The following is a 53,348-nucleotide window of genomic DNA, read 5'->3' on the forward strand; positions in this document are numbered from 1 at the left end:
ATTTTTAGCACATTCTTTACGACTTAGTTCTGGATGTGTTAAACAATAATTGACTGCATTTTGTTTAAATTCTTGATCAAACTGTTTCTTTTTATTTGCCATTTTCTTTTGCCTTCCTTTGTCTTTGGATCATCCTCTTTCTATTGTACCACTGGCGTAAATTTTCTCTTTTTGCCTAGTCCTATTTATATGCTAACATCAGTATCGAAAGTGAAGAAGGTAAGGGGACTACCGTCGTTGTAAATCTTCCTCATAGATATATCATAGAAGAACAAGAAGTCAAAAAAGTGAATGATAAAGAAATTGATCTTACAGGAAAACACATCCTTCTTGTGGAAGACAATGATTTAAATGCTGAAATTGCACAGACACTTCTAGAAGATAAAGGCCTTAAAGTTATGCGTGCTAAAGATGGATTAGAAGCCGTAATGATGGTAAAGGAAAATGCGATGGATTGTTTCGACTGTATCTTAATGGATATTCAAATGCCAAGAATGAATGGTTTTGAAGCCTGCAAAGTTATACGCTCTTTGCCAGATGATCGAAACAAACTTCCAATCATTGCCTTAACGGCCAATGCCTTTGAAGAAGATCGTAAAGATTGTTTAGATGCAGGTATGAGTGAACATGTTTCGAAACCGATTGAAATTCAATCTTTACTACAAACAATAGAATCTGTACTAAAAAAATAGCGGCAAGTCCGCTATTTTTAAAACATAAATGTCAAAACGTACAGAAATGTCAGTAGAATTATTTATCTCTAAAAAGTGATTATTAATGATATAATAAATATACAAATATTTGTTCTCAAATAGGAATTATAGATTTGAATATTATACGAAAATGGAGGACAAATATGAAAACACCAAAAGAATATAGGGATAATCTTTTAAATCACATTATCACCAAACAAATGTTAGTGGATTGTTTGTACAGTGTGAATAAACGAGCCAAAAACTATCGTGATAAAGAAAGGAAACAAAGAGCGTATTCGAGATGTCATCGATACGTAGATAATTCTGCATTTATTGAAGGAGCTAGAGAAAAGAAACTAGAGATGTATCGCATGAAAGATATGTTGTTGCAAATTTTGACACCAATTTGTATCCACAAAGAGTTCATTGGATACAAGACTAAAAGAATCTACAGCTATGAAATTAAGGAGTATAAAAAGTACAAGAAACAATTCTTTTACGAAGGACATTATATGGATGATGATTATTCCATTGTGTACTTTGGAGATGTAGAACTTAAGGATGAACCAATATATCACTATTACTTGTTTTATGATTTGGATTATGGACATACTTTCCATACACCAATTAAAGAAGAGGATGTAGAAAAGTATTCTTTACCTATTATTGAAATTAGTGAGTTAGAAACGACGGGTCATAAAGTCAATGATTTGGTAAGTGTACAATTTGTACGAAAAGTGATTCGATTGATTGAAGAAAATATGTATATATTACAGTAAAAGGCGCAGGAAAATTCCTACGCTTTCTTTCTTATAATGCATATACTTTATCGGTTCTTTGAACCACTTCTTTTGAATGAGTGACAATAATAATGCATTTTCCTTGTTGCTTTAAATTATCAAAAATATCCATTATTTCATCCCGCGTATCTGGATTTAAATTTCCAGTTGGCTCATCTGCCAAGATAATTTTTGGACCATAACTTAAAGCTCTTGCGATGGCCACTCTTTGTTGCTGACCACCTGAAAGTTTTAAGATACGACGATGAATCTGGTTTTGATCTAAACCTACTTTTTCCAATAATTCAATAGCTCTTACTTCTTTATCATTTTGATGCACATTCGCAATATCCATAGATAGAGTAATATTTTCAAGTGCCGTTAACTTATTTAATAAGTACTGACTACTCCTCACCGCAAGCAGTAAGGGTTCTTAACTGACAATATTATGCAGCAATCGTACATTAAGTATTATACAAAAAGTTTACAGTTCTTAATAATGATTTGTGTTATAATCTAAAATTGAAAAATATAACCGAGGTATACGAAAGCGAAGAAAAAGACTATAGTTCCATTGATTGTATTTCTTGTAGGAATATGTCTATTGAGTGTATTTACATATAATACGAATGTTCAAATTCAAAAAGATAGGCGTACGATCGCAAAATTAAATGCAGTGACATATGGTCAGCGTATAGAAAATGATATTGAAAATGGAATCGAAATAACAGATACTTTAAAACAGGTATTAATAAATGGAAATGGTCAAATCATAGATTTTTCCAAAATAGCCGAAAATCTAATGTCTTATTCTATACAAAGTGTGCAATTAGCACCGAATGGAGTAGTAACCGAAATTTATTCTGAAGAAGGAAATGAAGCTGGTAAAATTGATTTATTAAAGGATTCAAAGCGAGGCGAAATTTCAAATTACGCAAAAGATCATAATACAATCATTACCCAAGGTCCTGTTGAATTGAAACAAGGAGGTTCTGGGCTTGTTGTTCGTAATCCTATTTATCTAGAAGATGAAAATGGACAAGAATATTTTTGGGGATTTACGATTGCGGTTTTGCGTGTTCCAGAAGTTTTTGAGGATTCGACAAACGCTTTATCTAAGTTTAAATATAATTATCGCCTTTTAAGAGAAGCGTCTGTTTTAGATAAGAAACATGTGGTGGTTGATGCGAATTGCGATAAGATGATTCGCCCGGCCACTTATAATTTGACTGTTGGAAAAGAAAAATGGAAATTGGAAATCATGCCTAGAGCAGGTTGGAGCAACTCTACAACTTTATATTTAATTTTCTTTGGAGGACTATCTTTAGTTCTTCTACTAACTGGACTTACAATAGTCTTATTCCTTTTGGATGAAAGAAGAGTTGAATTAAAAGAACTAGCCCATAAAGATGGACTGACTAAGCTTTATAATCGATATGGATTTGATGAAATGGCCGTAAAGATGATTTCAAAAAATCCAAAAGAACATTGCGTAGCCGTATTATTAGATGTAGATGATTTCAAATTAATAAACGACATGTATGGACATGCCTATGGGGATAAAGCTTTAATAAGTCTAGCTGAAAATATGCAAAAACTTTTTCCATCTTCTGCATTGCTTGGTAGAAATGGTGGAGATGAATTCTGTATTCTTTTATCAAATTGTACAATGGAAGAAATAAAAGAGGCTTTGATTGAATTTACAAAAACTCCAAAAACATTTTCGTATAAAGGGCAAACATATTCTTTTTGTATCTCACTTGGTTATGCCGAATATCCAAATAATGCGATTGAAAGATCTCAACTCATGCGTTGTGCCGATGCAGCTCTTTATGAAGTAAAACTTCATGGTAAAAATGGATGTATGGCCTATAAAGAAGGACTTCAGTCAGGTGTTCGCAAACAACTAGGATTTGTGTTAAATGATATTTCTGAAAATTTACCTGGTGCTTTTATTATTTATCGAGCGGATAAAGAGGATGATGAAATTTTTTACGCAAATAAAGAATTTTTAGATATGGCTGGATATGAAAATCTAGATGCATTCTTTAATGGCACAAAGAAAAGTTTCCGAAACTTAATTCGTGAAGACCAACAAAAAGCGGTAGAAGCAAGTATTTGGAATCAAATTGAAAGTGGAAGTAAGAATGACTATATTCATTATCAATTAAGAAGACAAGATGGAACTTATATTCCTGTACTTGATCAAGGAAGAATTGTGGAAAGCAAACGTTTTGGTCGAGTTTTCTATGTTTTATTTATGGATTGGCAGGCAATTCAGTCGCATTATAGTGAAAAGTTTAACGCAAAAGATGTGCGATAATTTTTGTCACACACCTTTTTTCGTTTTATAATGAAACCATGAAAAATAAAAATTTAATTTATCAAATACTAATTAGTTTTGTGTTGGTTTCTGTTTTAACGAATATGGCATGTTTGTTTATTCGTAACAGCGTAATTCAACAAGAAAAATTAAAGGCAGAATATACAGTAAATTCAACAATCAATCGTGTTGAAATAAAGCTTGAGTCGTATATTGAAAAAGTAGGTTTTTTAAAGAAGACAATTGAAGCTGGAATTGATTTAGATGATGCCTACTTTGAATCTGTGGCATCTAGACTATATGGAGATGATCCGGCTGTTAAGACAATTGAACTTGCGCCAAACGGAATTATTCAAAATGTATATCCATTTAAAGAAAATCAAAAAGCTATTGGCATGGATATGTTGGTAGAACATGAACGTAAAGAGGCTGCTACTTTGGCAAAAGAAACAAGGGAATATACATTAGAAGGTCCTTATGATTTAAAACAAGGTGGAAAAGGAGCTTTATTATACGATCCAATCTATGTGAATGGTGAATTTTGGGGCTTTTCAATACTAGTTATTGATTGGGATGCATTCCTTGCAGAGATTCATTTAGATGAGTTAGAAAGAGCTTCCTATGATTTTGTGATTTGGAAAAAAGATCGTGTCACAAAGGAGAAAATCACTATTTTTAAAAGCTCAGAAAATATAGGTTCAGATACATTGTTGGTGAAATGTGCACTTCCTAATAATAATTGGAATTTTGAAATCATTCCTAAAAATGGTTGGATCAACAAATATGAAATGATGAGTTTAGTTGTAGCAAGTATTATGATCGACTTTCTTGTGACGGCAGCCATTGCCCTGCTTGAGATTCGTCATAAAAAAGATTTAGAATATGCGACGCAAATTGAGATGGAGGCCAAAAAAGCACAAGAGGCAAGTGCTGCCAAATCCCGTTTCTTATTCAGTATGTCACATGATATTCGTACGCCAATGAACGCAATCATGGGATATACGGAATTAATGGAAAAGAATGTTGGAAATATTGGAAAAGAAAAAGATTATTTATCAAAGATTCGATATTCGAGTACATTTCTTTTGGGTTTGATTAATTCAATTTTAGAAATGGCACGTATAGAGAGTGGAAAAGAAACATTAAATATAAAGGTATGTAATATATATGATATTATTGAATCTTTAAATTCAGTCTTTGAAAAACAAGCCGAACAAAAAGGCTTAACTTATCAGTGCACCACAAAGATTCAACATCCATATGTATATTGTGATCAAATTAAGGTTGAAGAAATATTACTGAATATTGTAGGTAATTCCATTAAATATACTGATGAAGGTAGGGTTTTAATTCAAATAGAAGAAGGAGAGCCTGGCCGTATTCAATGCATGATTCAAGATACAGGTATTGGAATGAGTGAAGCGTATTTGCCACATGCCTTTGAAGACTTTTCTAGAGAAAAATCGGGTACGCAAACGAGCGTAAAAGGGACGGGACTTGGTTTAGCGATTGTAAAATCTTTGGTTGATTTAATGAATGGTACGATTGAAATTTCAAGTCAAGTCAATCATGGGACAACAACTCGAATTAAATTTCAGTTCGAAATAGCAAGTGAAAATGAGCTCAAAAATAATCAAGAAACGAATATTATAGCTTTTAAAGGAAAACACATCTTACTTGCTGAAGACAATGATTTAAATGCAGAAATAGCGATGACACTTTTAACAGACTATGGATTGATTGTAGATCACGTTAGTGATGGGGTTGCTTGTGTAAAACAGGTCAAAGAAAAAGAATATGATGTGGTTTTGATGGATATTCAAATGCCTAATATGGATGGCTATCAAGCTACGCAAACGATTCGTGAATTTAGTGATATTCCAATCGTTGCGATGACCGCCAATGCCTTTGAAGAAGATAAACAAAAAGCATTATCCGTTGGGATGAACGGCTATATCGCAAAGCCAATCGATATGGATAAAGTTATTAAAACACTATCAAATGTTTTTGTGTTTAAATGTCCCGTTTGTGGACAATATACATTTCAATCCGGACCAGGAAGCTATGAAATATGTCCGGTATGTGGATGGGAAGATGATAAAGCACAATACAAAAATCCAAATTTAAAAGGTGGAGCGAACCACTTAAGTTTAAAGGAGTACAAAAAACAATATGAAAAGAATCATGAATAAATATTTACTCTTATTTCTTTGTATATTCTCACTTATACTTCCAACAGGATGTGAAGTTAAGGAACAAAAACAAGTAGTCGTAGACTATCAAGAATACCATTTTCGTAATGAAGATTTGTTAGAGTCTCACTATGAAAAACATGGTAAAGAAATGGGATTTTCATCATCAAAAGAATACGAAACGGGTGCCAGTGATGTTGTGAATGATCCAGATTCTTTACATAAAACCGAAAAGGAAGATGGGGATGACGTGTATTATAAAGAGGATACCAATGAATTTGTGGTCGTATCCACGGATGGGTATATTCGAACCTATTTTAATCCGGATGCGGGTAGAAAATATTTTGATAGGCAATGATGAAAAAAAGACCGAATGTCAGATTAAAACCTGAATATTCGGTCTTTCTTGTCATTAAGCTAAAACTGTTTCTGGCTGTTTATAAATATTTTTATTTAAACTACGAACCAAAACAGGTATGACAATCAATTGAAGGATGATACCTGGAAGACAAGTCACAAAGCTAGCCATCATAAATACAGATAGTGTATAGCCTTGTGTACTAAGAATACATGTATTGACTAAACCATTCACAATTCTTCCTGCAAGCATCGCAATAATCAAACTCATATATAATTTGGTCATTTCATTTTTAACAGGAATATAACTTGCACACAAACCAGCTACTAAACCATATACTGCAAGTTCAACCATCATTTGTGGCAACATCATTGCAGGTGGCATACCAGTTGTTACGCTTGAAATGAAAGGTGTTAAAATTCCACATGCCAAACCATATGGCCATCCACAAAATAGTCCGCAAATCAATACTGGAATGTGCATTGGCAAGAATATGCTTCCAGCATTTGGGATAACATGAAATGCCATAGGAAGCAATACACCTAAAGCGATGCATAAAGCGCATGATACTAGTTTTCTTGTGATACTATTCATCGTTAAATACCTCTTCTTCTAAAAATACTTGGTAAGGATGTATGGACATATCAATACTTAACATTGTACATATTGTTTTAAGAAATCTACATCTAAAATTAATATTTTTTGATTCACAATTTTAATGATGCCTTCCTCTTTTAATTTACAGATAATTCGACTCACGCTATTACGAGTGGAGATCCCACAAAATCCTGCAATATCATCATTTGTAATTTGAAAATCAATAAGAGTACCTGCCTCTACTTTACGACCAAATAAATGGATCAATTGATATAAGAAGGAGCATATTGCACCTGTTTTTCCATTCATCATCATAATTTGTTGGCGAAAAATAGCTTCAGATAATTTTTCTCTATAATACGAATTGACATAATCCTGTAGCTTTTTATCTTGACTCACATAATCCCAAAATAAAACTCTAGGAATACGATAAAATGTTGCCACATCACTTTCAACACGAACATTGAATGGTGCGGATGTATATTGACTTACTTGATCTCTTAATAAAGATAGTATGTCTGGGGTATTGATGTAAGAAATGTTAAATTCACGACCATCTGGTAAAATGACACTTGTCTTGACAACACCATCTTTTAATACATAAGTATCTTGTTGTTCAAGTCCATAATACGTTAAATAGGTATGTTTCTTTTTCTTGATGGTTGCTACATTTTTTTCTTTTAAAAAGTTTAATAAGTACTCATTGTCCATATTCGCTCTCCTTTACCGATTTTAAATTATAACAATACTCTAAATTTTGCGAAACAACAAACGTTAACAACGGATGGTGTTTCGCAATTGAATGTTTCGGCTTATATTAATCCCTGAAAAAAAAGGAGAGATAAAAATGTTTGAAATGAATGTGCCTTATGATAAAGGCCAAATGAAAATCAAATTAGAAGATAAGAATTTAGCTGGTGTTTTAGAGGGAAGACAAAGTGATTATAAAACTACACTTTCAGAAAATGAAATTGTGGAACAATCTTTGAATAATCCCATTGGTTCAAAAAGCTTAGAAGAACTTGCCAAAGGCAAGAAAAATATTGTCATTATCAGCTCAGACCATACGCGTCCAGTACCTTCAAAAATTATTACACCTATTCTTTTAAGAAGAATTCGTAGTGTATCACCCGATGCACGTATTCGTATTTTAGTTGCGACAGGCTTCCATAGAGAAAGTACACATGAAGAGCTTGTAGCTAAATATGGAGAAGACATTGTAAAAAATGAAGAAATTGTTATGCACGTATCTACAGATGATTCTTCCATGGTAAAAATTGGACAGTTACCAAGTGGAGGAGACTGCATTATCAACAAAGTTGCAGCTGAAGCTGATTTATTGATTTCTGAAGGCTTTATTGAAGCACACTTCTTTGCAGGATTCTCTGGAGGAAGAAAATCAGTGTTGCCAGGCATTGCATCTTATAAAACAATTATGGCAAATCACAGTGGTGAATTTATCAATGATAAAATGTCACGTCCAGGAAATTTACAACACAATTTGATTCATGAAGATATGGTATATGCGGCAAGAACAGCCAAACTAGCCTTTATTGTCAATGTTGTATTAAATGGAAATCATGAAATTATTGGTTCTTTTGCCGGAGACATGGAAAAAGCGCATGAAAAAGGTTGTGATTTTGTTCGTTCTTTGGCAAGTGTAAATAAAGTAGATTGTGATATCGCAATCAGTACGAATGGTGGATATCCTTTGGATCAAAATATTTATCAGGCAATCAAAGGAATGACAGCCGCTGAAGCTACATTAAATCCAGATGGCATTATCATCATGATTGCAGGTTGTCGTGATGGACATGGAGGTATTGGATTCTATCATAATATTGCAGATGTGAAAGATCCAGAAGAATTTGAACAAAAAGCTATCCATACACCTCGTTTAGAAACCGTTCCAGATCAATGGACATCACAAATCTGTGCACGTATTCTAGCTCATCATAAAGTTATTTTGGTTTCCGATTTAGTAGATCCACAACTTGTAAAAGATATGCACATGGATTTAGCAGCTACAGTCGATGAAGCGCTACAAAAAGCGTTTGAAATAAAAGGAAAAGATGCCAAAGTTGCCGTCATTCCTGATGGCTTGGGTGTCGTTGTAAATATGTAAGGAAGGAAATTTGAATTTATGTTACACAATTTAATTGCGGAATTTTTATCAACAGGACTTATGATTTTATTTGGTGTCGGTGTACACTGCGATGAAGTTTTGACAAACACAAAATATCACGGAAGTGGACACATCTTTGCGATCACAACATGGGCCTTTGGCATCAGTGTTTGTCTATATATTTTTGGCGGAGTCTGTATGAATCCTGCCATGGTACTTGCACAATGTACTTTAGGTATGCTTCCATGGACTAGTTTTATTCCATACGTTGTTGCCGAATTTTTAGGTGCACTTGTAGGAGCTTTGATTTGTTATGTGATGTATAAGGATCACTTTACAGAAAGCGAAGGAAATGTGAACCCAATCGCCATTCGTAATATTTTCTCTACCAATCCAAACTGCAGAAATTTGCCAAGAAACTTCTTTGTCGAAACACTCGCAACAACAGTTTTCCTTAGTGCCATTTTAGCGGTTGCTACAAAGTATGAAACACAATTACCTATTGGTGTTGGACTTATTGTATGGGCTGTTGGTATGGGTCTTGGAGGAACAACTGGATTTGCGATGAATCAAGCTCGTGATTTAGGACCTCGTTTGGCCTTCCAATTATTACCTATTAAGAATAAAGCCAATAATGATTGGCAATATGGATTATTAGTTCCAGGCATTGCTCCTTTTGTAGGTGCATTGCTTGCTGCTTTGTTCTGCCATTTGTTTTTAGGCATTTAATATTAGAAAAGACAGATATTCAGTTTGATTTTGAATATCTGTCTTTTTTTATATTTTTTGTTGTGTTTTTAAATCATATAGGGCAATGCCTAAACAGAAGATGTCAGAGACTGTACAACTGATCCAAATTCCATTTTTCTTAAATAATGTTGTACAAACAAATAGGGATAATAGGACAAAGAGAATACCACGAGAAATCGAAAGCACAAAGGCTTTTCTTGGCTCTTCTAAAGCGACCATGTAGCCGCTTGTGATCACGACATGTCCCATAATCAAGAAGACAAAGCTAAATTGACGTAGCGCTATAATGGTATTAAAGTAGTTTTCTGTATTTACTGGAATAAAAGCAGCCGTGATATTTGGTGCAAACACTTCTACAATTAAGAATAATAAAACTCCAGCACAAGAGACTAAAACACGTGCATATTTATGAAAAGTTGAAACGGCATTTTTATCGCTTCGACCATAATAATAGCTAACTAAAGGCTGTGTTCCTTGACTGGCTCCAACCATCACCATCAATACTAAGTTATAGATATACATCAAAACAGTAAAAGTAACAAGTCCATCCGTACCAAGGAGTTGATTGATACGATAGTTAAATACTGTAATCATTATGCCTGGAGAGATTTCAGAAATACAATCGGGAAGTCCTAAAGATAAAATTCTAGAATATTCATGCCAAGGATAGTTTGCCTTCACAAAATGGAAATGGGATTTATGACTAAACGAAAAATGATAAAAGAAGAAGCAGAAAGTCACAAGTTGAGATAAACCAGTTGCTAAGGCAGCTCCACCAATTCCCATATTCAAGAGTCCCATAAATAAAGGGTCAAGAATTAAGTTTGTGCCAGCTCCTAGACAAATACCCATTATGGACTTTTGGGGGAAGCCATCGGCCTTTAAAAGGACTTCGAAACAATAGGATACAATATAAAAGAAGGAGAAGCAGGATAATACTTTGATGTATGTATCTGCATAAAAAAACACATCTTCATTGGCACCTAAAAATTTTGTGATGTGATGTGAGTTTATAAAAGATAAAATCGCAATACATAAAGCTACACATGAAATTGTGGTGGTATTCATTGTGAATACTTCATGCATTTTTCTTTCTTCATTCGCACCTCGATAAATGGACATCACTGTACTTGATCCAATCGCAAATAAGACTCCAATGGAGAAAATGGTTGTGACATATGGACTTGCCACGTTTATGGAAGCTAATGCCGTATCGCCTTCATAGTGGGCAACAAATATACCGTCTACTAAAGTATATAGATTAAAGATAACCATCGAACATATGGATGGCATGACAAATTTAAGATATTGTTTCAACATAAAATCACCAATTTAAGTGTAAACCTTGGTATAATACTAAGGTCAAGGGTAGCAATATGAAAAAGTATTATAGAATCAATGAAATCGCAAAATTATACAATATTAAAACAGACTCTTTACGATACTATGAAAAAGTAGGTTTAATTTGTCCAATGCGATCAAAATCAAATTATCGATTATATACACTGAATGATATCTATATTTTAAACATAATTCGAGATTGTTTAAAATTAGGGTATGATACACATCAAATCAAAGAATACTTAGATAATCGTAGTGTGAATAATACAATTGTGTTTTTAAAAGAAGAAGAAAAATTGATTCAAAGACAGATTCAAGAATTGAATACAACACTAAGTTCCATTCAAACGCGAATTGAAGATATAGATCGCACGCAGTATATGGAATTTGATACATGTAAGATTGAAGTATATCCCAAAAGATATTGTCGGTATTTAAAAGAAAAAATTGATCAAGATGAAAAAATTGACCTTTTATTGACGAAACTAAGTGAATCGATGGAAGAAGATATTTCTGTACTTGGAAATATGGATTCAGGCAGTGTTGTCGAATATAAAAATGATGAATTCGTCTATACAAGTGTATTTATTTTAACTCAAGAAGAAAAACACGACTTTATTTTAGATGAAGGCATGTATTGTACATATACTTATTCAGGAGAGTATGATCGTACAAACCAGCTCTTTTATAAAATGAAAGATTGGATTCAAGAACACAATTATAAAATCGAAGGACCATTCTTGGAATTTTTATTAATTGATATACATGAAACAAAAAAAGTGGAGGAGTATATTACTTCCATCCACGTTAAGGTTAAACCAAGATGATAAATCCAGATTTAATAGGTTTATATTCTTCAACATCCATTGAATCATAGTATAAATCTCCATTTGAATCCAATACTAGAATTCGATGATTTTCACAAATAGTTGGTAAGACTTCTAAAGTGTTGTTGATTTTGTAGACTTTATTTTCTTTTTCAAATAATTGAGAATTATATGGTTCTATATCATCTTCACAAATATAGGTGTAGCTTGCACAATATAATTTACCATCTTCAAAATAAGGCTCAATACGATCTCTAGAACCGTTACAAGGCGTATGTAAATAACTTTGTGCATGTGTATCATCGATTACTTCAATTGGAAATTCAGATATTACTGGCTCAGATTTATGTCCATGAACAATCAATGACATTGTATCTTCTGTTCTGTTAAATTCAACACTGCATAACATTTGGTTTGTGACAATATCATAATAAGTTGTATCACACACAATATATTTTTTGTTTAATCTGGATTTCCAAACTGAGTTTAGTTCTTGTTTTTTAGACTTTTGTGCAAACGCAACCGTACGATTTCTTGTTGTCTTTAAAAGATAATCTCCTTCAAAGAAGATTTGATTTCCTTTTTCATTTGTCCATTTACCATCTTCATAATCCAACAAATCACTCATGATCCAGCCTTTTTCCGTTTTATCTTGCACAACCATACTTGATTTGATGGTTGTGATTTTTTGTAAACCAAAGGCATGGGCATAAATTCCTGAATAATCTGGATATGTATTTGGTTCTAAATACGTATTGAATAAGCGCATTAAAGTTGTAGGAACATCGAGTCCGCAATCATGTGTTTCACTGAATGCTAATACGGCATTGTATTTAGGAACAATGATCAGTCTTGAACTAAAGAACATACTGTTTCCACCTTTTGCCAAAACTCCATCACCAAAATCATAGTCTGGATCATGGTGTCTGACTAGATCCCAGCCTAAGCCAAAATCAATGGCGCCTAGATCCGATTCAAGGAATGTAGTGCCCCAAGATTTAGCCATTAAAGCTTTTGATTTTTCACTAATAATAGAATTAGGTTCTAGAAATATTTGTCCAAATTTACATAAATCAATCATAGAAGTAGTGATGCCACCAGCTCCTTGAATGGGGAAGTATTCTTTTGGCTTCTTACCTTCAGAAACTAAAGGATAATCCGAATTGATTGTATAAGTTGTGTTGGTGCTTTTTGTGCCAATCTTTTCTGTAATATATTTCTTTAAGACATCTTCATAAGGCATATTACGAACTTTTGAAACGACCATTTCAGCGAGTGTAAACCCATCATTACAATATGTACTGTAAGTTCCTGGATCTGCCTTTAGAGTACTATTTGATAAATAGTTTAATACTTCGCTATAATAGTCAAACTTAGAAGTTGTACTCACACTAAAATGTTTCCATTGTGTCCCTGGAAGTCCACTCGAATGATCTAGGCACATGCGTACTGTAATATCTTTATATCTTTCATCTTTCATTGTAAATTCAGGAAGAATGTCTGCAACTTTATCTTCAAGTTGAATTAATCCTTCGTCCACTAACTGCATAACACATACGGTACAATAGATTTTAGATATCGAACATACATTAAATGTACAATCCGTCGTGATGGGTTGATTGTTGATTTTGTTGATGACACCAATCGCATCGGCACATACAATTTTTCCGTTTTGCATGAAGGCATAGCTACAAGCTGTATAATCTGGCTTTATCATAGCTTTTAATAATTGTGTAACTTGATTTTCCATATGATTTCTCCTTTTTTAAATGAAAACGAGAAGATAATAAACCTTCTCGCTACTCTGCAATGGCATCAATTAAAATGCTGTGATAGGCATTCACAATGTCATCAACCGTTTCTTCAATATTCGCATTGTTGACAGCTACATAAGAAGCGTATTTTTGGTACAATGGGTATCTTTCTTTATGCATTTGTTGAAGGGCTTGTTTAGAATTTGATAAAGGTCTATTTGGATCGGAACTAATTAATTTATCGATATCACGATCAATGAAAATCGTGATTCCATTTAAACGCAAGAAGTCCATATTGACTTTATGCTTAATGACACCACCCCCTGTCGCAATGATTTTATTGTTCATTTTACTAGCTTCAATCGCAACCTCTGTTTCAATGGCTCGAAATCCAGCTTCTCCAGATTCCTGGAAGATTTCTGGAATGCTTTTGCCGGCTTTGGCAATAATCATATCGTCTAAGTCGAAAAATTCTTTTCCAAGCTTTTCTTCAAGTATTTTACCAATTGTAGTTTTACCAGCACTAGGCATACCAATCAATACGATGTTACAACGATCTTTCAACATCTCCTTTTTGATTTCATCAATGATAGAATCGTCAAAAGACATATTTTCAAAAATTTCAAATGTATATTTGGCTTGCGCAATCAACATCTCTAAACCAATCACACGCTTGATATCGGCTTCTTGAGCTTCAAAACATAAACGAGTAAGAATTGGGTTGTATACAACATCTAATACACATTCTAATTTATGGAACCAGGTTACATCAATTGGTGCATTCACAATATTTGGAAACATTCCTACAGGACTTGTATTGACGATAATATCTGCATCTAAGTGAGATGTATATATTTCATCATAGCTAATGGCACCACGATTTGCACTTCTTGAAACAATCACAATGTCTTTTGCGTTTTCGTGTTCACAAACGGCTTTAACAGCAGCGCATGCACCACCGTTACCAATAATCAAGACCTTCTTGCCTTCCATATGTACGTTGTGGGCTTTAACCATATATAAGAATCCACCAAAGTCTGTATTGTACCCTTTTAATTTGCCATCTACATTGATGATTGTATTGACAGCACCAATAGCGTTAGCACTCTCATCCATTTCATCTAAGTAAGGAATGACATCCTTTTTATATGGAATAGTCACATTGATTCCTTTGAAATCTTTCTTTTCCATAAATTCTTTGAATTCTTCTTTATTTAATTCCACCAATTGGTAGTCATAATCTTTTACGTTCTCAATCTCTGCAATTCTTGTCTGAATTTGCTTGGAGAAACTATGCCCCAAGTGCTCACCTATCAATCCGTATTTCATATCATTTCCTCTTTTCTAGAACGCACTTTAAATGTTAAAAAAAGCATTTCGAAGAAGAAATGCCTTTTGAATGCCCTGAAATTTAAAAATAACCATCGTATACATATGGCTTTTTCAGGGCTATTTAAAGTAAAAGTAATAATGTCTTGAAGTGTTCATACGCATAGGATACACCATTTCGTTGAAACTGGCAACCTTAAAAATGAAAATAAATGTAAAAACAAGAAAACTGTTTCAAAAAAAAGACCATACATATGGTCAAATACTTTTCTGGATTGTTTTTCTGTTGTAAACCAAGTGAAGATACATCGCATCTTGTGCACGTAAAGTGTCGTGTGCGGCAATAGCTTCGGCAATTTCACGGTGCGATTCGATTGTCTCTTTGTGTAATGTGTTTCGAGTCATTTCTACAAATAATGGAATGGAACTATTGATCACTGGCACTAAACGAGGTACAACCACATTTTTACTACTTAATGCGATAGCGGTATGAAATTCAATATCTTTTTGAATGTGATCTTCATTGTTTTTTAATAAATCTTCAATTTCATCACAAAGTTTTATGATTTTTTTTATGTCTTCTTCATCTGCATTGGCGGCAGCCATAGAAGCTATGGATGGCTCTAGTAGAAAGCGTACTTCTAATAAGTCGTGAACCAATTTCTTTTTATTTGAAATAAAAGTGAATCCTAAAGGATCTTCTACCATTCCAGGGGTTTTGGCAATATAAGTTCCTGAACCTTGGCGAATAGTTACGATATTGCGAGATGCAAGTAATTTCATGGCTTCACGAACTGAACTCCTTCCTGCATTCAATTTTTCACATAAAACAGTTTCGTTAGGAAGCTTATCTCCAGGCTGTAGGTTTTCTTCTAATATAAGTGAGATGATGTCTTCGGATATTTTTTGTGGAAGACTTCTTTCATCTGGTGAATTCATCATATGATTTACTCCGTTTCTAATCTATATTTATAATAAGGGATTGTTGAAATGATGTAAATAATTATATTGCATTTTAAAATAAAACGATATATTATTGTAAAGGTCAGATGAATTAATAAAAATTAGAAAATTATAACGCTATTCGATAGGCTTAACAATCCAAAAGGTCAGATGAATTAATGGAATTTATATAAACATCAGATGAATGAAGAGATAATTGATAGAAGATATAGCTTTTTTTTGCAGATCCAACGGTACCTGTAGTGGAAATTATTTTTTTACTTGAATTGATTATTGAATTCAAACCTCATTTGGTTCTTTTCATGATGCTTTCGACTTTTATTATTAGAGTCAAAGTGGATTAAATTGTATTACTAATTGGAATTGGATCCATGTTTGATGGGATTATCTGGTGTTATGACTTAATAGAGCGGCCATGTGTTTGGCAATTTGTGGAGGGGCTACAGCCTTGAGTCATATTAATGATGCAGGTTTCTGGTTAGTTGGTTTATTATTAAAAATTGATGATAAGACAACACTGAAATCATAGACGATTATGGAAACACTTATTGGTGTAACAGCACCGATAGTTAGTTTAATTATTTCGCTATTTGCGTAGGAGGAAAAGTATGAAGTTAATCAGTCAAGAAATGCGGAAATTAGCACCCGAACTTGATCCATTACGTATTGGAACAGGTTGGAAGAAAGAAGATTTGGGAAAAGTTCAAGTCATGATTGAAAGTACGTATGGTGATAGTCACCCCGGTAGTGGTCACTTAAATGTACTTGTTGATGAAGTTCGTAAGGGAATTGCCGAAGAAAATGGTTATGGAGCTCGTTATTATTGTACGGATATTTGCGATGGAGAAAGCCAAGGAACTGATGGAATCAACTATAGTTTAGTAAGCCGTGAAATGATTGCGAATATGATTGAAATTCATGCGAATGCTACACCATTTGATGCAGGAGTATATCTTTCAAGCTGTGATAAAGGGGTTCCGGGAAATTTAATGGGACTTGCCAGAGTCAATATTCCTTCAATCTTTGTACCTGGCGGAACTATGAATGCAGGCCCAGAAATGTTGACTTTGGAACAATTGGGTATGTACAGTGCTAAATTTGAGCGTGGTGAAATTGATGAAGCTAAATTGGACTGGGCAAAATGCAATGCTTGTCCAAGTTGTGGAGCTTGTTCATTTATTGGTACGGCTTCAACTATGCAGATTATGGCAGAAGCATTAGGTCTTGCCCTTCCAGGTACTGCTCTTATGCCTTCAACTAGTCCAGATTTATTAGCTTTCGCAAGAAAAGCAGGAAGACAATCCGTTCGAATTGCTCAAATGGAGAATATGAAACCATCCGATATTGTGACTATGGATAGCTTTGAAAATGCGATTCTAGTACATGCGGCTATTTCAGGAAGTACAAATTGTTTGTTGCACCTTCCTGCCATTGCTCATGAATTTGGTATTGAAATTACAGGAGAAACATTTGATCGTTTACATAGAAAAGCTCATTATTTATTAGATGTTCGTCCAGCAGGACGTTGGCCAGCTGAATGCTTCTACTATGCAGGTGGTGTTCCAGCGATTATGGAAGAAATCAAAGAACACTTGCACTTAGATGTTATGACTGTCACTGGTAAAACATTGGGTGAAAATCTAGAGGAATTGAAACAAAATGGATTCTATGAAAAATGTAATAAATGGCTTCAAGAATTCAATAAACGTTACAATGTAAATTTGACAAAAGAAGATATCATCCGTCCTTATGACAAGGCGATTGGTACAGATGGAAGTATTGCCTTATTAAAGGGAAATCTTGCACCTGAAGGAGCTGTTATCAAACATACAGCTTGTCCAAAAGAAATGTTTAAATCTATTCTTCGCGCTAGACCATTTGATAGTGAAGAAGAATGTTTAGATGCAGTTTTAAAACATAAAGTACAAAAAGGGGATGCCGTATTCATTCGTTATGAAGGTCCAAAGGGTAGTGGTATGCCAGAAATGTTCTATACATCAGAAGCTATCAGTAGTGATAAAGAATTGGGTAAGAGTATCGCACTAATTACAGATGGTCGTTTCTCTGGAGCAAGTACAGGTCCTGTCATTGGTCATTGTAGTCCAGAAGCGGTTGATGGTGGTCCTATTGCCTTAGTTGAAGAGGACGATTTAATTGAGATCGACGTTATGGAAAGAAAATTAAATATTGTTGGTGTTAAAGGTGAGCGTAAATCCATGGAAGAAATTGACGAGATTTTAGCTGAAAGACGTAAAAACTGGAAACCAAGAGAAAGAAAATATAAAAATGGCGTGTTGCGTTTGTTTAGTGAACATGCCGCAAGTACGATGAAGGGTGCTTACTTAGAATATAAATAAGAGGAGGGAAACAGAAATGAATAAAGTATTAGAAGAGATTTCAAAGATTGGTATTTTACCAGTCGTTGTATTAGAAGAGACAAAAGATGCAAAACCACTTGCCAAAGCACTATGTTCTGGTGGTTTACCTTGTGCTGAAGTAACATTTAGAACAGCAGCTGCCAAAGAATGCATTTCAATCATGCGTAAAGAATTTCCTGAAATGTTAGTAGGGGCTGGAACTGTATTAACTGTTGAACAAGTGGATGAAGCATTAGAAGCAGGGGCTCAATTCATTATCAGTCCAGGCTTTGATGAAGATGTTGTAAAACATTGTTTAGAAAAGAATGTACCTGTTACTCCAGGAACATGTACACCTAGTGATGTACAAAAATGTTACCGTTTGGGTTTGGATGTTGTAAAATTCTTCCCTGCTGAAGCTGCTGGTGGATTGAAAATGATCAAATCCATCGCAGCTCCATATACACAAATGAAATTCATTCCAACAGGTGGAATTAACGCGAACAATATGAAAGACTACTTAGAATACGACCGTATCTTAGCCATTGGAGGTAGCTGGATGGTGAAGGGTGATTTAATCAAGAATGGTGAATTTGATAAGGTAGAAGCTATGACTAAAGAGGCTGTAACTAAACTTAAGGAGGTTCGCTAATTATGAAACAAAAAGTAGTCACTTTTGGAGAAATCATGTTGCGTCTAGCACCCGAAGGATATTATCGCTTTGTACAAGCTGATACTTTTGGTGCAACTTATGGTGGTGGAGAAGCCAATGTAGCTGTTTCTTTAGCTAACTATGGTTTTGACGCCAAATACGTAACTCGTCTTCCAAATCATGAAATTGGCCAATGTGCCATCAATTCATTACGCAAATATGGTGTAGACACATCTTATATTGCTCGTGGTGGAGACCGTATTGGAATCTACTACTTGGAAAAAGGAGCTAGCCAACGTCCTAGTAAAGTTATTTATGATCGTGCAGGCTCTAGTATCTATACAGCTACAAGTGCTGATTTTAACTGGGATGAAATCTTTAAAGATTGTGCTTGGTTTCACATTACTGGAATTACACCAGCACTATGTGACAATGTAGCCAAACTTACAATTGAAGCTTGTAAGAAAGCTAAGGAGTATGGAGTTAAGATTTCATGTGACTTGAACTATCGTAACAAGTTATGGTCAAAAGAAAAAGCTGGAGAAGTCATGGCTAAGATTTGCGAATATGTCGATGTATGTATTGCCAACGAAGAAGATGCAGCCGATGTATTTGGAATCAAGGCCAGTGATACGGATGTAACAAGTGGTGAAGTCAATCGCGAAGGATATAAGGAAGTAGCTAGTGAATTGACACGTCGTTTTGGATTTGAAAAAGTAGCCATCACATTAAGAGAGTCAATCAATGCCAATATCAACAACTGGTCAGCGATGTTGTATGATGGAAAAGATTACTATTTCTCAAAGAGATACAATATGCAGATTGTAGATCGTGTAGGTGGTGGAGACAGCTTTGGAGCTGGATTGATTGCGGCAAGCCTAGAAGAATATGATCCTCAGGCAACCATTGAATTTGCGGTAGCCGCAAGTTGTTTAAAACACTCTGTCGAAGGTGATTTCAACATGGTAAGCATGGATGAAGTGTTGAAATTAGCAGGTGGAGATGGTTCAGGCCGCGTTCAAAGATAATTCAATTATTTGGTAGTAACAGAGTACTATCATGTATTTATTTCTCTATTTCAACAACAATACTTACATAAAGTGTCTAACTTTTAGTTATCCGTTACTATATATTCTAGGAAGAGCTTGTCACTCTTCCTTTTGTCGTGAAAAATAAGGCTATGATGAATATTGAATTTATGGTATGTTTAGTGCTTGCGATATTGTTTCTTGTTATAGGGATTATATTCTCATTCTTAAAAGAAGAAGGGGCTAAGTATGTTTCTGGTTTTAGTACACTAAATCATCCAGAAAACTATGATAAGGCATCTATTTCTTTGGATATGCGAAATCAATGTTTTACATATGCATTGATTCTATTCCTAGGAGCTATTCTTTCCTATTTCATATCTGCCATTATCGCTATACCAACCTATGTTATATGGGGTATTGTTTTCTTTAAGTCTGTACATTTGGATGGAGAAAAAGCATTCGAAAAGTATTTGATTAAGTAATATAACGCAAAAATTTTATTTTTAACTTTTCAAAGTTAAATTGAAAAAGAATGAGTATCTTACATGCTTTTAGATTGAATATAAGTGTTGACTGAAAGAATGAAAAATATATATAATCATTCTAAAACGAACGATTAGGAACTGCTTATGTTTCATGTAAAGAAAAGAACTCTTTTAATGATAGCTTGAATTGTATGGTTAATTGCCGGGTTTAATGTAGCGTGATTAGGTGTGCTTTCATATCATGTGATTGAATCTAAATAGTATTCATATATTTTAGCGATTGTTGTGTTCTCTATATTTGGAATGATGTTTTTCAAAATGAGTAAAAAACACACAAAACGAATTATGGAATATGAAGCAACACGTACCTTCTGGCACTTCTTTGATTTAAAAGCCTATATGATCATGGTTTGTATGATGGGTGGAGGAATTGGATTTAGAGCAGCAGGAATTTTTCCGGATATCTTTATCGCATTCTTTTATTTAGGCCTTGGATATGCACTTGCTTTAGTGGGAGTTACTTTCTTAAGAAACTATGTTCAATATAAAAACTAAAAAAAAGAGATCCATATGAAGTTAGCGTATCAGGAAAAATCTATGTGTAACAGGATTATGTTGTATAGACCAATCTCTTGCCACATTTATTTTTGAGATTATTCGTGTGAACAATGTGATAAACGTGCATTGGATTGCTTAAGTATTATTAAAGAGAGTGGTACAAAAGAGATTGATTTATCACAAGATGTATTAAATGAAATGAGAAACCAATCAAGTTCGGTTTATAACAAGTTGGGGATGCGTAGTTTGATGCGTATACAAAAAATATGAATAAAGGAGAATAAAAAATGAATACAGTAACAATGAAAAATGTTGAATTTGGTGCAGGTGTACCAAAGATTTGTGTTCCTATTTGTGGAAAGGGTAAAGAAGATGTTTTAGAACAAGCGAAAATCATTCTTGATACACCAGCTGATATTATTGAATGGCGTATGGATTGGTTTGAACAAGTTGAAAATACTGCATCTGTAGTAGAAATGGCTAAAGAATTACGTGAAGTATTTAAAGAAACTCCAGTATTAGCTACTTTCCGTTCTAAAAAAGAAGGTGGAGAATTAGAAGTTTCTACTGAATACTATGTAGAATTAAATTGTGCTGTTGCCAAAAGCGGTTATGTAGATGCTGTAGATGTTGAATTATATACAGGAGATAAGGAAGTTGAAACGATTGTAACAACAGCTCATGAAAATGGAGTAAAAGTAATTATGTCAAACCATGACTTCTTTAAAACACCATCTAAAAAAGAAATCATTTCTCGTTTATGCGCTATGCAAGAAAAGGGTGCAGACATTCCTAAGATTGCAGTTATGCCTCAATCAAAAAAGGATGTATTGACATTATTATCAGCTACAAATGAAATGGCTGAAGAACATGCCAATCGTCCAATCATCACAATGTCTATGGCAGCTACTGGAGTTATCTCTCGTTTAGCTGGTGAAGTATTTGGTTCTTGTTTGACATTTGGTGCTGCTAAAAAGGCAAGTGCTCCAGGTCAAATGGGTGTTAATGATCTTAAGACGGTTCTTGAAACTTTACACAAAAGTTTATAATCAATAAGGCAGGTTTAAATAATCTGCCTTTTTTCATTGACATATGATATCAAAGTGATATCATTTAGATAGTGGAGGTGCTTATATGACAGAAAAAGTTTTAAGCAATAAAAAGAATGGCATGACCATGATGATAATATGGATTGTTTTATATCTTGTAGCCTTGTTGATGACAATACTTGGAGTAGCATTAATTTGGCCTTTATTTATTATTGGTGTTGTATGGCTATGCATTGGTTGGATTCCATTTCTTGGTTTAAAAGTATTAAAGCCACAAGAAGCCTTGGTTTTGACATTATTTGGTAAATATGTAGGTACTTTAAAGGATGCTGGATTTTATTTTGTCAATCCTTTTTGTCAGGCTGTTAATCCAGCCGCAAAGACAAAACTAAATCAAAGTGGAGATGTGGATGATGGTTCTAAGAAGAGTATTTTTCAAGCGCAAAATAATGGAACAGTAGAAATGGCTTCTAAAAAAGTATCTTTGAAAATCATGACTTTAAACAACAATCGTCAAAAAATCAATGATTGTTTGGGAAATCCTGTTGAGATTGGAATTGCCGTGATGTGGCGTGTTACAGATACCGCAAAAGCTGTATTTAATGTAGATAACTATAAGGAATATCTTTCTTTACAATGTGATAGTGCATTAAGAAATATTGTTCGTATTTATCCTTATGATGTCGCTGAAAATGTAGATACAACAGGTGATGGTATTGCCGATGAAGGAAGTCTTAGAGGTTCTAGTGAAGTAGTAGCTTCTAGAATTCGTGATGAAATTCAAAGTAAAGTAAAAGATGCGGGTCTTGAAATTATTGAGGCAAGAATTACATATTTGGCATATGCACCAGAAATTGCAGCCGTTATGCTACAAAGACAACAGGCAAGTGCGATTATTGATGCACGTAAGATGATTGTGGATGGAGCTGTTGGTATGGTTGAAATGGCATTGGAGCGTTTGAATGAAAATGGGGTTGTAGAATTAGATGAAGAAAGGAAAGCGGCTATGGTTTCGAACTTATTAGTCGTACTTTGTGGAAACCATGATGCGCAGCCAGTCGTTAATTCTGGCAGCTTGTATTAATGGAAAAGAAACAGATTCCTTTGCGTCTTTCAAAAAAATTGTATGATCAAATCGCTTCATGGGCAGAAGACGATTTTCGCAGTGTCAACGGACAAATTGAATACTTGCTGACGGAATGTGTGAAACAAAGAAAAAAGAATGGCAAATATGTCAGTGATACAATGGATGAGCCTATTGAATTGGATGTTAAGTAAGAGAGTGTAGAAATACATTCTTTTATTTTTGGAAAAAATAAAAGCTTTCAAAGGTTTAAGCTGAAAAACTTGGTATCTTAAGCTACTTTTAAAGGTTAAATTTTGAAGACTTGGTTAATTGAATAGTCATTTTGTCTAAGTTGTACATTGTAATGTATATGTAAAAAACATAAAATACTCTAAAAATAGGAGGTAAATTTATTTATGTATACAAACAATTATTCAAACTCAGTTAGCACAAATTCATTATATAAAGTATACAGTTGGATGATGGTAGGACTTGGAATTACGGCAATCACTTCGGCTTTGTTGTATGCTTCTGGCATATTCATGCTTATTATTCAGATTCCCATGATTTCACTATTATTATTCATAGTACAAATTTCGTTAACGATTTCAATGGGACGTCAATTATCACGTAACACACCAGCTTCTAGTATGAAGACGATGTTTATTGTGTATTCACTTACAATGGGAATCAATATGACATCGTTGGCTTATGTATATAGTGCTGGACAGATTGCAGCTGCCTTTGGCATTAGCGCAATTTACTTTGCATGTTTAGCCATTATTGGTAAGACGACTAAAATGGATCTTAGTAAAGTGGGAAACATTTGTTTGATTGGTTTGGTTGCGATGATCTTTAGTCAATTTTTCTTCATGCTATTTAGAGTTGGCATGGATGTACGCTTATGGAGCGTGATTGGACTCTTATTATTTACCGGACTTACGGCTTGGGACATACAAAAAATGAATTATATGTTGGATGGCTATGAAGATGAAAAAATATCGATTTATATGGCGTTACAGCTATACTTAGATTTTTTGAATATCTTCTTATACATTTTGCGATTATTAGGACGTAGAGATGATTAGTTTCATCTCTATTTTTTATGGTTTACAAAGTAAACTAATATTGTATACTTTAATAGTTAACAAAATGAACTAAAGAAGTATGTATGAAAGTATTAAAGAAAATAGGAATTACTATATTATGTTTATTATTGATATGTGGAATAGGAATTGTTTATCTATTTCCCAAGGAATATAGCTCATTAAAATCATTAAAAAAATCGATGCTTATCCAATGTATACAATGGATTATAGTGCGGATTATGGATTGGATGAATTTTTAGAAAAAGGTGCTAGCAATGATAAAGAGCTTGTCGAATTTGTGGGGAATCACGTAATGAAGGGATTACCATTAAGTATTAAGATTCCAGATTTAGGTTGTTCTACATTTATTGCACAAAATAAAAATTCAGGATATTTATTCGGACGCAACTTTGATATGGATTATTCGCCAAGTGTATTAGTGAAGACGAAACTTAAAAATGGGTATGCCTCTATATCCATGGTGAATTTAAGTTTTGTAGGATATAATGAAAAATATTTACCAGATACATTAAAGGATTCATTGGTGAATTTGGCAGCCCCTTATGCACCACTAGATGGAATGAATGAAAAAGGTTTAGCGGTTGGTGTATTGTTGATTGATACAAAACCAACAAATCAGAATACAAAAAAGGTAGATATCACAACAACAGCAATTCGTTTAATGCTTGATAAGGCGAAAAATGTGGATGAAACATTAGAATTATTATCATCTTATGACGTGCATTCAAGTGCGAATAGTTGTTATCACTTCCAAATTTGTGATGCTTCTGGAAAGAGTGTTGTCGTAGAATATGTGGATAATGAAATGAAGGTTGTATATCCGGATAAGAATTATCAGTGTGCTACGAATTTCTCGCTTACAAATCCATATGCAGAATTTAATTTTGGCCAAGACCGCTACCAAATTATTGATGAAAAATTAAGTTCCACAAATGGAAAACTATCCAGTCATGAGGCTATGCAACTTTTATCCGATTGTTCGCAAGATGCGCATAAGAATAAGCAGGGAAAAATCTCAAAGACACAATGGTCTTGTGTATATGATTTAAAGAATAAAAAGGTAACGATTTGTGTGAATGAATATTATGATGCGAAATACACAATTTCTGTGCTAGAATAAAGCTATGAAAAAGAATGAACAAGTATTAGAAGCGTGGCTTCAAATGACAACCGTTATTAATAATGAGAGAATTACTCCAGATCTTCCTTACAATGAGTCGATGATTTGTCGTTATTTATATCAAAATCAAGATATAAATGTAACCGCAACGGATTTATGCAACTATATGCGCATGCAAAAATCGCAGATGAATCGTACGCTTACGAATATGGAAAAAAAGGGATTGATTACACGTATTCGTAGTGAACAGGATACGCGTAAAATCTATATTACATTAAATGATTCGATGATTCGAATCTATAAGAAGCAACATGAAAAGATTTTAAAGATCGTAGATGAATTGTTTGATAAGATTGGTTATGAAAAACAACCAGAAGTGATTGAACTGTTTGATTTGATTACGCAAACCGCAAAAGAAATGTTGTAAAGATAAGCTGGATTTCCAGCTTTTTTCTTTTGTTTCATAAAGAGTTCTTTTTTGGTAGAATATAGATGTCGTTTGGGGAGGCTTTTATGAAAAAAACAAATTATGCAAAAGACGTATTGGTTGTATTATTAGGGAATTTCATGGTGGCAGTGTCCGTTGCTTTTTTTGTTTTACCAAATAATACATTAACCGGAGGCGTAGCCGGTGTTGCCGTGTCATTAAAACCATTATTACCATTTGTACCATCCGTATGGCTGATCAACATATTGATGATTGGACTCTACGTTGTTGGTGCAATTTTTTTGGGGAAGGCATTTGCACTGAAATCATTGATTTCAACATTTAGTTATTCATTTTTTGTCTCATTACTAACATATGTGACAACTTTATTTCCCAAAGACACATTTATCATGCAACCCATGTTGGCAAGTATTTATTGTGGGTTGATTTCGGGAATTGGCTTAGGTCTATGCTTTAGAGTGAACGCAAGTACTGGAGGTATGGATATTCCAGCCTTGTTGATTCATAAGTATACTCATATTTCTTCAGGAAATTCAGTAATGATCATTGATGCTCTAACTGTATTGTTGGGAATGTCTACGTATGGTGTAGAACCAGCCTTGATTGGAGTTTTATCTGTATTCACAACTGGTTTTGCGATTGATAAAACAATTTTGATTGGTTCAAGTACGGCAATCAACTGTATGGTTATTTCAGATAAGTGGTTTGATATTAAAAATCATGTATTAAACAATATGGAGCGTGGTGTTACAATTTTAGAAGGTAAGGGTGGATATACAAATGAATCCAAACCTGTATTGATGATTGTAATTCCACAAAAAATGTATTCGAATTTAGAACACGAAATCATGCAGTTAGATCCAAGAGCTTTTATTATTGTAAATAGTGTTCATGAAGTCGATGGTGAAGGATTTACTTATGAATTGGAGGACTTAAAGTGACGACAAAACTAGTGATTTGTGACATTGATGCTACATTAGTTAATGAAAAGAAAGAATTAACGCCGAGGACAAAAGAAGCTTTGATCAAGCTTCATAAAAAAGGTATTTATTTTGGGATTGCCTCAGGTCGTCCGGCCGATGAATTAAAACGAAATAAAGAGTATTGGGATTTACCTTTTGACTTTGATTTTGTGGTAGGGATGAATGGAGCAGAACTTTGGGATGGCGTACATCAAAAATTCTATAGCTATTTCATGATGAAAAAGGAATGGTTAAAAGAAACCATGGAAATCATGAAAGTTGTCAAATGCAATCCAATGATATATTGGAATGGAAAGATTCGTTGTGTTCATATTGATGATTGGATGATTCATTCGGCTTCTACATCGCATAAAGAATTGGAAGTTGTAAAATTAGAAGATTTCTATGCACATGAAAACGCAAAAATCATGTTCCGTATGAAAGAAGAGGATATGCCTAAAGCGGAAGCTTGGGTAAAAGAGCATACAAATCCTTATTATCATGGTTTTAAAACGCAATCCACATTACTTGAATTTTGTGATAAAAGAATCAATAAGGGATATGGACTACAAAAAATATGCGAACTCAATGATTTAGACATAAAGGATGTCATGGCCTTTGGAGATACATCCAACGATAATGACATGTTAAAAGTAGCAGGTTGTGGTGTTTGTATGATCAATGGTACGGATGATACAAAGGCTTGCGCCAATGCCATCACAAAACAGGATAATGAACATGATGGGTTAGCTATTTATTTAGAAGAAAGTGGGATTTTATGTTAAAAGTATGCGTGATTGGTGGAGGACCATCTGGATTGATGGCTGCCTATACCGCAAGCTTAGTCGGTCACCAGGTGGAGTTGTTTGAGAAAAATAAACAATTAGGAAAGAAGTTGCAACTTACAGGACATGGACGTTGTAATGTGACGAATAATTGTTCAAAAGATGAATTCTTTAAGCATGTTGTGCACAATGAAAAATTCTTATATAGTCCATTCTCACAATTCTCTAATTTGGATATGATCCAATTTTTAAAATCCAATGGTTTACCTACCATTGAAGAAGATCATGGGCGTATGTTTCCTGGTTCGAATTCAAGTCAGGATGTTGTTTTATTGTTTGTGGAATTATTACGCAAAAATAATGTGATTCTACATATGGATGAAGCATGTACAGATTTAATGGTTGAAGATGATAAAGTGGTTGGAATCAAAACAGATAAAGGTTTGTATTCGTTTGATGTAGTGATTGTTGCGACAGGTGGAAAGTCTTTTGTGTCGACTGGAAGTAGTGGCGATGGATATAAATGGGCGAATACATTAGATATCAAAGTCAGTGATTTATATCCTGGATTGGTTTCTTTACGAACAAAAGAAATTTTTGATTTAGCAGGTCTTTCTTTGCAGAATGTGGGTATTCAAGCAAAGAAAGATAAAAAAGTTTTATATAAACAATTGGGCGACATTTTGTTTACTCATGAAGGTTTTAGTGGACCAGGTATTTTGGCCATGTCAAGCTATGTGATTAATAAAGAACCAGAAAAAATCATATTGGATTTGATTCCGGATAAATCAGTGGATGAAGTGGATGCATTTTTACTAGAAAGAATGAATCGTTCTTCAAATAAACAATTGAATCACATACTTGAAATGATGATACCTAAGAGATTGGTACAATATATCATGGATCGTTTAAATATTGATGATTCTTTAAAAGCCAATGAAACAACAAAAGTACAAAGAAGAAGTATTAGTGAATTATTGAAATGTTTAGATTTTAAAGTGTCTAGTTTTGCCGGATTTGATCAGGCTATGATAACTGTAGGTGGAATCAAGACGAATCAGATTCAGCCTCAGACAATGGAGTCTAAGAAAATTAAAGGCTTAAAGTTTGTGGGCGAAGTTCTTGATTTGGATGCACAAACAGGCGGCTATAATTTACAGATTGCATGGACAACGGGCTTTGTTGCAGGAAGTACAATTGAATAAAGGAAAAAAGAAGGGATGGTTAAAGTCCCTTCTTAAATTTTGATGCAGGTATATGGCAATAAGCCCCTGGATTTTTATCCAGGTATTTTTGATGGTATTCTTCGGCATTAAAAAAGTTTTTCATAGGCTCTACTTCAACAGCTAGAGGTAAATCATATTTCTTTTGGATTTCATTATATTTAGATTGGATGATTTCAAAATCTATTTTTTCCACATAATAAATACCTGTACGATAGGAAATACCAATGTCTTCACCTTGTTGGTTGACAGAAACAGGATCAATAATGTCAAAGTATAAGTCTAGAATTTTAGGTAATGAAATCACTGTGTCATCATATTGAATTTCTAAAGTTTCTGCATGACCAGTCAAACCTTTTTTGACATCCTTATATACTGGGTTTTCTGTGTTACCATTCGCATAACCAACGGTTGTTTTTACAATTCCATCAAATTGATCAAAATAATGCTGCACACCCCAAAAGCAGCCTCCAGCTAAATATATTGTTTTTATCATTTTAATTTATAATATTTTCCTTTCGAATCTTTTTTATAGCGCCCAACTTTTTTTGCGTAGTCACTCTCAATCCATTTGGAAAGTTTACATTTCTTTTGTTTGTTTGCTAAGATGGGCATTAAATACTTACTTAAATCATCAATAGATGCATAGCGGGTATTGATTTTTGGATATTTCTTTAGTGCTTCTATTACCTCTTCATCACTTGCTTCATTTGGCTTTGAGGTATTTGTTTGTTTCTTTTGTTTTTGTGTCTGTTTTGGTTGAGACTTAAGCGTTTCTTCCTTTAAAGGCAACAAGAACGGGTCTCTTGTCTGTAAGATTTCAATGTCGATATCTTTTCCTTGGAACAACAAGGCTTGTTTAATACCTTGAAATCCTTGATCATTTGTGACAAGAAGAATTTTTTTAGGGACTATATTGGCAACAATTTGTCCAAGTAAAGTAGCACAATAGATATCCGCAAAATTCTTTTGGCTTTGGTGTGTATTGAAACAATAAGAATTTGGGAAATCCTTCGCAATCGCAAAGATTTGTTGCCAGCACTTTTGCCCTATTTTTTCAAAGTTTCCAAAGAAAAAGAAGACGCTAGGACTTGTGGCTTTTAGCGTGTTTGTGTCAAATTGTTGGACATTTTCACAGTCAATACAATAGAGTGTATAGTCTTCAAAATTATCGATTTTAATATCTTGTGGAGAGAAACTCATGCATTGAGAAAATGTTCCGATTGAAAAATTAAGTTGTGACATTTCATTCATCCTTTCGTAAATAATTATAGCACATCGTGGTATTCTTGCTTTGAATTTGTTATAATAAACTTCAAAGGGGGAGTTTTAGTGGCTTATTATCACATCTTAAAAGAACGTCGAACAAACCTAAAACTTTCCATTCAGGATGTTTCAAATCAGACGCGTTTAGCGCCTCAATATATACAAGCAATCGAAGAACACAACCTTGATGTTTTCTCCGATGACTTATCTTTCGTTCGCTATTTTGTGCATGCCTATTCGGATGCGATTGGTGTAAATTGGCAGGCCATTTCAGATGAAGTTGATGTGGATGTCAATGAATTTGCGCATCAAAGAGACATGGCTTTAACTATGGCACAAAGACGTATGGTTGAACAAATGGCGAGTGTTCAAAAGACAAAAAAGACGACTAAGAAAAAGAAAAAATCATCTTTAGGATGGTTTCAAAAACATGTCAGTAGAACAAGTTCTTCATTGAACGCAAACCAGACGAAGATCATCAAAATGCTTGTCCTGATTGGAATCATTGGATTGGGAGTTTTATCCTTGATCAATGTGGGATTGCGTTCGATTTCAAATCAAAAACTAGCAACGCAGCAAGAGCTTCGTGAAGAGCAATTGTCTAAAAAAGAACAGGAGACAAATAAACTCGCAAACCAGCGTAAAAAAGCTAAAGAGGCTCAGGCTTTAGTTGTTGATAAAATTAGCGGTGAAACCAACGCATATCAGCTTTCGAATATTCAATCGGATGTAAAAACATTGGATTTAAGTATTACGTTACCGACAAAGACAAAAATTACTTTGAAAAAGAATGATGAAACAATTAATGACACTTCAAAAGTATATACGGGTACATTCAATCATAGCTTAGAATTATCCGATGATTGTACTTTTGAAATTAGTATTGAGACATATTCAGAAAACAGTATTTCTATTGACGGAAAAGAAATTTCTTTTGATAAAGAAGGTTGGAAGCAGGGTGAGCCTGCCATTATCACACTACAAATTGGTAAGGGATACCAAAAACCTGTTGAAGAAGATGAAACTGAATATGAGGATAGTGACTATGATTACGATTATGATTATGGTTACACAGATGAAAATCTATATGCACAAGGGGAGGATGTAACTTATGGCCAAGATGAATATGCCGAACAGACTAACAATTATTAGAATTTTATTAGTTCCTGTTGTTGTGGCTGTATATTTATGTATGGACCCGACCATTGGTGTTATAGATGAAGCAAGTGGTCTTGCACTACGTGATGTGATTGCATTTGTAATTTTTGCGGTTGCGAGTATTACAGATTTCTTTGATGGAATGTTAGCAAGAAAGAACAATTGGATTACTTCTTTTGGAAAATTTGCGGATCCCATCGCAGATAAGATGTTAGTGAACACAGTTTTGATCTTGATGGTTTATTTTCATCAAGCCAATGTGATTGCAGTATTACTAATGATCGCAAGAGACTTGATTGTTGATGGCTTACGAATGAGCGCAGCTAATTCTGGTGAAGTTGTAAGTGCAGGTATTTTTGGAAAACTAAAGACAGTACTACAAATGTTTGCACTTGTATTCTTGTTATTGAAAGATTGGCCGTTTGTCTATATGGGTATTTGTATGGACCAAATATTGTTGTGGGCAGCAACAGTGGCTTCTTTATATAGTGGATGGATTTATTTCAACCAATTGAAAAAATACGTTTTGGAGACTATGTAATGACTGAGGCAAAACAACTTGTTTCTTTATGTACAGAAAATCATTTGACTATTTCTAGCTGTGAAAGTCTAACGGCTGGCCTATTTACGAGTACGATTGCTTCTATTCCTGGGGCAAGTGTTATTTTAAAAGGTGGTCTAGTGACTTATTTTACACCAATGAAAAGTGTATTAGCTCATGTGGATGTGAACTTAATTCAAAATTATGGTGTAATTAGTGAAGAGTGTGCCTATGCCATGGCCAAAAACACAAGAGAAATTATGGATGTGGATTATTGTGTGTCTTTTACGGGCAACGCAGGTCCGAGTGCCTGGGAAGAAAAACCAGCAGGAAGAGTCTATTGTGCTATTGCTTCTAAAAAAGAGGTTCGTGTATATGGTTTTCAATGTACAGGTCTATCTAGAAATGATGTAAGAGAGCATGTTGTTTGTCAAATGATAGATATATTGATACAAACAATTCAAAAGGAGAATATATGCCAAAAGAAAAAGTAGAAACAAATAAAGATAAACTTTTAAGTGATGTACTAACAGAAATCGAAAGGGAATATGGTAAAGGTTCTGTCATGAAATTAGGGGATAGAGCAGCCGTAGATATTGAACCCATTCCTTCTGGAAGTTTATTATTGGATGATGCTTTAGGTATCGGTGGATATCCAAAGGGAAGAATTATTGAAATCTTTGGTCCAGAATCAAGTGGTAAAACAACACTTGCTTTACATGCCGTTGCAGAAGTTCAAAAAAAGGGTGGTCGTGCAGCCTTTATTGATGCGGAAAACGCAATCGATCCAGTATACGCAAAAAATTTAGGTGTTAACATTGATGAGTTGATTTTATCTCAGCCAGATTCTGGGGAACAAGGTTTAGACATTATGTTGATGCTTGTTGAAAGTGGAGCTGTTGATTTGGTTGTTGTGGACAGTGTTGCAGCTTTAGTTCCACAAGCTGAATTAGATGGTGAAATGGGAGATAATCAAGTTGGATTACAAGCTCGTATGATGTCAAAGGCAATGCGTAAGCTTGCCGGAGCAATGAACCAAAATGATTGTACAGCTATTTTTATCAACCAGCTTCGTGAAAAAGTAGGTGTTATTTATGGAAATCCAGAAACAACTCCGGGTGGCCGTGCATTAAAATTCTATTCTTCTGTTCGTGTGGATATTCGTAAGGCGGATGCCATAAAAAATGGTACAGATATTGTTGGAAACAAAGTAAAAGTTAAAATTGTTAAGAATAAGGTAGCACCTCCATTTAAGTCTGCCGTATTAGAAATTATGTATGGCGAAGGAATTTCTTACATTAGTGAATTATTAGATTTATGTGTCGATGCCAATATTGTAAAAAAAGCAGGGGCATGGTTCAGTTATGAAGGAGAAAAAATCGGTCAGGGTAAAGAGGCTGCCAAAGCTTACATTAAGGCAAATCCAGAATTCAAATCAATGCTTGAAGAAAAATTAAAGGAATTTAAAACAAACAAAGAAGTTGAAGAATAAGAGTTCTGCGTAGAACTCTTATTCTCGTTTAGAGGTATATATGGCACGTTTAGAAAAAAATAATTATAAATCCATTCAAAAAAATGAATTAAATGATCCCGTAGTATTTGTGGTGGATATGATCAAAGGGTTTGTGAACATAGGGCCCTTACATGATGAAGTCATTGGCAATGTGGAAAAGAATATTGAAAATCTATTAACAAGCTTAGACTGCAACAATGTCTTTGTATGTGATTCACATCCACCAAAGACGCGTGAATTCAATTCGTTTCCAACGCATTGTGTAATTGGCAGTGAAGAAGCTGAAGTAGTAGATTCTTTAAAGCCATTTGTGAAACACGTAATTAAAAAGAACAGTACGAATACATTTGTGGCACCAGAATTTGAAGAGTTTCTAAATTCAGATTTGAAGTATTATCGTGATATAATTGTGACGGGCTGTTGTACAGATCTTTGTGTTCTTCATTTCGTATTGAGCTTAAACACATGGTTGAATGAACATAATATGAATGAATATCGTATTGTCGTGGTTGAAAACTGTACAGAAACCTATCATATACCAGAAATACATGAAGCCACATTCTGGAATGATGTCGCATTTAGAATGATGGAAATGAATGGCATTCAAGTTGTTTCTGAAGTAAGGGAGTAAAGATTATAAAATGAAAGATAAGAGAAATTTAAGTTTAGTCATGGACTTTTATGAACTAACAATGAGTCAATGTTATTTTAATGATAATAAAGACAAAGAAGTCGTATTTGACTTATTCTATCGTAAAAATCCGGATGACGGGGGATATTGTGTATTTGCAGGCTTGGAACAAGTTGTAGACTATGTTTCTAATTTACATTTTGAAAAAGAAGATATTGATTATTTGCGCTCATTAAACCAATTTAGTGAAGATTTTCTAGAATATCTATCAACCATTCGTTTTACTGGAGATATTTATGCGATTCCAGAAGGAACACCTGTATTTCCTCATGAACCATTAGTTCGTGTAAAAGCGCCAATTATTGAAGCGCAACTTGTAGAAACGGCATTACTTTTGGCAATCAATCACCAGACTTTGATTGCGACAAAATCACGTCGTATTGTACAAGCCAGTGAAGGAAGAGCTGTTATGGAATTTGGTGCACGTCGAGCTCATAACTTTGATGCAGCCATTCTAGGAGCTAGAGCAGCTTATATTGCAGGTTGTGCAGGAAGTGCCACTACGTATTCAGGAAAAGAGTTTGGTGTACCTGTACTTGGTACAATGGCTCACTCATTTATTCAAAGCTTTGATACCGAATATGATGCATTTATGTATTATGCCAAAACATATCCAGACGCATGTACTTTATTGATTGATACATATTCTACTTTAAAATCAGGTATTGTGAATGCGATTAAAGTAGCTAAGGATTATTTAGAACCAAATGGATACCGCTTAAAAGGTGTTCGTATTGATAGTGGAGATATGTCATATCTTTCTAAAAAAGTTCGCAAAATGTTAGATGAAGCAGGAATGAAAGATTGTAAGATTGTTGTATCCAATTCCTTGGATGAATATGTCATTGAATCTTTGATTCATCAACAAGGCGCTAAAATTGATTCGTTTGGGGTTGGTGAAAACTTGATTTGTTCAAAAAATTCGCCAGTATTTGGTGGTGTTTATAAAATGGTGGCGCTTGAAAAAGATGGCCATATGATTCCGAAAATCAAAATTAGTGACAATGTTGAAAAAGTGACAAATCCAGGTATGAAGAATTTGAATCGTATCATGGACAAAGAAACAGGTATGGCTATTGCCGATTTATTGACATTAGAAGATGAAGTGATCGATACAACGCAAGATCTAACTATCTATCATCCAATGTCACGTTGGAAATACAAAGTGATTCCTGCCAATACATATACAGTACGCGATATGTTAGTGCCAATCTTTAAAGATGGTAAGCTAGTATATGATCTTCCAAGCCTAGAAGAAATTCGTGCATATAGTGAAAAGGAACTAGCTACAATTTGGGATGAAATCAAACGTTTTGTATATCCGCAAGAATATTATGTTGACTTAAGTGAAAAGTTATTGAATCTTAAGTTAGAAATGTTGAAAAAGTATAAATAAAAAAGAAACCGTCGCTTGACGGTTTTTGTGTTAAATACAGCTTTCAAAGAATGCACGCATGTCCTTGGCTAATAGATCAAAGCTTTCTTTACCAAGATAAGCCATATGTCCACTTGGATATTCACCAATTGTAACTCGATTTTGATCTAGGTTGGAATGGGTTGCCAAATATCTGGCATTTCCAGCCGTTGTACAAAGATCATATAGACCTGAGGCAAAGAAGACTTTCATCTGTTTGTTTCTTCGCATACATCCAGCTAAGGATTGGGCAGGACTCGTTTTGAATTCACGATTCCATGTCATATTTACATCAAAGACTAAGCCTTTTGAGATGCGATCACTTGTGATATTCAATTCTTGACGCATCAATCCATAGGCAGTCTGGAAAGCAGGTGTATATTGTCCCATAGCTGGGTCATCCGCAATGACATTGGCTTCCATGATTTCTGGATCATCATTCCATGTATAACGCCCGTCATAGAATCCTAAAGCTAAGCCCTTGTCTTCTAATAATTTATGCGCAAAGCCTTTTTGCATATCCATATGTAAATGGTGTCTTAACCAATATGTTTTATCAATACCAGAATAGTAAGCTAGTTTATCCGCAATTTCTTCTTTATTAGGACAGGTATCCCCTAAAAATAAGGCTGTGACATATTCAGTGGATGCGAATGTAAAGGCTTCATCAATAAAGTCTTTTTGTGAAATATTTTCCTTTGGATTATGGAAATAATTTGTGGCAGCCATTGTGATTAAGTCTGTTGCACTTGCTTCAACCGGAAGCTTTTCAATAAAGTAACTTCCAAGTAAGAAGATACCACTGACACTAATGCCCATCGTATCGGCCTTTTCAGGACCTGCACCCATCAACTCTCCTGCAAGTAAGGCACTTCTTGCCGTACCATAGCTTTCACCCGCAAGTAATACTGGTGAATTTCTACGGTTATAACGTGCTAAGAATTGTTCAATGAATTTAGAAACACTTCGAACATCGCCATGCGTTTCATAAAATTCTTTTCTTGCCTTTTCCTGAATCAAACGACCTAAACCTGTTCCAGCAGGATCAATAAAGACTAAATCACATAAGTCTAATAAACAATGAGGATTGTCTTCTAGTTCAAAAGGAGGAACAGTTGGAAGATTTAGTTCATCATCTAATTTTACAATTCTTGGGCCAAATAATCCCATGTGAAGCCAAAGACTTGCACATCCTGGACCTCCATTATAAATAAATAGAATAGGTCGTTTAGAATTGTCTTGAACATCACTTCTAAAATAGGCATAACTAAAGATGGATGCGACTGGATTATTTTCTTCATCTACAAAGAAATTGTCTTCACAAATTGTATGATAAGGAATGGTTGTTCCTTGAATTTGAATGCTTCCATCCGCCTCATATTTTGATTTTTCTAAGTTTTCTTGAATACGCATTATTTCACCTCGCACTTTTTGATAAAAACATTGAATATATCTTGCATCTCACCATATTTATGGGACAATGCTTCTGGATGAAATTGTACGGCATAAATTGGTAATGACTCATGTTCAATGGCTTCAATAATGCCATCTGGAGCTTTAGCTACAACTTTAAAGTTTGGTGCTAAATCTTTGATGGCCTGATGATGAAAACTATTCACATAAGCTTCATCACTTAAACTAGGATATAAAAAGCTATCCTTTTCAATATGGATCTTATGACTTGGATTTTCTCTTTTTTCTTGTTGCGCATGTTTAATGACGCTTCTTTTACAATACGATAAATCTTGATACAAAGATCCTTTAAAATAGACATTCAACATCTGAATGCCACGGCAGATTCCAAAAATGGGAATCTGTTTTTCCTTGGCATATTTTAATACTCGCATTTCATAATAATCACGGTCTAAGCTTGAATTACCTTGTAAAGGTTCTGGATTTTCATTATAAATCATAGGATTCACATCAATTCCACCTGTCACAATTAATCCATCTAATGGATTAACTTGAGCTTGAATTGTATCATAGTCATTTGTGATAGGAAGAATCATCGGGCAGCCACCACCACGAATAACACTATTAATATAGGCTTCATTGATAAATTGTTTAGGTAAATTCTCTTTATCCAATTCATTGCACGTTAGACCGATAATAGGCCTACGCATTTTTATCCTCCATAAGGGCAATTTCGATATTCTTTGTCTCTTTAATGATGTATTTTCCAGGAATAGCTTCATCTACATATTCCATTTCACCATTTTGGTTGTCATATGGATCGTTTGGTAAGAAGTTTTTGGCTGGCACAAAATCACCTTGGAATTTAGATGAACATGGAGTTCTAAAGGGATCTAGATATCCAAAATAGAAATCTCTTCTTTCTAAGTTTCCGGCACGATATGATCCTCCACCAAATGAACAATCTGCATATAACCATCCATATGGAGCTACATAGAATCTGGCCCAGTCATGATTGCCAATTGTTTCTGGTGTAGTATAAAGTCCAGCTTGCCAAGTGGCAGGAATGCCCGCAATACGACATAGAGTAATAAATGTCAATGCTTGTAAACCACAGTCACCCTTCAATCCAGTTGTGATATATTCTGGAATACAAGGTAAAGTCGCATAAGCACGTACATATGAATATGTGACATGACTTGTGATATAGTCATAAATCAATTTAGCCTTTAATAATGGATTTGTTTCTTTACCAATGATTTCTTTAACAACATCTTTTAAATAATCTGTAAATACAACGTGTGGCGCATATTCTTCAAGACAAGTATCTGGATGTTCATTCGTCACAATACTAGGATCTAATTCTTCATAGTGCATGTGATTGATGAATTCATATTCTACACTGAATTCTTCACCTTTTTCGTATGGTTTTTCAATATAAACACATCTTTGATCCACACTGTTATCATTTACTAGACCTTCATGGGATGTATTTAATATTTTAAAATCCTCAACCTGCGCATATTCTTTCGGAATAGGAAGCCATACACGAATCGTTTTTCCAGGCTTTTCAAATGCAGGATCCACCTTTAAGCTTGTCTTGACATGAATCTTGCAGTAAACATCCTTTTCTTCTTTCATTTTATGCATTACATCATCTAATAAAGTACTTGCAGCACCATCTTTTTCAATTAAACGATCTTTATAAACCTTACGCACTTTAATTAGGTTTTCAAAAAAATTGTCTTTTAAATACATTTTTCCCTCAATGAAGATCCATTCAAACGCATTGTCTTTGAATAATTCATCAAATTCTTCCTCTTTGAAATCTTCAATCTTTGATTTTAATAATTCAATGGCGTCTTCTTTTGAATACGTAAAATCTTCGGGAAGACGAGAAATCAATTCTTTTTCTAATTCTAAACGTTCCTTTAGTTTGGCAGGAATGTCCTTTTGAAGACGTAAATCAATCATCTCCTGCATCAATTTAAATTGCCCATTCCATTTTAATTTCATTAAATCTTCAGGAAGTGGCGTGTTCAATGTTGTCATGTTCATAAAAGTTCACCTCATTTTGATTATACTCTATTGTGAAAATTATTACATAAAAAAATGAAACTTATTGAAATAAGTTTCGAATTAATTCCTCCTGACTATATTTTTCCTGCATTTCTTTATCTACACTCATTAATATAGGGGGTAGATTTCTAAATGATTTGTAGTACTGTAAAATAAAAGATAACACGAAAAAAGGAGCCCATTCAGTCAGTGTCATATTGTCTTTTGGTTCCAAAAGGAATCCATCTTTTAAGACTTTACAATTTAAGGCGTATTCCAATTCATTGCCAAAATTCACTTTTAATATTTCTTCATCAAAAGAAAGAATGGGACTTAAATTGTCTAAAGGCGCATTCATACTATATTGATATGTATGTTGGTCAATTTGTTTCATCACTAAAGTTTTATATTTCATGCCTTTATTGTAGCTTATAATATATTTTGTTTCTGTTAAATATTATTAACATGATATAATCTTGTGGGTGATACAATGACATTTGAACAAATGAATTTAGATAAAAATATTATACAAGCCTTACATACATTAGGATATGAAAAACCATTACCCGTACAAGAAAAAGTCATTCCCAATATTCTTTTGGGAACGGATTGTATTGTGAAATCAAGAACGGGAAGTGGAAAAACAGCATCCTTTGCGATTCCTATCATTCAAAATCTAGAAATTGATGAAAGAAGCCCACAAGCATTGGTACTTACTCCCACTCGAGAACTAGCTTTACAGATTCAACAGGATTTTGATCGTATTGGAACCTTTAAAAAAATTAAGACTCTACCTATTTTTGGTAAGCAGCCATTTAAGTTTCAAAAGGAAGATTTGAAACAAAGATGTCATGTTGTGATTGGTACGCCAGGAAGAGTTTTAGATCATCTTCAACAACAAACACTGGATCCTTCAAAAATTAAATATGTAGTTTTGGATGAAGCGGATGAAATGTTGAATATGAACTTTTTAGATGAAGTACAGGCTATTTTAAAATATATGCCAAAAAAACATGTGACATGTTTATTTAGTGCAACCTATCCTGCAGTGATTCAAAGAATGAGTAAGAAATATTTGTATAAACCAGCTAAAATTGATCTTACAAGTACAAATAAGCCAAATATTCTAGAAGAGGCGTATCACGTCAATGAAGAACACAAAGAATTATTCCTTCTTCATTTATTGGCATTAAAGAAACCAGAATCCTGCATGATCTTTTGTAAGACGCAGGCAAGAGTGGATGAAGTCTATGAATGTTTAGAAAAGAATCAAGTCAGTGTCGATAAGATTCACGGTGGTATGATGCAAGAAGAGCGACTATCGCATATGCGACGCTTTAAAAAAGGAAAGGTGCGTATTTTAGTTTGTACCGATGTCGCAAGTCGAGGAATCGATGTTTTTAAAGTGGAGATGATCATTAACTATGATATGCCAAGTCCCGTTGAAACATATACACATCGTATTGGTCGTAGCGGTAGAGTGGATGAACAAGGCTTAGCTATAAGTTTAGTGAATGAATATGATGGAGTTCGAAAAGAAAAACTAGAAGAATATCTAGGTTATAACTTGCCATTTAAAGAAGAGGGTGAAGTCTATTTAAGTGATTTAGACGTTTTAGATTCATTAAAAGAATCCAATCGTGTGGTGGTCGACAAATCAAAAGATTTAAGAAAGGACATCACTAAAATCTATTTGAATGGAGGAAAAAACAAGAAGATTCGTCCCGGCGATATTGTAGGGGCTATCTGCGAAATTGATGGTGTTACGGTCGATGATATAGGTGTGATTCAAGTGCAGGATCATCAATCGTATGTGGATATCTTAAATGATAAGGGAAAACTTGTATTAAAGAATTTAAAGACAATTAAAGGCAAAACGTTGCGTATTCAAAAGGCAAAAAATGGATTTGGCCACTAGAGCAGATCCATTTTATTGTATATTACTAAAATATGTGATTTGCACGTAAATGGGGAGTGAACTTCAGAAAATGAATTGAAATTTAGTAATAATATAATGGTGATCCGTGATATTTGTAGATGTATAAATATTGTGATTGTTTTTATATTGAAATGTTATAACAATGGTTTTATAATGAAATTGAATGATATAACATTTAAAAGGAGGCAATTATGGAAATTAAAGATCCTAAAGTAGTTCATGATTATTTAAATGGTGTAATTGAAGGTGAGGATGTTAAAAAGAGTACAAAATTGTATTCAGATGCTAAGAAATTCTATAAGGATGTAGATTCAAGTGTTTCAGATGATCAAATTATGTATGAAGTATACTCCTATGAACATGATGGGTTGTGTTATGGATTGACTGTGATGCAGCCAGTATGTGTGAATGGGGAATGTAATGTAACGCGTGGACATTTTCATGAAAATTTAGATTGTGATGAAATCTATTGTGGCATGGGTGGTGAAGGTCTTCTTTTATTGATGGATGAAGATTATCATTGTCATGCTGAAAAAGTAAAAGTGGGAAGTGTTCACTATATTGATGGTCATTTGGCGCATCGCCTTGTGAATACAGGTAATACGGAATTAAAAGTGCAATGTATGTGGCCAAGCAATGCGGGTCATGATTATAAGCGTGTAGAAGAGCATCCTTTTACAGTAAGAGTGTATAAGGAAAATGGTGAATTGAAAGTGGAGGAAGAATGAGTTATTTAAATTTTAAATCGGAATATGATCGTTTTCCTAAGACGACAATAAAGAATCATAGAGCGTTTCATGGATATGATGCAATCTATCAGGAGTTAAATAAGAAAATTAATAATAGGAGTGTTGTAGTCTTTGATTATTATCCAGGTGTAGATGAAAAGGAAGTCTATGAATTGATTAAACGCTTCAATTTTTCTTTGGAAATCAATATGTATGATATCTTTAAAGATGGCAAAACTATGACAGAACAAATGAAATATAATCTAACGGATGATCGTGTGTTTGGCAAGATGTATTATGGCAATCTTGTGGATTTTATAGATGAAGAAAAGCTAGAAGAAGCTAAAAATAAGGTGAAGGAACATCATGGTTCTACTATCATTTATGGAGTTGGAGCTGGTTTAGTAAGTCATGGCGATTTGTATATCTACTTTGATATGGCACGTTGGGAAATTCAATTACGTTATCGTAAATCTATGCCAAATTATAATTGTGATAATTATGATGAAGATATCTTAAAGAAATATAAGCGTGGTTATTTTATTGAATGGCGTATTGCCGATAAACATAAGGCTGAGCGATTTAATTGTTTTGATTATGTGGTCGATACAAATAAATCAAACGATCCAAAAATGATTTCGAGTGATACGTTTATCGATAGTTTAAAACAATTAGCTCAAAAACCATTTCGTACAGTACCATACTTTGATCCAGGCGTATGGGGTGGTCAATGGATGAAGGAAGTTTGTAACTTAGATGTGAATCAGCCAAATTATGCATGGAGTTTTGATGGTGTGCCAGAAGAAAACAGTATTTTATTTGACTATGATGGAGTTACTGTAGAGCTTCCAGCTATGGATTTAGTGTTGTATCAACCAAAAGAATTATTGGGAGAACAAGTTTATTCTCGTTTTGGTGCAGAATTTCCAATTCGCTTTGACTTTCTAGATACGGTGGAAGGACAAAACTTATCTTTGCAGGTGCATCCATTAACGGAATATATTAAAAAGAATTTTGGGATGAGTTACACCCAAGATGAGAGTTACTATATTTTAGATGCTAAGGAAGATGCCCATGTTTATTTAGGTCTAAAAGAAGGCATTCAACCCAATGAAATGATTTCTGATTTAGAGTCTGCGCAACGTGGTGAAATTGTATTTGATGCAGATAAATATATCAATAAGTTTCCGGCAAAGAAACATGATCATTTCTTGATTCCAGCAGGAACTTGTCATTGTTCCGGAAAGAATGCGATGGTATTAGAAATTAGTGCTACACCTTATATCTTTACATTTAAATTGTGGGACTGGCAAAGACTTGGCTTAGATGGCCTACCTCGACCTATCAATATTGAACATGGAAAACATGTTATTCAATGGGATCGTACGACAAAATGGGTCAAAGAAAACTTGGTCAATGCGACTTATGAAGTAAAAGAAGAGGGAAATGATTGTAAGATCGAACATACGGGTCTTCATGAACTAGAATTCATTGAAACAAGAAGATATACAATCAACAATGATTCATTGCACAAAACACATGGTACAGTGAATATGTTGAATTTAATTGATGGAAAGAGTGCCATTATTGAAGGGAATTTTGAACCTTTCATTGTGCATTATGCAGAAACCTTTATTATTCCTGCAAGTATTAACGAGTATACGATCAAGCCTTATGATTGTGATGAAGTGAAAGTATTAAAGGCATATGTGAGATTTTAAAGTAATGGACGTTTTTGTGACTAAAGAAAAAAGCCTGAGAGTTTATGATCTCTCAGGTTTTCTTAGCCTTTTAATGCATCTAATTCTTCTTGGGTTAACGCTCTAAATTCACCTAATGGTAAATCCTTGAGTTTTAAAGGACCAAACTCAATACGTTGAAGATAGGTAACAGTGCAGTTTGCCTTTTCAAACATTCTTTTGACTTGGTGGAATTTTCCTTCATGAATCGTTAGATAGGCTTTATTTGTGTCTAATATTTCTAGTTTTGAAGGGGCTGAAGTAAATTCTTCAAATTCCATAGGCTGATTAAAGAAGTCTACGGCATTTTCTGGTAAAGTTCCATCAAATTCAACATAATATTTTTTATCTACATGTTTTTTTGGTGATAATACTTCATGCGTTAATTTACCATCATTGCTGATGAGTAATAAGCCTTCTGTATCTACGTCAAGTCTTCCCACAGGATATAGATCGTGTCTTTGGCTTTGGACAAGTTCCATGACTGTAGGATAGACTATATCTTCAGTGGCGCTCACATAGCCTTGAGGCTTATTTAAAATATAGTATTCGTATTCTACATAGCTTACGGGTTCATCATCCACACAAACACGATCATCTTCTTTTACGTTATAGTCTGCCTTTTTTATGGTTTCATCATTAATGGTAACCCAGCCGTTTTTTATTAATTTTTTTACATCGTTTCTTGTGCCAAATCCCATATGAGATAAATATTTGTCAAGTCTCATTGATAACGCCATCCTTTCGCATATTTGTTTTTTAATGAGCCTTTAGAAAGTTTCGCAAAGCCTAAAGGGAAGTTATTTACGCAAACAAGTGTCCATCCAGATGTTTTTGAATCCAAATCTTTCACATCGAGAGTTTCACCTTTTAAGTATTTAATAACACGCTCATCTTCAATGGAAAAGTTTAATACATTTTTAAATTGTTCAGGACAAAGGGCAAGGGCAAGACTTTGGCTGGGTTCAAAATGTTTACCTTTAAGTTGACCTAATAATAAGCCAGATCTTAGTACGCGATAGCCTTTATAAGCTTGAAAATCACTGTTTAACCAGATGACCTTGTCCTTTTTGATTTTAATGGTACCCTTATTTAATTTAACCAATCGTAAAAAATCAGTAACACAATCATCAAGCTTATCGCTTGGCTCCAGTCTTATTTTTTTATGTTTTGTTTCTCCATCTTTGACAAGTAAAGCTACAAAGTGACCTTCTCCCTTGATTTTATGTGGATATAAACGAACGCATTCCTCCATGTTTACACCTGGCATCATACCATTGATTTTATTAATAGGAGCAAGATGTAAGTCTGGATGTTTGTCTAATACATCTTGAATAACTTCTTCATTTTCGTGAATCGAAAAAGTACAAGTGGAATATACGATAGATCCACCAGGCTTTAACATGGATATGGCCGCATTCAAAATGTTTTTTTGAATCGGCGGATAGAATGTATCATCCTTTTCAATCCAACTTTTAATTAAGTCTGGCTCTTTTCGAAACATTCCCTCACCACTACATGGGGCATCCACTAGAATCTTATCAAATGTTTCAGGATAATGTTGTTCCATGTTTGTCAAATCTTCACTGGCAACCCAGGCATTGTCACAACCAAATAATTCGATGTTCTTTAAGAGTCCTAGGCATCTTGAAGAACTTATATCATTTGAAATTAAAAGTCCAGTATGATTGAGCTTTGTCGCAAGCTTTGTGCTCTTTCCACCAGGAGCTGCACACGTATCTAATACAATATCATTTTCGTCTACAGGAAGAACTTGCGCTGGTAACATAGCACTGGGTTCTTGAAGATAGTAAAGACCTGCATAATAGTAGGGGTGTTTACTTGGTTTATCTTCATTGGAATAATAAAAACCATCATTTGTCCATGGGACGGGTTGTAGTTTAAAGGGGGAAATCTTCAAAAATTCTTCAACAGAAATCTTTAGTGTATTGACTCTTAAACCATAATATCTATCATGATCAAAACTGTTTAGATAATCTCCATATTCTTCTTGAAGAAGCTGTTTCATTTGTTCTTTAAATTTAACTGGAAGTTCCATTATAGATCAAATGCCTTTCCAAGTGCTTGAACGGCTTTAACTTTATCTTTCTTTTCAATTGTTAGTGAGATAGAGATTTCACTAGAAGTAATCATATAATACTTAATGCCATTTTCACTTAAGATGTTTAATACTTTACTAGCAATACCTGAATGTGTAGAAATACCAAGTCCCACTAAAGACAATTTGATGTATCCAAGCATTTGATGTACAGGATATTCCTTTGAAGCATGTTCCATGATTTGATTACTTTGTTCTTCAGAACAATATAAAGTAAAGTTGGCTAGGCCTTCATCATCTAATTGTTGTGAAATTGTATCTAGGTTGATATTTAAATCGGAAATCATCTTAAATAGTTTTCCTAAATAAACACCATCATTAGGTAAGTGCATAAAGCGCATGATCGCATAGTCATCTTTTACACTTAAACCTGTAATTGGCATATCTTCTAATTCTTTATGCATAATCCAAGTTCCTTTCTTTAAATCTGTTTCCAAAGCTTTTCCTAAGAAAAGGGGAACATTATACTTACTAGCAAGTTCGACGCTTCGAGTTTCTAATACTCCAGCTCCTAAACAGGCCATCTGCATCATTTCTTCATAAGAAATGGATTTTAATTTTTTAGCACGCGTATATAATCTCGGGTCAATTGTATAAACTCCATCTACATCGGTAAAGATATGGCATTGATAGCCAAGTTTTGCGGCAATCGCAACCGCTGTTGTATCACTTCCGCCGCGACCTAAAGTAGTGATGTCTCCATATTCAGTAGCACCTTGAAAGCCGGCTACGACAACAACTTTTCCTTGATCTAAATGAGCTTGAATTGTAGTTGTATCAATATCTTTGATCAAAGCACGAGAATGGTGTTTACTAGTAAGAAAACCTGCTTGATAGCCAGTTAAACTGATTGTATCCAAACCTATTGAATTCATCGCAATCGCAAGAAGTGTAATTGTTTGTTGCTCACCCGTAGATAATAAAGAATCCAATTCTCGTTTGTTTGGATTGCTTGTGACACTATGAGCTAATTCTATTAATTTATTTGTGGTTTTTCCCATGGCACTCGCAACAATGACTAGATTGTGACCTTGTTCTTTCATGTGTTTGGCATGAAGTGCAATGGCCTGAATTTGTTCAATTGTTCCAACGCTGGTTCCACCATATTTTTCAACTATATTCATATTTTATTCTCCAACCACACTATTTTAGCATATAAAAAGCTGTCTTAGACAGCTTTTATTCCATTAATATATACATTTTTTATTGTATTATTTAAATCAATCAAACTTTTTGTACAAATTATAAAGTCAGCATCTTTGCCAGGTTTAATAGAACCAACTCGATTCTCTAAATGTAAGATCTTAGCTGGATTGATTGTGATGGCCTTGATGGCTTCTAACTCTGGTAGTCCTGCCTTATGTGCAAGTGCTGCATTTAATGGCAGATATTGTTGGGGATTGAATGGGGAATCGGTTGTGATCGCAAACAAGATTCCTTTTTCATACATCTTATTTGGGGTTTCAAACGAATCGTTGGCACATTCAAACTTATCTTTATGACAAAGACTTGGTCCACAAATACATGGAAAACCACTCTCTTTGATTTGATCTAGAATCGCTTGTGAATCTGTCGCATGATCTAAGGTGATTTCTACATTGTATTCTTTTGCGATACGAATTGCTGTTAACATATCATCGGCTCTATGAGCATGACACTTTAAGGGAATTTCTCTTTTGACAACAGGAATCATCGCTTCTAGCTTTTGATCATAAGCTACATCCTTACCAGATTCTTTCTTTATCATGTATTCCTTTGTCTTTTCTAATGTTTCTCTTAATAATGCACTAATCTGCATACGCGTATCAATTTTCTTTCCTTTGTAGCAATTCTTTGGATTTTCACCAAAAGCCGCCTTCATCGCAATTGGATTTTGAATGGCCATTTCATCAATACAATTTCCTTTTGTCTTATACGCAAAGAATGTACCACCAATCACATTGGCACTACCAGGTCCTGCAGCTACCGTTGTGACTCCTGCTTCTAATGCAGTTTGTACAGTTTCATCCATTGGATTACAACCATCAATGCCACGCATGTTTGGAGTGATGGGATCTGTGATTTCATTTAAATCATTGCCCTCAAAACCAATAGCCGTTTCCTCCATGCCTAAATGACAATGGGCTTCTACCATGCCTGGATATACATTGAATCCCGAAAGATCTTGGATATCTTCATCTTTGGGTTCTAAATTCTTTCCAATCTCTGTAAATACACCTTTATCGACTCGAAAATCACCGATAAAGGGTTCTTCTTCCATGGTATAAATCGTCGCGTTCTTAAATAACATTACACAGCCTTCTTTCCGTCGACATAAACAGCTTTGATTTCATTTGTCGTATCTAGAATATTCTTTGTACAAATCACAAAGTCAGCATCTTTACCTTCTTTGATTGAACCTAAACGATTGTCTAAGCCTAAAATTTTAGCTGGATTGATTGTGATGGCTTTAATAGCTTCATATTCAGGAAGACCAGCTTTAACGGCTAGAGCAGCACTTAAAGAAAGGTATTGTTGAGGCACTACAGGAGAGTCTGTAATGATTGAGAATAAAATACCAGCTTTATATAGTTCGTTTGGTGTTTCAAATGACATATTCGCAAGTTCAAATTTTGATTTGTGAGTCAAAGCAGGTCCACAAATACATGAAAAACCACTTTCTTTAATTTGAGGAATGATACAACGAGCATCTGTAACATGATCTAATGTAACTTTAATATCATATTCTTTCGCAATGCGAATCACTGTTAAAATATCATCGGCTCTATGTGCATGGCACTTTAATGGAATTTCTCTTTTGACAACAGGAATCATCGCTTCAAGCTTTTGGTCATAAGCTACTTCTTTTCCAGCTTCTTTTTTCTCCATATATTCTTTAGTCTTAGCTAGAGTTTCTCTAAGTAATGCACTAATCTGCATACGCGTATCAATTTTCTTATCCTTATAACAACGCTTAGGATTTTCACCAAAGGCTGCCTTCATAGCCAAAGGATTTTGAATGCTCATTTCATCAATACAGTTACCTACGGTTTTATACGCAAAGAAAGTTCCACCAATCACATTGGCACTACCAGGACCTGCAGCTACCGTTGTAACTCCACCTTTTAATGCGGATTCGATTGTTTCATCCATTGGATTACATCCATCAATACCACGCATATTTGGTGTGATTGGATCTGTGATTTCATTGACATCATCGCCTTCAAAACGAATAGCTGTTTCTTCCATACCTAGATGGCAATGACTTTCAACTAAACCAGGGAATACATATAGACCATTTAGATCTTGTACGTCTTCATCAACATCTGGTGTTAAATCTTTTCCTATTTGTGTAAATACACCCTTATCAATTTTAAAATCACCTACAAATGGATCTTGTTCCATTGTATAAATGGTTGCGTTCTTAAATAACATTATGCTTCCTTCTTTCCATTGACATATACTGTCTTAATTTCATTTTGTGTATCTAAAATATTCTTTGTACAAATCACAAAGTCTGCATCCTTACCAGTTTTAATAGAACCAATACGATCATCTAGTTTTAAAATTTTAGCTGGATTGATTGTGATGGCCTTAATGGCTTCATATTCTGGAAGACCAGCTTTTGCGGCTAGAGCTGCACTTAATGATAAGTATTGTTCGGGTACTACAGGAGAGTCTGTGATAATGCAGAAAGGAATACCGGCTTTATAGAATTCATTGGCCGTTTCAAAAGACATGTTTTTAACTTCATATTTTGATTTATGACCTAAACAAGGACCTAGAATACATGGAAAGCCACTCTCTTTAATTTGTGGAATAATACTTCTTCCATCTGTTACATGATCTAATGTCACTTCAATATCATATTCTTTCGCAATACGAATCACGGTTAAAATATCATCGGCTCTATGACAATGGCACTTTAATGGCATTTCTCTTTTAATAACCGGAATCATCGCTTCAAGCTTTTGATCATAAACTACTTCTTTTCCAGCTTCTTTTTTCTCCATATACTCTTTAGTCTTAGCTAGAGTTTCTCTTAGTAGCGCACTAATCTGCATACGCGTATCAATTTTCTTATCCTTATAACAGCGCTTAGGATTTTCACCGAATGCGGCTTTCATCGCTAAAGGATTTTGAATTGTCATTTCATCAATGCAGTTACCTGCAGTTTTATACGCAAAGAAAGTTCCACCAATGACATTAGCACTACCTGGTCCTGCAGCGACTGTAGTCACTCCGCTTTTTAATGCTTCTTTAATTGTTTCATCCATTGGATTACAGCCATCAATGCCACGAATATTGGGTGTAACGGGATCTGTGACTTCGTTTCCATCTTCGCCTTCAAATCCAATGGAAGAACATACCATACCTAAATGGCTGTGGGCATCGACAAGTCCTGGAAATACATATAGTCCATTTAAATCTTGTACTTCTTCATCTTTTGGACTTAAATCTTTTCCAATTTCAGTAAATACACCTTTATCAACTCGAAAATCACCAATAAAGGGTTCTTCTTCCATAGTATAAATCGTCGCGTTCTTAAATAACATTACACAGCCTTCTTCCCATCGATATATACGGATTGGATTTCATTTGTCGTATCTAGAATATTCTTTGTACAAATAATAAAGTCAGCATCTTTACCCGTTTTAATAGAACCTACGCGATTATCGAGTTTTAAAATTTTAGCTGGATTGATTGTGATGGCTTTGATAGCCTCATATTCATCCATACCTTCTTTTGCGGCCAAAGCGGCACATAAAGATAGATATTGTTCTGGAATAACTGGAGAATCGGTTGTAATGGAAACTAAGATTCCAGCTTTGTTTAATACGCCAGGCGTTTTAAAGGATTTGGATTTCAATTCAAATTTTGTCTTATGACCAAAACTAGGACCACAAATACATGGATATCCGCTTTCTTTGATTTGTTCGACAATGCATCTTGCATCCGTCGCATGATCTAATGTAACTTTAATATCATATTCTTTCGCAATACGAATGACAGTTAAAATATCATCGGCTCTATGGGCGTGGCACTTCAATGGTAATTCTTTTTTGATAACTGGAATCATGGCTTCTAGTTTTTGGTCATAAGCTACTTCTTTTCCAGCTTCTTTTTTCTCCATATATTCTTTAGTCTTAGCTAGAGTTTCTCTAAGTAATGCACTAATCTGCATACGTGTATCAATTTTCTTATCCTTATAACAACGCTTAGGATTTTCACCAAAGGCTGCCTTCATAGCAATTGGATTCTCAATTGTCATTTCATCAATACAGTTACCTACGGTTTTATACGCAAAGAAAGTTCCACCAATCACATTGGCACTACCAGGACCTGCAGCTACCGTTGTAACTCCACCTTTTAATGCGGATTCGATTGTTTCATCCATTGGATTACATCCATCAATACCACGCATATTTGGTGTGATTGGATCTGTGATTTCATTGACATCGTCGCCTTCAAAACGAATGGCTGTTTCTTCCATTCCTAAATGGCAATGACTTTCCACTAAACCAGGAAATACGTATAGACCATTTAGATCTTGTACATCTTCTCCAACACCTGCTGTCAAATCTTTTCCTATTTGTGTAAATACACCCTTATCGATTTTAAAATCACCTACAAAAGGGTCTTGTTCCATTGTATAAATGGTTGCGTTCTTAAATAACATATAATCACCTCTAAAATCTATTGTATCACGTAATGAAAGATATTACATGTAAGATGAAAATAATTTGTAAATAAAACTCATTTGTCTTTCATAACCTTATTCTATATAATGATTTGGGTGAGTTTATGGCAAAGAAAAAGAGAAAAGTAAATACGAAACGAATCGCAATTGTCGCGTTGATTCCAGTCGTTTGTATCACATTATTGATTGCGAATTTTACAAGTATTCGTTTGAGTATTAAAGGGTATCATAAAGAAGATAAAAAGGTTGTATTAAAATTAGAGAAGGAAGATATTAAAGACATCTTGCAGTATGATCAAATCATTGATATTTCAAAGTGGGATAAAGTAAAGAATGATGCACATTACTTGTTGTATGATGAGTATTACAGGGCTTCTAAAAAGAGCGTTAAAAAAGTGGTGTATTATATTGACTCTTACTATGAAAGAATGGAAGATTTGAATTACTTAGGATATACCAAAAATGTTTTGTTTAAGAATTCAGATGTGTACACAATATCAAACATGGATACATTGATTTCCGCTAATGTTCCATATAAAAAGGCTAAGAAATATTTGGCTGTTAAAGGGGCACAAATTCAAGACATCAAAAAATATGTAGATTCTGGGTTAAGCCCATTAAAGGCAGTTTTACAAGTGTCTTATCCAGGGATTGATTCAAGTAAAAAAGACAGTCGCTCTTATACAATTGAAAATCCAGAAGATACATTGATTCTAATTAAAAATGGATTTAGTGTACCTAGTGACTATGTCCCTAAGGATCTTAGAGATGTGAATATTCCTTATGAAACAGAAGTGGGACAATTAAGAGATGAAGCGGCAACTGCCCTTGAAAAGATGTATAAGGATGGCTTGAAACAAGGTTACAGTATTGCGATTAAGAGTTCGTATCGTTCTTATGACACACAATTAGCAGTATATAATGAATATTTTGCGATGTATGATGCAGCTTATGCGGCAAGTCTAGTTTCGATTCCAGGATCAAGTGAACATCAATGCGGATTGAGCGTGGATCTAACAAGTCAAAGTGTAATGAATGGAGAATATGGAACATTTGGTGAAACACCAGACTATAATTGGGTTGAACAAAATGCCTATAAATATGGATTTATTTTACGCTTCCCAGAAAATACGGGAGACCGTACAGGAGCTACCAATGAGCCATGGCACTTTAGATATGTAGGAAAAGAAGCAGCTAAAGAAATTCATGATAAGGGATGGATCTTGGAGGATTACATTGAACATCATGGATTTACATACAATTTGCGTTTGAATTGACGAATATAAAGGAATTAGTGTAACTAACTATGGTGATGATTATGTGGTTAAGATTACTAATTCCTTTTTTTGGAACGACTTTGGGCTCAACCGTTGTGTTCTTTGTCAAAAATAAACAGAGTGAACTTTTATCTAGATGCTTTTCCGGTATTGCCTCGGGCGTCATGGTGGCTGCAAGTATTTGGTCTTTGTTGATTCCGGCAATGAATCAAGAAAAGAATATCTTGGTCATTGTGCCTGGCATATTCTTAGGAGCTTTATTACTACTTTTCTTAGATTGTATTGTTCCTCATATGCATCCAGGAACAAATGAAGAAGAGAGAAAAGAATCGCATTTTAAGAAAACGACAAAGCTAGTATTTGCGGTAACTTTGCATAATATTCCGGAAGGAGCCATTCTTTCTTTGCCCTTAAAGAGCAATGACTGTTCAAAACATAAGGCGTTTTGGATAGGCTCATTATCGGGTATTGTTGAACCTATATTTGGTTATGTCACAATTTTATTTTCAAATTGGATCCTAGAATGCTTACCGTTTTGTTTAAGCTTTGCGGCAGGGGCTATGTTGTTTGTGGTGGTTGAAGAACTTGTTCCTGAAATGGCTCAAGGAAAACATTCGAATCTTCCAACAATTTCTTTCTTGTTTTGATTTTGTATGATAATGGTATTGGAAATGATTTTAGGATAAGCTTTCATTTTTTTCAGAAAAGAGTTAAAATTATTTAACATAATGTAGAAGACCAATATGGAATTCTGCATTTTCTTTTGGGAAGGGTGAAGGCGTTGGAAAATACAGATTTATTAAAGGAAAGTATATGGAAATCAATATTGATATTTTCTTTACCATTACTGGTTGGAAATTTATTTCAACAATTATACAATACAGTTGATTCTTATGTGGTAGGAAACTTTGTCAGCTCACATGCCCTTGCAGCT

General features: G+C 34.4%; 54 protein-coding genes and 1 pseudogene. 35 read left to right on the top strand and 20 right to left on the bottom strand.

Annotated features, from left to right (window positions below; translation table 11 throughout):
• Positions 1–287: 287 nt before the first annotated feature.
• Both FYJ55_RS02050 and FYJ55_RS02055 read left to right on the top strand, forming a co-directional pair.
• Positions 288–692, top strand: a complete 405-nt coding sequence (locus FYJ55_RS02050) for a response regulator (protein WP_154555419.1) — start codon at positions 288–290, stop codon at positions 690–692.
• A gap of 164 nt (positions 693–856) precedes the next feature.
• Positions 857–1,474 (top strand): hypothetical protein, encoded by a 618-nt coding sequence (locus FYJ55_RS02055; protein ID WP_154555420.1) that lies wholly within the window; start codon positions 857–859, stop codon positions 1,472–1,474.
• A gap of 31 nt (positions 1,475–1,505) precedes the next feature.
• Here FYJ55_RS02055 and FYJ55_RS02060 read toward each other — a convergent pair whose 3' ends face one another.
• Positions 1,506–1,889: an ABC transporter ATP-binding protein gene (locus FYJ55_RS02060; protein ID WP_326831831.1), complete on the bottom strand. Its 384-nt coding sequence runs from the start codon at positions 1,887–1,889 to the stop codon at positions 1,506–1,508.
• A 189-nt stretch (positions 1,890–2,078) separates the two neighbouring features.
• Between FYJ55_RS02060 and FYJ55_RS02065 the strand changes: the two genes are divergently transcribed.
• The 3 genes from FYJ55_RS02065 to FYJ55_RS02075 are packed head-to-tail and all read left to right on the top strand — an operon-like array spanning position 2,079 to position 6,347.
• Entirely contained in the window at positions 2,079–3,797 is a 1,719-nt protein-coding gene (locus tag FYJ55_RS02065) for a diguanylate cyclase domain-containing protein (RefSeq protein ID WP_229771037.1), read from the top strand.
• A 38-nt stretch (positions 3,798–3,835) separates the two neighbouring features.
• Positions 3,836–5,989: a response regulator gene (locus FYJ55_RS02070; protein WP_154555423.1), complete on the top strand. Its 2,154-nt coding sequence runs from the start codon at positions 3,836–3,838 to the stop codon at positions 5,987–5,989.
• On the top strand, positions 5,970–6,347 hold the full coding sequence (locus FYJ55_RS02075) for a hypothetical protein (RefSeq protein ID WP_154555424.1): 378 nt from the start codon (positions 5,970–5,972) through the stop codon (positions 6,345–6,347). Before FYJ55_RS02070 ends, FYJ55_RS02075 begins: the two co-directional genes overlap by 20 nt.
• A 54-nt stretch (positions 6,348–6,401) precedes the next feature.
• Here FYJ55_RS02075 and FYJ55_RS02080 read toward each other — a convergent pair whose 3' ends face one another.
• Together FYJ55_RS02080 and FYJ55_RS02085 are read right to left on the bottom strand one after the other, a co-directional pair.
• Entirely contained in the window at positions 6,402–6,941 is a 540-nt protein-coding gene (locus FYJ55_RS02080; protein ID WP_154555425.1) for an ECF transporter S component, read from the bottom strand.
• A gap of 57 nt (positions 6,942–6,998) precedes the next feature.
• Positions 6,999–7,655, bottom strand: coding sequence for a Crp/Fnr family transcriptional regulator (locus FYJ55_RS02085; protein WP_154555426.1), 657 nt, complete (start codon positions 7,653–7,655; stop codon positions 6,999–7,001).
• 136 nt (positions 7,656–7,791) lie between these two features.
• On the opposite strand from FYJ55_RS02085, the gene larA reads away from it, so the two are divergent.
• Together larA and larD are read left to right on the top strand one after the other, a co-directional pair.
• Positions 7,792–9,069, top strand: a complete 1,278-nt coding sequence (gene larA, locus FYJ55_RS02090; protein WP_154555427.1) for a nickel-dependent lactate racemase — start codon at positions 7,792–7,794, stop codon at positions 9,067–9,069.
• A gap of 18 nt (positions 9,070–9,087) precedes the next feature.
• Complete coding sequence (gene larD, locus FYJ55_RS02095) at positions 9,088–9,798, top strand: D/L-lactic acid transporter LarD (protein ID WP_154555428.1); 711 nt, start codon at positions 9,088–9,090, stop codon at positions 9,796–9,798.
• 48 nt (positions 9,799–9,846) lie between these two features.
• On the opposite strand, the gene FYJ55_RS02100 is transcribed toward larD, so the two are convergent.
• A complete protein-coding gene (locus tag FYJ55_RS02100; RefSeq protein WP_154555429.1) occupies positions 9,847–11,139 on the bottom strand; it encodes an MATE family efflux transporter in 1,293 nt (430 codons plus the stop codon).
• Between the two features lie 56 nt (positions 11,140–11,195).
• On the opposite strand from FYJ55_RS02100, the gene FYJ55_RS02105 reads away from it, so the two are divergent.
• Complete coding sequence (locus tag FYJ55_RS02105; RefSeq protein WP_154555430.1) at positions 11,196–11,987, top strand: MerR family transcriptional regulator; 792 nt, start codon at positions 11,196–11,198, stop codon at positions 11,985–11,987.
• On the opposite strand, the gene FYJ55_RS02110 is transcribed toward FYJ55_RS02105, so the two are convergent.
• The 3 genes from FYJ55_RS02110 to FYJ55_RS02120 all read right to left on the bottom strand — a co-directional run bounded on the left by FYJ55_RS02110 (position 11,974) and on the right by FYJ55_RS02120 (position 16,012).
• The gene (locus tag FYJ55_RS02110; protein WP_154555431.1) at positions 11,974–13,737 is read right to left on the bottom strand and encodes a serine hydrolase domain-containing protein; all 1,764 of its coding nucleotides are present in this window, start codon (positions 13,735–13,737) and stop codon (positions 11,974–11,976) included. The genes FYJ55_RS02105 and FYJ55_RS02110 overlap by 14 nt on opposite strands.
• Positions 13,738–13,786: 49 nt before the next feature.
• Positions 13,787–15,070, bottom strand: coding sequence for a shikimate kinase (locus FYJ55_RS02115; RefSeq protein ID WP_154555432.1), 1,284 nt, complete (start codon positions 15,068–15,070; stop codon positions 13,787–13,789).
• Between the two features lie 258 nt (positions 15,071–15,328).
• A complete protein-coding gene (locus FYJ55_RS02120; protein WP_154555433.1) occupies positions 15,329–16,012 on the bottom strand; it encodes a FadR/GntR family transcriptional regulator in 684 nt (227 codons plus the stop codon).
• 436 nt (positions 16,013–16,448) lie between these two features.
• Between FYJ55_RS02120 and FYJ55_RS10935 the strand changes: the two genes are divergently transcribed.
• The 15 genes from FYJ55_RS10935 (at position 16,449) to FYJ55_RS02195 (ending at position 28,860) form a co-directional block, all read left to right on the top strand.
• Positions 16,449–16,562: a GntP family permease gene (locus tag FYJ55_RS10935; RefSeq protein WP_229771038.1), complete on the top strand. Its 114-nt coding sequence runs from the start codon at positions 16,449–16,451 to the stop codon at positions 16,560–16,562.
• 79 nt (positions 16,563–16,641) lie between these two features.
• The gene (gene ilvD, locus FYJ55_RS02130) at positions 16,642–18,390 is read left to right on the top strand and encodes a dihydroxy-acid dehydratase (RefSeq protein WP_154555434.1); all 1,749 of its coding nucleotides are present in this window, start codon (positions 16,642–16,644) and stop codon (positions 18,388–18,390) included.
• Between the two features lie 16 nt (positions 18,391–18,406).
• Complete coding sequence (locus FYJ55_RS02135; RefSeq protein ID WP_154555435.1) at positions 18,407–19,042, top strand: bifunctional 4-hydroxy-2-oxoglutarate aldolase/2-dehydro-3-deoxy-phosphogluconate aldolase; 636 nt, start codon at positions 18,407–18,409, stop codon at positions 19,040–19,042.
• Positions 19,043–19,044: 2 nt separating this feature from the next.
• On the top strand, positions 19,045–20,070 hold the full coding sequence (locus FYJ55_RS02140; RefSeq protein WP_154555436.1) for a sugar kinase: 1,026 nt from the start codon (positions 19,045–19,047) through the stop codon (positions 20,068–20,070).
• 155 nt (positions 20,071–20,225) lie between these two features.
• Complete coding sequence (locus FYJ55_RS02145) at positions 20,226–20,555, top strand: DUF3784 domain-containing protein (protein ID WP_154555463.1); 330 nt, start codon at positions 20,226–20,228, stop codon at positions 20,553–20,555.
• A 321-nt stretch (positions 20,556–20,876) separates the two neighbouring features.
• Positions 20,877–21,113 (top strand): hypothetical protein, encoded by a 237-nt coding sequence (locus FYJ55_RS10940; RefSeq protein ID WP_229771039.1) that lies wholly within the window; start codon positions 20,877–20,879, stop codon positions 21,111–21,113.
• A gap of 290 nt (positions 21,114–21,403) precedes the next feature.
• On the top strand, positions 21,404–22,165 hold the full coding sequence (gene aroD / locus FYJ55_RS02155; protein WP_154555437.1) for a type I 3-dehydroquinate dehydratase: 762 nt from the start codon (positions 21,404–21,406) through the stop codon (positions 22,163–22,165).
• 85 nt (positions 22,166–22,250) lie between these two features.
• The gene (locus FYJ55_RS02160; RefSeq protein ID WP_154555438.1) at positions 22,251–23,249 is read left to right on the top strand and encodes an SPFH domain-containing protein; all 999 of its coding nucleotides are present in this window, start codon (positions 22,251–22,253) and stop codon (positions 23,247–23,249) included.
• On the top strand, positions 23,249–23,443 hold the full coding sequence (locus tag FYJ55_RS02165; RefSeq protein WP_003864283.1) for a hypothetical protein: 195 nt from the start codon (positions 23,249–23,251) through the stop codon (positions 23,441–23,443). Before FYJ55_RS02160 ends, FYJ55_RS02165 begins: the two co-directional genes overlap by 1 nt.
• A 204-nt stretch (positions 23,444–23,647) precedes the next feature.
• On the top strand, positions 23,648–24,319 hold the full coding sequence (locus FYJ55_RS02170) for a Bax inhibitor-1/YccA family protein (RefSeq protein WP_154555439.1): 672 nt from the start codon (positions 23,648–23,650) through the stop codon (positions 24,317–24,319).
• A 211-nt stretch (positions 24,320–24,530) separates the two neighbouring features.
• The gene (locus FYJ55_RS02175) at positions 24,531–25,460 is read left to right on the top strand and encodes a C45 family autoproteolytic acyltransferase/hydolase (RefSeq protein WP_229771040.1); all 930 of its coding nucleotides are present in this window, start codon (positions 24,531–24,533) and stop codon (positions 25,458–25,460) included.
• 4 nt (positions 25,461–25,464) lie between these two features.
• Entirely contained in the window at positions 25,465–25,887 is a 423-nt protein-coding gene (locus tag FYJ55_RS02180) for a MarR family winged helix-turn-helix transcriptional regulator (protein WP_154555440.1), read from the top strand.
• An 86-nt stretch (positions 25,888–25,973) separates the two neighbouring features.
• Positions 25,974–26,849, top strand: coding sequence for a YitT family protein (locus FYJ55_RS02185; RefSeq protein ID WP_229771041.1), 876 nt, complete (start codon positions 25,974–25,976; stop codon positions 26,847–26,849).
• Positions 26,846–27,655 (top strand): HAD family hydrolase, encoded by an 810-nt coding sequence (locus FYJ55_RS02190; protein WP_326831832.1) that lies wholly within the window; start codon positions 26,846–26,848, stop codon positions 27,653–27,655. The genes FYJ55_RS02185 and FYJ55_RS02190 overlap by 4 nt, the downstream gene beginning before the upstream one ends.
• Positions 27,649–28,860 carry a BaiN/RdsA family NAD(P)/FAD-dependent oxidoreductase gene (locus FYJ55_RS02195; RefSeq protein WP_154555442.1) on the top strand — a complete coding sequence of 404 codons (1,212 nt, stop codon included), beginning with the start codon at positions 27,649–27,651 and terminating at the stop codon, positions 28,858–28,860. Before FYJ55_RS02190 ends, FYJ55_RS02195 begins: the two co-directional genes overlap by 7 nt.
• Before the next feature lie 19 nt (positions 28,861–28,879).
• On the opposite strand, the gene msrA is transcribed toward FYJ55_RS02195, so the two are convergent.
• Both msrA and FYJ55_RS02205 read right to left on the bottom strand, forming a co-directional pair.
• Positions 28,880–29,374, bottom strand: coding sequence for a peptide-methionine (S)-S-oxide reductase MsrA (msrA, locus tag FYJ55_RS02200; protein ID WP_154555443.1), 495 nt, complete (start codon positions 29,372–29,374; stop codon positions 28,880–28,882).
• Positions 29,371–30,123 carry a hypothetical protein gene (locus FYJ55_RS02205; RefSeq protein ID WP_154555444.1) on the bottom strand — a complete coding sequence of 251 codons (753 nt, stop codon included), beginning with the start codon at positions 30,121–30,123 and terminating at the stop codon, positions 29,371–29,373. Before FYJ55_RS02205 ends, msrA begins: the two co-directional genes overlap by 4 nt.
• Before the next feature lie 87 nt (positions 30,124–30,210).
• Here FYJ55_RS02205 and FYJ55_RS02210 point away from each other — a divergent pair, with 87 nt between their 5' ends.
• Genes FYJ55_RS02210 through FYJ55_RS02235 form a run of 6 tightly spaced genes read left to right on the top strand, consistent with a single transcriptional unit; the run spans position 30,211 to position 35,443 of the window.
• Positions 30,211–31,296, top strand: coding sequence for a helix-turn-helix domain-containing protein (locus FYJ55_RS02210; RefSeq protein ID WP_154555445.1), 1,086 nt, complete (start codon positions 30,211–30,213; stop codon positions 31,294–31,296).
• A complete protein-coding gene (pgsA, locus tag FYJ55_RS02215; RefSeq protein ID WP_326831833.1) occupies positions 31,256–31,843 on the top strand; it encodes a CDP-diacylglycerol--glycerol-3-phosphate 3-phosphatidyltransferase in 588 nt (195 codons plus the stop codon). The genes FYJ55_RS02210 and pgsA overlap by 41 nt, the downstream gene beginning before the upstream one ends.
• On the top strand, positions 31,843–32,337 hold the full coding sequence (locus tag FYJ55_RS02220) for a CinA family protein (protein ID WP_154555446.1): 495 nt from the start codon (positions 31,843–31,845) through the stop codon (positions 32,335–32,337). The genes pgsA and FYJ55_RS02220 overlap by 1 nt, the downstream gene beginning before the upstream one ends.
• Positions 32,319–33,335 carry a recombinase RecA gene (recA, locus tag FYJ55_RS02225; RefSeq protein ID WP_117572661.1) on the top strand — a complete coding sequence of 339 codons (1,017 nt, stop codon included), beginning with the start codon at positions 32,319–32,321 and terminating at the stop codon, positions 33,333–33,335. Before FYJ55_RS02220 ends, recA begins: the two co-directional genes overlap by 19 nt.
• Positions 33,336–33,375: 40 nt before the next feature.
• Positions 33,376–33,987: a cysteine hydrolase family protein gene (locus FYJ55_RS02230; RefSeq protein ID WP_154555447.1), complete on the top strand. Its 612-nt coding sequence runs from the start codon at positions 33,376–33,378 to the stop codon at positions 33,985–33,987.
• Positions 33,988–33,997: 10 nt separating this feature from the next.
• Positions 33,998–35,443, top strand: coding sequence for a nicotinate phosphoribosyltransferase (locus tag FYJ55_RS02235; protein ID WP_154555448.1), 1,446 nt, complete (start codon positions 33,998–34,000; stop codon positions 35,441–35,443).
• A gap of 30 nt (positions 35,444–35,473) precedes the next feature.
• On the opposite strand, the gene FYJ55_RS02240 is transcribed toward FYJ55_RS02235, so the two are convergent.
• The 4 genes from FYJ55_RS02240 to FYJ55_RS02255 form a co-directional block, all read right to left on the bottom strand.
• Positions 35,474–36,874: a S10 family peptidase gene (locus tag FYJ55_RS02240; RefSeq protein WP_154555449.1), complete on the bottom strand. Its 1,401-nt coding sequence runs from the start codon at positions 36,872–36,874 to the stop codon at positions 35,474–35,476.
• Positions 36,874–37,584, bottom strand: a complete 711-nt coding sequence (locus FYJ55_RS02245) for a gamma-glutamyl-gamma-aminobutyrate hydrolase family protein (protein ID WP_195836638.1) — start codon at positions 37,582–37,584, stop codon at positions 36,874–36,876. Before FYJ55_RS02245 ends, FYJ55_RS02240 begins: the two co-directional genes overlap by 1 nt.
• Positions 37,577–38,932, bottom strand: coding sequence for a transglutaminase-like domain-containing protein (locus FYJ55_RS02250; RefSeq protein ID WP_154555451.1), 1,356 nt, complete (start codon positions 38,930–38,932; stop codon positions 37,577–37,579). The genes FYJ55_RS02245 and FYJ55_RS02250 overlap by 8 nt, the downstream gene beginning before the upstream one ends.
• Before the next feature lie 61 nt (positions 38,933–38,993).
• Positions 38,994–39,347: a hypothetical protein gene (locus FYJ55_RS02255; RefSeq protein WP_154555452.1), complete on the bottom strand. Its 354-nt coding sequence runs from the start codon at positions 39,345–39,347 to the stop codon at positions 38,994–38,996.
• 75 nt (positions 39,348–39,422) lie between these two features.
• Between FYJ55_RS02255 and FYJ55_RS02260 the strand changes: the two genes are divergently transcribed.
• The 3 genes from FYJ55_RS02260 to FYJ55_RS02270 all read left to right on the top strand — a co-directional run bounded on the left by FYJ55_RS02260 (position 39,423) and on the right by FYJ55_RS02270 (position 43,320).
• The gene (locus FYJ55_RS02260; RefSeq protein WP_154555465.1) at positions 39,423–40,850 is read left to right on the top strand and encodes a DEAD/DEAH box helicase; all 1,428 of its coding nucleotides are present in this window, start codon (positions 39,423–39,425) and stop codon (positions 40,848–40,850) included.
• Between the two features lie 212 nt (positions 40,851–41,062).
• On the top strand, positions 41,063–41,599 hold the full coding sequence (locus FYJ55_RS02265; protein ID WP_154555453.1) for a glucose-6-phosphate isomerase family protein: 537 nt from the start codon (positions 41,063–41,065) through the stop codon (positions 41,597–41,599).
• Positions 41,596–43,320 carry a class I mannose-6-phosphate isomerase gene (locus FYJ55_RS02270; RefSeq protein WP_154555454.1) on the top strand — a complete coding sequence of 575 codons (1,725 nt, stop codon included), beginning with the start codon at positions 41,596–41,598 and terminating at the stop codon, positions 43,318–43,320. Before FYJ55_RS02265 ends, FYJ55_RS02270 begins: the two co-directional genes overlap by 4 nt.
• 62 nt (positions 43,321–43,382) lie before the next feature.
• Here the strand turns inward: FYJ55_RS02270 and FYJ55_RS02275 are convergent, their stop codons facing one another.
• Genes FYJ55_RS02275 through FYJ55_RS02305 form a run of 7 tightly spaced genes read right to left on the bottom strand, consistent with a single transcriptional unit; the run spans position 43,383 to position 51,116 of the window.
• A complete protein-coding gene (locus FYJ55_RS02275; RefSeq protein ID WP_154555455.1) occupies positions 43,383–44,066 on the bottom strand; it encodes a pseudouridine synthase in 684 nt (227 codons plus the stop codon).
• Entirely contained in the window at positions 44,063–45,397 is a 1,335-nt protein-coding gene (locus tag FYJ55_RS02280; RefSeq protein WP_154555456.1) for an RsmF rRNA methyltransferase first C-terminal domain-containing protein, read from the bottom strand. The genes FYJ55_RS02275 and FYJ55_RS02280 overlap by 4 nt, the downstream gene beginning before the upstream one ends.
• A complete protein-coding gene (locus FYJ55_RS02285; RefSeq protein ID WP_154555457.1) occupies positions 45,397–46,581 on the bottom strand; it encodes an aspartate kinase in 1,185 nt (394 codons plus the stop codon). Before FYJ55_RS02285 ends, FYJ55_RS02280 begins: the two co-directional genes overlap by 1 nt.
• Positions 46,582–46,625: 44 nt before the next feature.
• Positions 46,626–47,747 carry an amidohydrolase gene (locus tag FYJ55_RS02290; RefSeq protein WP_154555458.1) on the bottom strand — a complete coding sequence of 374 codons (1,122 nt, stop codon included), beginning with the start codon at positions 47,745–47,747 and terminating at the stop codon, positions 46,626–46,628.
• Positions 47,747–48,871, bottom strand: a complete 1,125-nt coding sequence (locus FYJ55_RS02295; protein WP_154555459.1) for an amidohydrolase — start codon at positions 48,869–48,871, stop codon at positions 47,747–47,749. Before FYJ55_RS02295 ends, FYJ55_RS02290 begins: the two co-directional genes overlap by 1 nt.
• Positions 48,871–49,992 carry an amidohydrolase gene (locus FYJ55_RS02300; RefSeq protein ID WP_154555460.1) on the bottom strand — a complete coding sequence of 374 codons (1,122 nt, stop codon included), beginning with the start codon at positions 49,990–49,992 and terminating at the stop codon, positions 48,871–48,873. The genes FYJ55_RS02295 and FYJ55_RS02300 overlap by 1 nt, the downstream gene beginning before the upstream one ends.
• Positions 49,992–51,116, bottom strand: coding sequence for an amidohydrolase (locus tag FYJ55_RS02305; protein ID WP_154555461.1), 1,125 nt, complete (start codon positions 51,114–51,116; stop codon positions 49,992–49,994). Before FYJ55_RS02305 ends, FYJ55_RS02300 begins: the two co-directional genes overlap by 1 nt.
• Before the next feature lie 125 nt (positions 51,117–51,241).
• Here FYJ55_RS02305 and FYJ55_RS02310 point away from each other — a divergent pair, with 125 nt between their 5' ends.
• From FYJ55_RS02310 to FYJ55_RS10945, 3 genes and pseudogenes are all read left to right on the top strand, one after another.
• On the top strand, positions 51,242–52,414 hold the full coding sequence (locus FYJ55_RS02310) for a M15 family metallopeptidase (protein WP_154555462.1): 1,173 nt from the start codon (positions 51,242–51,244) through the stop codon (positions 52,412–52,414).
• Between the two features lie 35 nt (positions 52,415–52,449).
• Entirely contained in the window at positions 52,450–53,061 is a 612-nt protein-coding gene (locus FYJ55_RS02315; protein ID WP_154555466.1) for a ZIP family metal transporter, read from the top strand.
• Between the two features lie 134 nt (positions 53,062–53,195).
• A pseudogene (locus FYJ55_RS10945) lies at positions 53,196–53,348 on the top strand (MATE family efflux transporter); the annotation flags it as partial.

This window comes from Holdemanella porci (assembly GCF_009696075.1).
GTDB lineage: Bacteria > Bacillota_I > Bacilli_A > Erysipelotrichales > Erysipelotrichaceae > Holdemanella > Holdemanella porci.

Coding starts and splice junctions, on each gene's coding strand:
- FYJ55_RS02055 (WP_154555420.1), top strand. CDS start 857: ATGAAAACACCAAAAGAATATAGGGATAATCTTTTAAATCACATTATC.
- FYJ55_RS02070 (WP_154555423.1), top strand. CDS start 3,836: ATGAAAAATAAAAATTTAATTTATCAAATACTAATTAGTTTTGTGTTG.
- FYJ55_RS02075 (WP_154555424.1), top strand. CDS start 5,970: ATGAAAAGAATCATGAATAAATATTTACTCTTATTTCTTTGTATATTC.
- FYJ55_RS02080 (WP_154555425.1), bottom strand. CDS start 6,941: ATGAATAGTATCACAAGAAAACTAGTATCATGCGCTTTATGCATCGCT.
- FYJ55_RS02085 (WP_154555426.1), bottom strand. CDS start 7,655: ATGGACAATGAGTACTTATTAAACTTTTTAAAAGAAAAAAATGTAGCA.
- larA (WP_154555427.1), top strand. CDS start 7,792: ATGTTTGAAATGAATGTGCCTTATGATAAAGGCCAAATGAAAATCAAA.
- larD (WP_154555428.1), top strand. CDS start 9,088: ATGTTACACAATTTAATTGCGGAATTTTTATCAACAGGACTTATGATT.
- FYJ55_RS02100 (WP_154555429.1), bottom strand. CDS start 11,139: ATGTTGAAACAATATCTTAAATTTGTCATGCCATCCATATGTTCGATG.
- FYJ55_RS02105 (WP_154555430.1), top strand. CDS start 11,196: ATGAAAAAGTATTATAGAATCAATGAAATCGCAAAATTATACAATATT.
- FYJ55_RS02110 (WP_154555431.1), bottom strand. CDS start 13,737: ATGGAAAATCAAGTTACACAATTATTAAAAGCTATGATAAAGCCAGAT.
- FYJ55_RS02115 (WP_154555432.1), bottom strand. CDS start 15,070: ATGAAATACGGATTGATAGGTGAGCACTTGGGGCATAGTTTCTCCAAG.
- FYJ55_RS02120 (WP_154555433.1), bottom strand. CDS start 16,012: ATGATGAATTCACCAGATGAAAGAAGTCTTCCACAAAAAATATCCGAA.
- FYJ55_RS10935 (WP_229771038.1), top strand. CDS start 16,449: ATGTGTTTGGCAATTTGTGGAGGGGCTACAGCCTTGAGTCATATTAAT.
- ilvD (WP_154555434.1), top strand. CDS start 16,642: ATGAAGTTAATCAGTCAAGAAATGCGGAAATTAGCACCCGAACTTGAT.
- FYJ55_RS02135 (WP_154555435.1), top strand. CDS start 18,407: ATGAATAAAGTATTAGAAGAGATTTCAAAGATTGGTATTTTACCAGTC.
- FYJ55_RS02140 (WP_154555436.1), top strand. CDS start 19,045: ATGAAACAAAAAGTAGTCACTTTTGGAGAAATCATGTTGCGTCTAGCA.
- FYJ55_RS02145 (WP_154555463.1), top strand. CDS start 20,226: ATGAATATTGAATTTATGGTATGTTTAGTGCTTGCGATATTGTTTCTT.
- FYJ55_RS10940 (WP_229771039.1), top strand. CDS start 20,877: ATGAGTAAAAAACACACAAAACGAATTATGGAATATGAAGCAACACGT.
- aroD (WP_154555437.1), top strand. CDS start 21,404: ATGAATACAGTAACAATGAAAAATGTTGAATTTGGTGCAGGTGTACCA.
- FYJ55_RS02160 (WP_154555438.1), top strand. CDS start 22,251: ATGACAGAAAAAGTTTTAAGCAATAAAAAGAATGGCATGACCATGATG.
- FYJ55_RS02165 (WP_003864283.1), top strand. CDS start 23,249: ATGGAAAAGAAACAGATTCCTTTGCGTCTTTCAAAAAAATTGTATGAT.
- FYJ55_RS02170 (WP_154555439.1), top strand. CDS start 23,648: ATGTATACAAACAATTATTCAAACTCAGTTAGCACAAATTCATTATAT.
- FYJ55_RS02175 (WP_229771040.1), top strand. CDS start 24,531: ATGTATACAATGGATTATAGTGCGGATTATGGATTGGATGAATTTTTA.
- FYJ55_RS02180 (WP_154555440.1), top strand. CDS start 25,465: ATGAAAAAGAATGAACAAGTATTAGAAGCGTGGCTTCAAATGACAACC.
- FYJ55_RS02185 (WP_229771041.1), top strand. CDS start 25,974: ATGAAAAAAACAAATTATGCAAAAGACGTATTGGTTGTATTATTAGGG.
- FYJ55_RS02195 (WP_154555442.1), top strand. CDS start 27,649: ATGTTAAAAGTATGCGTGATTGGTGGAGGACCATCTGGATTGATGGCT.
- msrA (WP_154555443.1), bottom strand. CDS start 29,374: ATGATAAAAACAATATATTTAGCTGGAGGCTGCTTTTGGGGTGTGCAG.
- FYJ55_RS02205 (WP_154555444.1), bottom strand. CDS start 30,123: ATGTCACAACTTAATTTTTCAATCGGAACATTTTCTCAATGCATGAGT.
- pgsA (WP_326831833.1), top strand. CDS start 31,256: ATGGCCAAGATGAATATGCCGAACAGACTAACAATTATTAGAATTTTA.
- FYJ55_RS02220 (WP_154555446.1), top strand. CDS start 31,843: ATGACTGAGGCAAAACAACTTGTTTCTTTATGTACAGAAAATCATTTG.
- recA (WP_117572661.1), top strand. CDS start 32,319: ATGCCAAAAGAAAAAGTAGAAACAAATAAAGATAAACTTTTAAGTGAT.
- FYJ55_RS02230 (WP_154555447.1), top strand. CDS start 33,376: ATGGCACGTTTAGAAAAAAATAATTATAAATCCATTCAAAAAAATGAA.
- FYJ55_RS02235 (WP_154555448.1), top strand. CDS start 33,998: ATGAAAGATAAGAGAAATTTAAGTTTAGTCATGGACTTTTATGAACTA.
- FYJ55_RS02240 (WP_154555449.1), bottom strand. CDS start 36,874: ATGCGTATTCAAGAAAACTTAGAAAAATCAAAATATGAGGCGGATGGA.
- FYJ55_RS02245 (WP_195836638.1), bottom strand. CDS start 37,584: ATGCGTAGGCCTATTATCGGTCTAACGTGCAATGAATTGGATAAAGAG.
- FYJ55_RS02250 (WP_154555451.1), bottom strand. CDS start 38,932: ATGAACATGACAACATTGAACACGCCACTTCCTGAAGATTTAATGAAA.
- FYJ55_RS02255 (WP_154555452.1), bottom strand. CDS start 39,347: ATGAAATATAAAACTTTAGTGATGAAACAAATTGACCAACATACATAT.
- FYJ55_RS02260 (WP_154555465.1), top strand. CDS start 39,423: ATGACATTTGAACAAATGAATTTAGATAAAAATATTATACAAGCCTTA.
- FYJ55_RS02265 (WP_154555453.1), top strand. CDS start 41,063: ATGGAAATTAAAGATCCTAAAGTAGTTCATGATTATTTAAATGGTGTA.
- FYJ55_RS02270 (WP_154555454.1), top strand. CDS start 41,596: ATGAGTTATTTAAATTTTAAATCGGAATATGATCGTTTTCCTAAGACG.
- FYJ55_RS02275 (WP_154555455.1), bottom strand. CDS start 44,066: ATGAGACTTGACAAATATTTATCTCATATGGGATTTGGCACAAGAAAC.
- FYJ55_RS02280 (WP_154555456.1), bottom strand. CDS start 45,397: ATGGAACTTCCAGTTAAATTTAAAGAACAAATGAAACAGCTTCTTCAA.
- FYJ55_RS02285 (WP_154555457.1), bottom strand. CDS start 46,581: ATGAATATAGTTGAAAAATATGGTGGAACCAGCGTTGGAACAATTGAA.
- FYJ55_RS02290 (WP_154555458.1), bottom strand. CDS start 47,747: ATGTTATTTAAGAACGCGACGATTTATACCATGGAAGAAGAACCCTTT.
- FYJ55_RS02295 (WP_154555459.1), bottom strand. CDS start 48,871: ATGTTATTTAAGAACGCAACCATTTATACAATGGAACAAGATCCATTT.
- FYJ55_RS02300 (WP_154555460.1), bottom strand. CDS start 49,992: ATGTTATTTAAGAACGCGACGATTTATACTATGGAAGAAGAACCCTTT.
- FYJ55_RS02305 (WP_154555461.1), bottom strand. CDS start 51,116: ATGTTATTTAAGAACGCAACCATTTATACAATGGAACAAGACCCTTTT.
- FYJ55_RS02310 (WP_154555462.1), top strand. CDS start 51,242: ATGGCAAAGAAAAAGAGAAAAGTAAATACGAAACGAATCGCAATTGTC.
- FYJ55_RS02315 (WP_154555466.1), top strand. CDS start 52,450: ATGATTATGTGGTTAAGATTACTAATTCCTTTTTTTGGAACGACTTTG.